Genomic DNA, 57,671 nt, shown 5'->3' with positions numbered 1-57,671 from the left:
GCGCGGCACCTCCGAGGCGGCCAGCGTGTACAGCGCGACGATGCCGAGCAGAAAGCCCATCTCCGCCGGGATCACCGCGATCGAGACCAGCACCACCGCGACCGGCCACCGCCGCCGCAGCACCAGCGACGCCCCCGCCACCAGCCCCAGCAGCACCCCGAGCGTGACCGGAATCCGTACCTCGTGTGCGAAGGCCACCCCCTCGAACACGCACTCCACGGCAGCGACGACGGCGAGCACGATGTCCAGCACCATGCTCCGCCGTCTGGCCCACCACCACGGCCCTCCCGGCGCCTGGGCACCGCTCCCCGTGACTACCCCCGTTGTGGTCATACGCACCAGCGTACGGGCGGGCCCCGGTGAATTCCGGGTCCCCGTCGGCACGGACAACCCCGGTGAACGCCTGCCATATCCATGACTTTCACCCGAAACAATGAATCGGGCAGATTTTCGATACATGGCGGGGAACGCACCGACAGGCTGAGCATATGGTTCAAGCCAAAACCGAATTACGGGAACGCGCCCGGGAACTCCGCCGGGCAGGAGAGACGTACGACGTGATCGCGGCCCGGCTGGGCGTCTCGAAGAGCTCGGTCTCACTCTGGGTCCGGGACCTCCCGAGGCCCGACCGCCGCACCGGCCACGCCCGTCTGATGGCCGAGGCCCGCTGGGCACCCCACCGGCGAGCGCGGGACATCACCCGCCAGCAGACGAAACTCGCGGCCGCACAGCAGGTCGGCCGGCTCACCGACCGGGAGCTGTTCCTGGTCGGGGTGGGTCTCTACTGGTCGGAGGGGACGAAGTCCAAGCCGCACCGCACGGATGAGTCCGTCGCCTTCATCAACAGCGACCCCGACATGATCCGCGTCTTTCTGTCATGGCTCGACCTGCTGGGCGTGCGCACCGAGGACCGGCAGTTCCGGGTCATGATCCACGAGTCGGCCGACGTGGCCGCGGCGGAGCGCTTCTGGGCGGAACTGGTCGGCACACCGGTCTCCGACTTCGGCAGAACGACGCTCAAGAAGCACAATCCCAGGACCACTCGGAAGAACACCGGAGAGAACTACCGGGGCTGTCTGATCGTCCGGGTGCGGCGCGGAGCCGACCTTTACCGTCGCATCGAGGGCTGGTGGTACGGCATAGTGGTGGGGGCTCCAGCCGGCCAGCCGATCAAGCGTCCGGTTTAGCCCGTTTTACCATCCGCCGTAGTGTAATAGGCAGCACTGGGTCTTTTGGTGTCCTCAGTCCGGGTTCGAGTCCTGGCGGCGGAGCTCAATGTCCGAGCCTGCGGGTCCTGACCGTTTCCGGTCGGGACCCGCCCGCGTTTCCGGCCCGAATCACCCCGGTATCCTGCGGGTGTCCACCACCCGAAGCCGAAGGGCACACCCGTGAGCGCCAACCGCCCGGCAGCCGTCGTCGTTCTCGCAGCGGGTGAGGGCACCCGCATGAAGTCGGCGACCCCCAAGGTCCTGCACTCCCTCTGCGGTCGCTCCCTCGTCGGCCACGTCGTCGCCGCGTCCCGTGAGCTCGACCCGGAGCACCTCGTCGTGGTCGTCGGCCACGCCCGTGAGCAGGTCTCCGCCCATCTCGCCGAGATCGACCCCGCCACCCGTACCGCCGTTCAGCACGAGCAGAACGGCACCGGCCACGCGGTCCGCATGGGCCTGGAGGAGCTGGCCGGAGGCGGTGACGCGGCACCGGTCGGCGGCACCGTGGTCGTCGTCTGCGGCGACACCCCGCTGCTGACCGGGGAGACGCTCCAGCGGCTCTCCGACGTCCACTCCGCCGACGGCAACGCCGTCACCGTGCTCACCGCCGAGGTCCCCGACTCCACCGGCTACGGCCGCATCGTGCGGGACCCCGCGGACGGCGCGGTCACCGCGATCGTCGAGCACAAGGACGCCACCGAGGCGCAGCGCGCGATCACCGAGATCAATTCGGGGGTGTTCGCGTTCGACGGCGCGCTGCTGTCGGATGCGCTGGGGAAGGTCCGTACGGACAACAGCCAGGGTGAGGAGTACCTCACGGATGTGCTCGGCATCCTGCGGGAGGCGGGGCACCGGGTGGGGGCCGCGGTGGCGGCGGACCACCGGGAGATCCTGGGGATCAACAACCGGGTGCAGCTCTCGGAGGCCCGCCGGCTGCTGAACGAGCGGCTGCTGCGCGGGGCGATGCTGAGTGGCGTGACGGTGGTGGATCCGGCGTCGACCTGGGTGGACGCGTCGGTGACGTTCGAGCCGGACGTGGTGGTGCATCCGGGGACGCAGCTGCACGGTGCGACGCATCTGGCCGCGGGCGCCGAGGTGGGGCCGGGCTGCACGCTGACGGACACGGTGGTCGGCGAGGGCGCCCGGGTGATCAATACGGTGGCGGACGGTGCGCACGTCGGTGCGGAGGCGAACGTGGGGCCGTACGCGTATCTGCGGCCGGGGACGCGGCTGGGCCGGAAGGCGAAGGCCGGCACGTATGTGGAGATGAAGAATGCCGAGATCGGGGAGGGCGCGAAGGTGCCGCATCTCTCCTATGTCGGTGACGCCACGATCGGTGAGTACACCAATATCGGTGCGGCGAGTGTGTTCGTGAATTATGACGGAGAGCACAAGCACCACACGACGGTGGGCTCGCATTGCAGGACGGGCTCGGACAATATGTTTGTGGCTCCGGTCACGGTCGGGGACGGTGCCTACACCGCTGCCGGCTCGGTGATCACCAAGGATGTGCCCCCGGGTGCGCTGGCGGTCGCGCGCGGCCAGCAGCGCAATATCGAGGGTTGGGTCGCTCGTAAGCGCCCGGGGAGTGCCGCCGCGCAGGCCGCTTCGGCTGCTCGCAAGGAGCCTGACGGCGAGCAGTGACCGTCAAAGGGTGCGCCGTGCGGGGCGTACCGTGATAAGCACACGAAAAGTGTCCCCACCATTTTTCAGCTGGCAAGGAGACTGTTGCTGTGACCGGGATCAAGACGACCGGCGAGAAGAAGTTGATGCTCTTCTCCGGCCGCGCCCACCCAGAGCTGGCCGAGGAGGTCGCGCACCAACTGGGTGTGGGCCTGGTCCCGACGAAGGTTTTCGACTTCGCCAACGGTGAGATCTATGTCCGCTACCAGGAGTCGGCGCGTGGCGCGGACTGCTTCCTGATGCAGAGCCACACGGCTCCCATCAATAAGTGGATCATGGAGCAGTTGATCATGATTGACGCTCTGAAGCGGGCTTCCGCGCGGAGCATCACGGTGATCCTTCCGTTCTTCGGTTATGCCCGTCAGGACAAGAAGCACCGTGGCCGCGAGCCGATTTCGGCGCGTCTGGTGGCGGACCTGCTGAAGACGGCGGGTGCGGACCGGGTACTCACGGTCGACCTGCACACCGACCAGATCCAGGGCTTCTTCGACGGCCCGGTGGACCACCTCTTCGCGCTGCCGGTCCTGGCGGACTACGTGGGCGCCAAGGTGGACCGGTCGAAGCTGACCGTGGTGTCGCCGGACGCGGGCCGGGTGCGGGTGGCGGACCGGTGGTGCGACCGGCTGGGCGCGCCGCTGGCGATCGTGCACAAGCGGCGGGACAAGGACGTCGCGAACCAGGTGACGGTGCACGAGGTCGTCGGTGATGTCGAGGGCCGGGTGTGCGTCCTGGTCGACGACATGATCGACACCGGTGGCACGATCTGCGCCGCGGCGGACGCGCTGTTCGCGAACGGTGCGGAGGACGTCATCGTGACGGCGACGCACGGTGTGCTGTCGGGTCCGGCGGCGGACCGGCTGAAGAATTCGAAGGTGAGCGAGTTCGTCTTCACGAACACCCTGCCGACGCCGGGTGAGCTGGAGCTGGACAAGATCACGGTGCTGTCGATGGCGCCGACGATCGCGCGTGCGGTGCGTGAGGTGTTCGAGGACGGTTCGGTGACGAGCCTCTTCGAGGAGCAGGCCTGACGGTGCCGCCCGCCTGACGGTGCTGCTCCCTGACGGTGCCTGCTGCCCGACGGTGTCTGCTGCCTGAGGTGCCGGCCGCGGCTGTCGCCGAGTGCGGCTGCCGGTGGGCGTGAGCCTTGCGGGAAGCCCCCGGGGCCGGAGTTCTGCACTCCGGCCCCGGGGGCTTCCCGTGTGTCCGGGGTCCTGTCGCGATACCCCCGGATGATCGGTTTGGGGGGCGACCGGGCGGCCGGGTAGAATCACCGGGTTGCTCGGCGAGGGACACCGCTTCACATGAGTGGTGGTCCGTTATCGACGCGCTCTTCGTAGCAGGTCTGTCGTGGGCCGGGTGACGGCCGTCGGATCCATGCTTCCCCGGAAGCACCACCTGCGAGGAGCGCAGTCATGGCTGAGTACAAGATTTCCGCTGAGGCCCGTACGGAGTTCGGCAAGGGTGCTTCCCGCCGCAACCGTGTCGTCGGCAAGGTCCCGGGTGTCATCTACGGTCACGGCGCCGAGCCGTCGCACGTGCTGATCCCGGCGCACGACCTGATGATGGCCCTGAAGACCCCGAACGTCCTGATCAACCTGCAGGTCGACGGCAAGTCCCAGCTCGTCATCCCGAAGGCCGTCCAGCGTGAGGCCATCCGTGGCTTCCTGGTCCACATCGACCTGCTGGTCGTGCGGAAGGGCGAGAAGGTCACCGTCGAGGTCCCGATCCACGTCGAGGGCGACCTGGCGCCGGGCGGCAACCTGCTCGAGCACGTGCTGAACGCGCTGCCGGTCGAGACCGAGGCGACCCACATCCCGGAGGGCGTCACCGTCTCCGTCGAGGGCCTCGAGGCCGGTGCCTCGATCCACGCCAAGGACATCGACCTGCCGAAGGGCACCTCCCTGGCCGTCGAGGAGGACGCGGTGGTCCTCCAGGTTCTGGCCGCGCAGGCCGAGGAGCCGGCGGGCGAGGAGGCCGAGGAGGGCGAAGAGGCCGCCGAGGCCTGATCGTCCCGGATACTTCCGAGGTGTCGGCAGCCGCCCCGCTCCGCTGGAGCGGGGCGGCTGTCGTGCAGGGCGGCCGGAGCGGGGCACCGTACGATCCGGCCGGTACGGGACGGTTCGATCCGCAGCAGGAGAGACGTAGATGAGCGACGTGGACAGCCCCTGGCTCGTGGTGGGTCTGGGCAATCCGGGGCCGGAGTACGCGGCGAACCGTCACAATGTGGGCTTCATGGTGGCGGATCTGCTGGCGGAGCGGATCGGCGGCCGGTTCAAGGCGCACAAGTCGCGTGCGCAGGTGGTGGAGGGGCGGTTCGGCCCGCCGGGGCCGTCGAGCCGCCGGGTGATCGTGGCGAAGCCGATGTCGTTCATGAATCTGTCGGGCGGCCCGGTGTCGGCGCTGCGGGACTTCTACAAGGTGCCGCTCGCCCATGTCGTGGCGGTCCACGACGAGCTGGACATCGACTACGGGGCGCTGCGGCTGAAGCTGGGCGGCGGGGACAACGGCCACAACGGCCTGAAGTCGATCACGAAGGCGCAGGGTCCGGACTACCACCGGGTGCGGTTCGGGATCGGGCGGCCGCCGGGCCGGATGGACGTGGCGTCGTTCGTGCTGAAGGACTTCTCCGGGACGGAGCGCAAGGAGCTGGGGTACTTCGTGGACCGGGCGGCGGACGCGGTGGAGGGTCTGATGCTGGACGGTCTGGAGCGAGCCCAGGGTACGTACAACTCTTAAGGGGACAGCCCCGCCCAAGGTGCAGACCTGAGGTTGACCCAGCGCTCAGCTATGGCCAAGGATCGCCGCCATGGTCAGATCCACGACGAAGCGCAGCCGGGTGAGACGGGCGGGCGAGAGCGCCTTCGGACTGCTGCTGCTCGGCAGGAATCTGCTGATGGCGGCGATCGCCCTGGTCATTCTGGTGGCGGGGGTCTGGACGTCGTGGGGGACGGCGCAGTACGCGATGCTGACGAAGGGCCGGGAGCTGGGCACGATGACGGTGGCCCGGTGCGGTGAGAAGGCGTGCACGGGCCCGTTCGTGGCGACGGGGTCCGGCGAGGACCGGCGGAAGGTGTCGGTCGACGAGGCGGTCACGCACCGGGAGGGCGAGCGGCTGCTCGTCGCGGTGAAGCCGGGCACGGACGAGGTGGTGCGGACCGGCTGGGGCGGGGTGCTGCACGCCTGGGTTCCGCTGGCGGGCGCGCTGATGCTGGCCGCCGTGGTGGTGGCGGGCGGCCTGCGGATGCGCCGGACGGCGTGGGTGCTGGGTCTCGTGGGTGTGGCGGTGATGGGCGCGTCGTTCGCGGTGCTCTGAACAGCCATCCCTGGGCACCCATCCCTGAGCACCCATCCCCGGGCACACAGCCCCGGGCCCACATCCCTGAGCGCACATCCTTGGGAACACATCCTTGGGAACCCTTGGGAACACATCCCCGGGCACACAACCCTGAGCGCGCACCCCGGAGCGCGCATCGCTGCACACGCTCCCTGAGTGCCGGCCCCTCTGACCGCACGTCACCGAGCGCGCACCGCTCCGAGCCCGCGCCCCCGAGCGCGCACCGCTCCGAACACGCGTAGGCGAGCGCGCCTCGCTGCACACCTCCCCCACGGGTGGATCACCCACCGGCACGCATCAGGGGCCGGCCCACCCGGGCCGGCCCCTGATCCTTTCCGCTCGGAGGCGCGTCAGCCGGTGTTGCGGAGGCCGGCCGCCACGCCGTTGACGGTGAGCAGCAGGGCGCGGGAGAGCAGCGGGTCGGGCTCCTCGCCGCGCTCGGTCTCGCCGCGCTGCCGGTGGAGCAGGGAGACCTGGAGGTAGGAGATCGGGTCGAGGTAGGCGTCGCGGACGCGGAAGGTCTGCTGGAGCTCGGGGTGGGAGTCGAGGAGTTCCGTGCCGCCGGTGATGCGGAGGACTTCCTTGACGGTGAGCTCGTGCTCGGCCCGGATGACGTCGAAGACGTGCTTGAGGTCGTCGGGGACGAGGGTGTCGACGTAGTGCTGGGCGATCCGCAGATCGGTCTTGGCCAGGGTCATTTCGACGTTGGACAGGAAGTTGCGGAAGAAGTGCCAGTGCTGGTGCATCTCGTCGATGACGGTGTCCAGGCCGGCTTCCCGTGCGGCCTTGAGGCCCGATCCGACGCCGAACCAGCCGGGGACGATCTGCCGGGACTGGGTCCAGCCGAACACCCACGGGATGGCCCGCAGCCCGTCGAGTCCGGCGCCGCTGTCGGGGCGCCGGGAGGGCCGGGAGCCCAGGTGCAGGTCGGCGAGCTGGTCGACGGGGGTGGAGGCGAAGAAGTACGCGGGGAGGTCCGGGTCCTCGACGAGCCGGCGGTAGGCGCTGTGGGCGGCGTCGGAGACGGTGTCCATGGCCGCGTCCCAGCGGGTCAGCGCCTCGTCGGACTGGCGGGGCGCGGTGTGCAGCGCGGAGGCCTGGAGGGTGGCGGCGACGGTGAGTTCCAGGTTCTCCCGGGCCAGGGACGGCACGAGGTACTTGTCGGAGATGACCTCGCCCTGCTCGGTGACCTTGATCTCGCCGTCGAGGGTGCCCCACGGCTGGGCGAGGATCGCGTCGTGGGAGGGGCCGCCGCCGCGGCCGACGGTGCCGCCGCGGCCGTGGAAGAGGCGCAGCCGCACGCCGTAGCGGTGGGCGACGTCGCGGAGCCGGCGCTGGGCGCGGTGGATCTCCCACTGGGAGGTGGTGATGCCGCCGAACTTGGAGGAGTCGGAGTAGCCGAGCATCACTTCCTGGACGTCGCCGCGGAGGGCGACGAGCCGCCGGTAGGAGGGGTCGGCGAGCATCTCGTCGAGGATGCGGTCGGCTTCCTTGAGCTCGTCGGTGGTCTCCAGCAGGGGGACGATGCCGATCCTGGCCCAGCCGGCGTGGAGGTCGACGAGTCCGGCCTCGCGGGCGAGGACGGCGGCGGCGAAGACGTCGTCGGCGCCCTGGCACATGGAGATGATGTAGGACTCGACGACCTCGGGGCCGAACTGTTCGAGGGCTTCGCCGATGGTGGTGAACACGCCGAGGGTCTTGGCGCCGCCGGCGTCGAGCGGGGCGTGCTGCGGGGCGAGCGGGCGGCGGGAGCGGAGCTCCTTGGCGAGGAGCTTGCGCCGGTAGTCGCGCGGCATGTCGGCGTACCGCCAGGACTCCTCGCCGAGCCGGTCGAAGAGCTGGCCGAGGGCGTGGTGGTGGGCGTCGGCGTGTTCGCGGACGTCCATGGTGGCGAGCTGGAGCCCGAAGGCGGCCAGGGTGCGGATGGTGCGGTCCATGCGGCCGTCGGCGAACAGCCCGCCGCGGTGGGCGCGCAGGGATTCCTGGACGAGGGTGAGGTCGTCGAGGAGTTCGGCGGTGCCGAGGTAGTCGCGGCCCGGCTCGTGGGGGGTGCCCTTGGCGAGCCGTTCGCGGGTGTTGAGGAGCTTCTGCCGGATGCAGGTGACCTTGAGCCGGTAGGGCTCCTCGGAGTTGAGGCGCTTGTAGCGGGGGCTGATCTCGGGGAGCAGCTCCAGGTCGGTGCGGAGCGAGGTGGTGAGTTCCTCGGTGGCGCCGGTGTAGCGGATGGAGTTGGAGAGCAGGCCGCGGAGCTGGTCGACGAGTTCCAGGGCGTCGGAGATGCCGTGCTCGTGCTGGAGGATCAGCACCTCGCGGGTGACGGCGGGGGTGACGTTGGGGTTGCCGTCGCGGTCGCCGCCGATCCAGGTGCCGAAGGTGAGGGGGCGGGTGCCGGACGGCAGCTCGACGCCGACCCGGTCCAGCTCGGCGGCGAGGTCCTCCAGGACGTCGCCGACGGCTCCGGCGTGCAGCTCGTCGAGGTAGTAGATGGCGTTGCGGGCCTCGTCGGCGGGCTCGGGACGGGCGACGCGGAGTTCGTCGGTCTGCCAGACGAGGTCGATGTTCTCGGCGAGGCGGAGGTCGGCGCGGCGGCGGTCGCCGCCGTCCGCGGGCTCCTCCAGCAGGGCGGCGATCCGGCGGAGCTTGTTGAGGACGCTGCGGCGGGCGGCCTCGGTGGGGTGTGCGGTGAAGACGGGGCGCACCGTGAGATGCGCCACGGTGGCCCGCAGGTGCTCGGGGTCGGCGTCCTTGAGCCGGTCGGCGGTGCGGGCGAGGAGGCCGCCCTCGGCGGCGCGGCGGGCGCGGAGCTCCTTGCCGCGGTGGACCTGCTCGGTCACGTTCGCGAGGTGAAAGTAGGTGGAGAACGCCCGTACGAGCTTGCCGGCGGTCTCCAGGTCGGTCTCCCCGAGCAGCTGCGCGGCGGCCTCACCGTCCGTACGGGTGAGGGCACGCACACGTTCGACGAGGTCGAGGAGTGCGGGGCCCTCCTGGCGCACGAGGGTTTCCCCGAGCAGGTCTCCCAGGCGGCGGATATCGGCTCGCAGCGTGGCGTTGTCGCTGGTCTCGGGGGTGATGTCGGCACTGCTCACAGGTGCGGCTCCTTGCAGGGGATGAGCACGTCTGGCGGGGTGCGGACCGCGCTGTCCGACGGTCACCAGGATAGGTGGCCGCTGCCACGCCGTTTCACAGCCCTCTTGCCCGTTCATCGAGCCCTGCCATACTTACGAAGCCGTAGGTTACGGTTCCGTAGCTACATTCCGTTTCCATAGCCCGAGCTTCCAGCCCGACGAGGGACGCCCGCATGACCACAAGCCCCGATGTGATCGACGACGCCCCGACGTCCGCCGACACCGACCTCGCCACGCTCGGCGGGGACAGCAAGAGATCGATCGAGCAGCTCGCCCTGCTGCTGTTCATCACGGTTCCGTTTGTGGCGCTCGTCGCCGCGGTTCCGCTGGCCTGGGGATGGGGGGTGAGCTGGCTGGACCTGGGCCTGATGGTGTTCATGTACTACCTGGGGTGCCACGGGATCACGATCGGTTTCCACCGGTATTTCACCCACGGATCCTTCAAGGCGAAGCGCCCGCTGCGGATCGCGCTGGCGATCGCCGGGTCGATGGCGGTCGAGGGGCCGCTGGTGCGCTGGGTGGCCGATCACCGCAGGCACCACAAGTTCTCCGACGCCGAGGGCGACCCGCATTCGCCGTGGCGGTTCGGCGAGACGGTGCCCGCGCTGATGAAGGGCCTGTGGTGGGCCCACATCGCATGGATGTTCGACGAGGAGCAGACGCCGCAGCAGAAGTACGCCCCGGACCTGGTCAAGGACCCGGCGATCCGCCGGATCTCCCGCCAGTTCGTCTACTGGACCGCGCTGTCGCTGGCGCTGCCGCCGCTGGTGGGCGGCCTGGTGACGTGGTCCTGGCAGGGCGCGCTCACCGCGTTCTTCTGGGGCTCGCTGGTCCGGGTCGCGCTGCTGCACCACGTGACGTGGTCGATCAACTCGATCTGCCACGCGGTCGGCAAGCGGCCGTTCAAGTCCCGGGACAAGTCGGGCAACGTCTGGTGGCTGGCCGTGCTGTCGTGCGGTGAGTCGTGGCACAACCTGCACCACGCGGACCCGACCTCCGCCCGGCACGGCGTGATGCGCGGGCAGATCGACTCCAGCGCCCGGATCATCCGCTGGTTCGAGAAGCTGGGCTGGGCGTACGACGTCCGCTGGCCGACCGCCGAGCGCATCGACTCCCGCCGCAACACCGCCCCGGGCAAGGCCGAGGACGCGAAGGCGGCATGATTGACGGCGTGGCGATCGACAGCAGCAGTGAGAAGGACCGGGCCTCCGCCTCCGGAGGCCGCCGCGCCCGCCGGGTGCGGATGACCGGCAAGGAACGCCGGGAGCAGCTGCTGGACATCGGCCGCACGCTCTTCGCCGAGAAGGGCTTCGAGGGCACGTCGGTGGAGGAGATCGCGGCGAAGGCCGGGGTGTCCAAGCCGGTGGTCTACGAGCACTTCGGCGGCAAGGAGGGGCTGTACGCCGTTGTGGTGGACCGCGAGATGCGGCAGCTGCTGGACATGGTGACCGGGGCGCTGACCGCGGGCCACCCCCGGGAGCTGCTGGAACAGGCGGCGTTCGCGCTGCTGGACTACATCGAGACCTACACCGACGGCTTCCGCATTCTGGTGCGGGATTCCCCGGTCGCCCAGTCCACGGGCACCTTCGCCTCCCTGATCAGCGATATCGCCACGCAGGTCGAGGACATTCTGGGGCTGGAGTTCAAGGCCCGGGGCTTCGAGCCGAAGCTGGCGCCGCTGTACGCGCAGGCGCTGGTCGGCATGGTGGCGCTGACCGGCCAGTGGTGGCTGGATGTGCGGAAGCCGAAGAAGGCCGAGGTGGCGGCGCATCTGGTGAATCTGGCCTGGCACGGCCTGGACGGCCTGGAGCCCAAGCCCCGGCTCGTCGGTCACCGGCGGAACTGAGGCGGTACCGGGAGCCGGGGCGGTGTCGGTGCGGTGCCCCGGGCCGTGGCTATCCGGCCTCAAGGAACTCCAGGCGGTTGCCGACCGGGTCCTCGGAGTAGAAGCGCCGGTGGCCGGGGAGGCCGTCGTCCCAGTGCACGGGGGCTCCTGCGGCGGCGAGGCGGCTGCCGAGGGCGTCGATTCCCACGACCCGCAGGCCCGGGTGGGCCTTCCGCCCCGGCCGGAAACCGGCTTCGACTCCTAAGTGCAGCTGCACCGCGCCGGCGGCGAACCAGCAACCGCCGCGGGCGGCGAGCACCGGCGGTTTCGGGACCTCGGTCATGCCGAGCACCCCCGAGTAGAAGGCACGCAGGAGGTCCTCGCTGCCGGGCGGGGCGGCCAGTTGGACATGGTCGACGGCGCTGATCATCAGGCGATCCTCCGGGCGACGGCGAAGATCCGCCGGAAGGGGAAGACCGTGCCGTGCGGGCCGGGCGGGTAGGCCTTGCGGAGCAGGTCGCGGTACTGGCCGAGGAATTCCTCGCGGGCCGGCCCGTCGTCGGCGAGGACGGTGAGCACCGGCCGCAGGGCGGTGCCCTTCACCCAGTCCAGGACGGGGTCCTCCCCCTGGAGCAGCTGGATGTAGGTGGTCTCCCAGGCGTCGGCGTCGAAGCCGAGGTCGGTGAGCCGGGTCAGGTACTCCCAGGGTTCGAGGACGTGGACGAAGCGCCGTCCGTGGCTGCCGAGCCGGTCCCGCCACTGGGGGGTGTCGCAGAGTTCGCCGAGCAGCGCGTGGCTGGGGGAGACGAAGTTGCCGGGGACCTGGAAGGCGAGGACGCCGCCGGGAACGAGGGCGTCGGCCCAGGCGGGGAAGGACTCGGTGTGCCGGGGGACCCACTGGAGGGCGGCGTTGGAGACGATCAGGTCGTACGGCTCCTCGGGGGCCCAGCGGGCGGCGTCGGCGGCGCGGAAGTCGAGGCTGCCGCCGCCCGGGGTGGGACCTGCGTACCGGGCGGCCCGGGCGAGCATGTCGGCGGAGTTGTCGAGCCCGGTGATGCGGGCGTCGGGCCAGCGGTCGGCGAGCAGGGTGGTGACGTTGCCGGGGCCGCAGCCGAGGTCGGCGATGCGGGCCGGACGGTTGCCGGACGGCAGCTCGGGTATGCGGTGGAGCAGGTCGTGGAACGGGCGGGTCCGATGGCCGGAGTGGCGCAGGTACTGATCCGGGTCCCATATGGGTTCTGGCACAGGTGTTGCCCCCTTGCTGAGCGGACGGGCCGGAAGCGGAATCGCTTCACGCGCCGACGATGCCCATACGTTGACCAGAGTATCTCTTGACGTCAAGAGACTTCACGTCGACAGACCTACTACACTGATCGCCATGGAGGACGAGGTCGATCGGCTGGTCGCGGCGTGGCGCCGGGAGCGCCCTGATCTCGACGTGGAACCCCTGGAGGTGCTGAGCCGGGTCAGCCGGCTCGCGCGGCACCTCGACCGGGCCCGTCGGCTGGCGTTCGCCGAGCACGGCCTGGAGCCCTGGGAGTTCGACGTGCTCACCGCACTGCGTCGGGCCGGGACCCCGTACCAGCTCTCGCCGGGGCAGTTGCTCACCCAGACCCTGGTCACCTCCGGCACCATGACCAACCGCATCGACCGGCTCGCCAAGAAGGGCCTGGTCGAGCGGCTTCCCGACCCCAGCGACCGGCGCGGTGTGCTGGTCCGGCTGACCGCGGAGGGGCAGGACCGTGCCGACCGCTCCCTGGCCGGGCTGCTCGACCAGGAACGAGCCATCCTCGCCCGGCTGTCCCGCGGCGAGCAGGGCGAACTGGCGGGTCTGCTACGCCAGTTGACCGCCCCGTTCGACAACGTCCCCGGCTAGGTCGACGGGTCCCACGCCGGCCCGGCGGGCCAGTGCCACCGCCGCGAGGGTGGAGTGCACCCCGAGTTTGCCCAGCACGTTCTGCATATGGGTGCGGACCGTGTGCGGGGAGAGGAAGAGGCGCTCGGCCACGGCCTTCCGGCCCAGCCCGGCCACCATGCAGCGCAGCACCTCGCGCTCCCGCGGGGTCAGCGACTCCACCAGCCGCTCGCTCTCCGTCCGGTGCTTGCGGGCCGCGGTCAACTCCCGCAGCACACCGGTGAGCAGGGCCGGCGGCAGATGTGTCTCCTCCCGCAGCACCCCGCGGATGACGGAGAGCAGCCGGGACAGTGAGCAGTCCTTGGCGACCCAGCCGGAGGCACCGGCCTGGAGGGCCGCGGCGGCGCGGCGCGGGTCGTCGCGCTCGGCGATGACCACGGTGCGCACCCCCGGCTGGCCCGAACGGACCCCGGCGACCAGCGATATCCCGTCCACCGCGCCCTCGCCGACGGCCTCGGGCACCGTGCCGAAGGCTGCGCGGCCGTCCGGGGGCGGGCCGGCGCCGAGGTCGGCGTCGACCAGCAGGACGTCGAACCGGCGCCCCTCCGAGGCCGCGCGGTCCAGACAGCGCAGCGCGGCGGGACCGCTGCCGGCCGCCGACACCTCCACATCCGGCTCGGCCGCCAGGGCCGCGGCGAGCGACTCGGCGAAGATGCGGTGGTCGTCCACCACCAGGACCCGGATCCGTGACATAAAGCCCCCATGTCTCGGGGTGACGGGCAGAGTGGGTACGGCGCACGTGACGGAGAACCACATGGGTCGCACGGCCGCCGCCGTGCTGTGACTGCCCCGCCCCGGGCGCCGTACCGACTGTCTCGCCCCCTGAACAGCACCGGCCCCCACCGGTGCTGAGCATCAGAGTACGGCGGCTCCGGTGCGAGGGAAGGCGATTGGGAAAACTGTTTGCGCTGGCCGCCCAGGGTGAGCCGGATCCCCGGCCCCGGGTCACCGCCGGCCGGCGCCCGCCGGACGCCGGTCCCGGAACGGCGGGGCGCGACGGATACGGGGCTCTCCCCGGGGTGTCCACGGTGTCCAACGCGCCGGGCAACCCGCCGAGGGCGCGGGGCGCGGCAGGCGTCCCGGCGTTCGCACGTGGTCCCAACGGGTGGGCGCGTCTCTGTCGCCCCCGGCGCGCCGCTCGGGAGAAACGGCCCTCCGCGGCGGCGCCGGGAGCGGTACGGCGGGCCGCCCTGTCGCCCCGGCGTCGGGCCGCCCGGCGTCAGGCGCTCCGCGGCCGGCATCCGCACGGCCCGGGAGACGAGCTCGAGCGGCTCCTCCCGGCCGCCGTCGCCGGCGCCGGGTCCGGAGCCGGAGCCGGGCGGCGTCAGGCCAGGCGGCGGGCGCCCGCCGAGGGTACGGCCGGGAAGATCCGCGGGGCCCGGAGCCCCGCGGCGGCGAAGGCCTCGGTGACGGCCGCGGCCACGGCGTCCGCCTCGGCCTCCGTGACCAGGACGATCGCCGAACCGCCGAAGCCGCCACCGGTCATCCGGGCGCCCAGCGCGCCCGCCGCGTTCGCCGCCTCGACCACCAGGTCCAGTTCGGCGCAGGAGACCTCGAAGTCGTCGCGCAGCGAGGCGTGTCCGGCGGTGAGCACCGGTCCGATGGAGCGGGTGTCCCCGGCGTCCAGCAGGCCGATGACCTGCTGCACGCGTGCGTTCTCGGTCACCACATGACGGACGTAGCGGCGCACGGTGGGGTCGTGCAGGTGTGCCAGGGCCTCGTCCAGGTGCTCCGGTACAACGTCCCGTAGAGCGTGCACGCCCAGCGCACGCGCCCCCTCTTCACAGCCCTCGCGCCGCTGGGCATACGCCCCGTCGCCGAGCTCGTGCTGCACCCGGGTGTCGACGACGAGCAGCCGCAGGCCCTCGGCGGCGAGGTCGAGGGGGACCTGCCGCTGGGCGAGGTCGCGGGTGTCGAGGTGGAGGGCGTGGCCCGCGGTGCAGCAGGCGGCGGCCGTCTGGTCCATGATCCCGACGGGGACGCCGACGAAGACGTTCTCCGCGCGCTGGCAGAGCCGGGCCAGCTGCCAGGGCTTCAGACCCAGTTCGAACAGGTCGTTGCAGGCGACGGCGGTGACGACCTCGAGGGCCGCGGAGGAGGACAGCCCGGCACCGGTCGGCACGGTGGATTCGAGGTGCAGGTCCAGGCCGGTGACCGGGTGGCCCGCGTCGCGCAGCGCCCACACCACGCCGGCCGGGTAGCCGGCCCAGTCCTTGCGCCCGCCGGGCGCGAGCTCGTCGGCGCGGAGTTCCACGACGCCGCCGGGCACGTCGGCCGAGTGCAGCCGCAGCAGCCCGTCGGTACGCCGGGAGACGGCGGCGACGGCGGTGCGCGGCAGGGCGAGCGGCAGCACGAACCCGTCGTTGAAGTCGGTGTACTCACCGATGAGGTTCACCCGCCCGGGAGCGGCCCACACCCCCTCGGGGGCGGCGCCGAACAGCTCCCGGAACGCGGCGGCGAGCGGGTCGGTCACGCTTCGTTCTCCCGCTTCTGCGCGAAGGTCCACGCGTCGGCAACGATGCCCGCGAGGTCGGCGCGGCCCGGCTGCCAGCCGAGGAGGGCGCGGGCCCGGTCGGCGGAGGCGACGAGGACGGCCGGGTCCCCGCCGCGGCGGGGGGCGACGACCTCGGGGATCGGGTGGCCGGTGACGCGGCGGACGGTCTCGACGACCTCGCGGACGGAGAAGCCGTTGCCGTTGCCGAGGTTGCAGATCAGGTGCTCACCCGGGCGGGCGGCGTCCAGCGCGAGGAGGTGGGCCTCGGCGAGGTCCGCGACGTGGATGTAGTCGCGGACGCAGGTCCCGTCGGCGGTCGGGTAGTCGTCGCCGAAGACGGAGATGGCCTCCCGCCGGCCCTGCGCGACCTGGAGGACGAGCGGGATCAGGTGCGACTCGGGGTCGTGCCGCTCGCCGTACTCGCCGTACGCACCGGCGACGTTGAAGTAGCGCAGCGAGACGGCCGCCAGGCCGTGCGCGGCGCACTCGCCGCCGATCATGTGGTCGACGGCGAGCTTGGAGGCGCCGTAGGGGTTGGTCGGCGCGGTGACGGCGTCCTCGCGGATGGGGGTGGTGTCGGGCTCGCCGTAGGTGGCGGCCGTGGAGGAGAAGACGAGGGTGCGGACCCCGGCCTCCCGCATCGCGGCGATCAGCTCGGTGGTGCCGCCGACGTTGTTCCGCCAGTACTTCTCGGGGTTCACCACGGACTCCCCGACCTGCGAGAAGGCCGCGAAGTGCAGGACGCCGTCGTAGGAGGCGTCGAGCCGGACCGCGCCGTCCGGGGCGGTCAGGTCCTGGACGCGCCCCTCGATGAACCCGGCGTCCGCCGGAACCGCCGCACGGTGGCCGGTGGACAGGTCGTCCAGCACGGTGACCTGGTGGCCCGCCTCCAGCAGATGCGCCGCGACGACGCTGCCGACATAGCCGGCGCCCCCGGTGACCAGGTACTTCCTCTGCCGTTCCGGCTGCTCGCCCTGCTGCCCGTTGCTCACTGGTTCGCTACCTCTCGCAGTCGCTCGGCCGCGGCCTCCGGCGGCACATCGTTGATGAACACATTCATGCCGGATTCGGAACCCGCGAGAAACTTCAGCTTGCCGGAAGTGCGGCGAATGGTGAAAAGCTCGAGGTGGAGTGCGAAGTCCGCGCGGCCGGCGCCCCGGCCCTCCCAGCCGCCGAACGGCGCCTGGTGCCAGGCCGAGATGTACGGGGTCGGCGGTTCGCCCGCGCCGAAGATCCGGTCGAAGCGCCGCAAGAGTTCCAGATAGAGCTGTGGGAACTCTGTGCGCGCGGCGTCGTCCAGCGCGAGCAGGTCCGGCACCCGCCGCCGGGGGTAGAGGTGCACCTCGTACGGCCAGTGGGCGGCCCGGGGCACGAACGCCGTCCAGTGCTCCCCCTCCAGCACGATCCGCCGGCCGTCGGCGCGCTCGTCCGCCACCACGTCGTCGAAGAGGTTCCGGCCGGTGCGCTCCCGGTGCGCGGCGAGGGAGCGCAGCACCAGCTCGGTGCGGGGCGTGGTGAAGGGGTAGGCGTAGATCTGGCCGTGCGGGTGGCCGAGGGTGACCCCGATCTCCGCGCCGCGGTTCTCGAAGCAGAAGACCTGCTCGACGGCGGGCAGTCGGGACAGCGCGGCGGTGCGGTCGGTCCAGGCGTCGAGGACGAGACCGGCCCGCTCCTCGGTGAGGTCGGCGAAGGAGGCGCGGTGGTCGGGGGTGAAGCAGACGACCTCGCAGCGGCCGGAGTCGCCGGCCAGGGAGGGGAAGCGGTTCTCGAAGACGGCGACGTCGTAGTCGTCGGCGGGGATCTCGCTGTCCCGGCCCGGGCGGGACGGACAGAGCGGGCAGGCGTCGGCCGGGGGGTGGTAGGTGCGGGTCTGCCGGTGCGAGGCGATGACGACCCGGTCGCCGAGGAGCGGGTCGTGGCGGACCTCCGAGGCGGTGGCGACCTCGGGGAGCGGCCTGCGGTCGGGGGTGTTGCGTACCGCGTCGTCGCGGAGGTCGTAGTAGATGAGCTCACGGCCGTCCGCGAGCCGGGTCGCCGTTCTCTTCATCCGAGGCCCCCTCGGCCACATCTTGCAAACATAAACAAACACAGTTAATCACAAGCCAACAGCCGGACCAACGTCGCGAGCACGCCCCGGCAAAGCCCCGCAAAGGGCGCGCGATCATCACGGACGAACAACAGGTACCACCAGAACCGTTCACGTTCGGACCGCATGGGCGTACGTTTCTGTTCGTTCCGGTCCCGGCCTGCGGGCTGCGGCCGACGGGCGTCCCCGTCCTCCCGAAGAGAGTGATCCATGGACCATCTGGCCGCAGGGCTCCGGCTCCCCACCAACGCGCTCGACTACACCATCCTCGGCATCTACTTCGCCGTGGTGCTCGGCGTCGGATTCGCCGCGCGGAGGAGTGTGCGGACGAGCCTCGACTTCTTCCTCTCCGGGCGGTCCCTCCCCGCCTGGGTCACCGGTCTCGCGTTCGTCGCCGCCAACCTCGGCGCCCTGGAGATCCTGGGCATGGCGGCGAACGGCGCCCAGTACGGCGCCTACACCGTGCACTGGTACTGGGTCGGCGCCATCCCGGCGATGGTCTTCCTCGGCCTGGTGATGATGCCCTTCTACTACGGCTCGAAGGTGCGGTCCGTCCCGGAGTTCCTGCTGCACCGCTTCGGACAGTCCTCGTACCTGCTCAGCTCGGTCATCTTCTCCGTGGCGTCCGTGCTGGTCGCGGGCGTCAACCTGTACGCGATGGCGATCGTGATCGAGGCGCTGATCGGCTGGCCGCAGTGGGTGGCGATCGTCGTGGCCGGCTTCTTCGTCCTGGCCTACATCACCCTCGGCGGGCTCTCCTCCGCCATCTACAACGAGGTGCTGCAGTTCTTCGTGATCCTCGCCGCGCTCATCCCGCTCACCGTCGTCGGCCTCAAGCGGGTCGGCGGCTGGGACGGGCTCACCGACAAGCTCACCGGCGCGCACGGGGACGACTTCATCAGCGCCTGGGGCGGCACCGGAATCGGCTCGTCCAACCCGCTGGGCGCCAACTGGCTCACCATCGTGCTCGGTCTCGGCTTCTGCCTGAGCTTCGGCTACTGGACGACCAACTTCGCCGAGGTGCAGCGCGCCCTCTCCGCCAAGAACCTCTCCGCCGCGAAGCGCACCCCGCTCATCGCCGCGTTCCCCAAGATCTTCATTCCGCTGGTCGTGGTGCTGCCCGGGCTGATCGCCCTGGTCATGGAGCCGGACCTGGGCAAGGAGGGCAGCGGGCTGGAGTACAACGACGCGATCCCGGTGCTCATGCGCGACCTGCTGCCGAACGGTGTGCTGGGCGTCGCCGTGACCGGTCTGCTGGCCGCCTTCATGGCCGGCATGGCGGCCAACGTCTCGTCGTTCAACACGGTGTTCACCAACGACATCTGGGCCGCGCACATCGTGCGGGGCCGGGAGGACCGGTACTACCTGGCGACCGGGCGCGTGGTGACGGCGGTCGGCGTGCTCGGCGGCATGGGCACCGCGTTCATCGCCTCCTCGTTCAGCAACATCATGAACTACCTGCAGACGCTGTTCTCGTTCTTCAACGTGCCGCTGTTCTGCGTCTTCATCATCGGCATGTTCTGGAAGCGGGCCACCGCAGCGGCCGGGTTCTGGGGACTGCTCACCGGCACCGTCGCCGCGATGATCAACTACTTCTGGTTCTACAAGCAGGGCGTCATCGACATCCCCAGCGACCAGGGGGCCAACTTCGTCTCCGCGATCGTGGCGTTCGTGGTGGGCGGCGTGGTGATGGTCGGGGTGTCCCTGTTCACGAAACCCAAGCCGGTCGAGTCGCTGGCCGGCCTGGTGTACGGCACCACCTCGCCCGGTATGGCGGAGCCCCCGGCGGCGGGCGACGAGGCCTGGTACCGCAAGCCCGCCCTGCTGGGCTGGGGCGCGATCATCCTGGCCGCCCTCTGCTACGTCCCGTTCTCCTTCTGAGGCCGAGGTAACACACCATGAGCGAGTACGAGTACCAGCACCAGGTCGAGGAGCTCGAGCAGAAGTCCGCGACCGCGGCCCGGCTCTTCGACGTGCGGCGCATCATCGGCGGACTGTTCGTCGTCTACGGCGTCATCATCACCGTCGCCGGCATCACCGCCTCCGAGGCGGACCTGAAGAAGGCCGAGGACATCAACATCAACCTCTGGACGGGCCTGTCGATGCTCGCCCTGGGGCTGGCGTTCCTGCTCTGGCTGAAGCTGCGGCCCGCGGTGCCTCCGCCGCCGCTGCCGGAGGCCGAGGAGCAGGAGACTCCGTAGCGGAGCGGTCCCGTGCGGAGAGGCCCGGCGCGGGCCCGGTACGGCGGGCCCGGAGCGGAACGGCCCGGCGCGGCGGGGGCCGGTGCGGCGGGGGCCGGTGCGACGCGGGGCCCGGCGGTCAGTCCGGCCGGGGCCCCGCCGGTGCGCCGGCCCGCTCCAGCAGCCCGGTGCGGGCGGCGAGCGCCGCCGCCTCCAGCCGGGAGCCGACCCCCAGCTTCATCAGCACCCGCTGCACATGGGTCCGGGCGGTGCTCGACGCGATGCCCATCCCCGCCGCGATCAGCCGGGTGTCCTCGCCCTCCGCGACCCGCACCAGCACCTCGACCTCGCGGGGGGTGAGCATCTCCAGCAGCCGCGCCGCCTCGTCGTCCGGCTGCACCGCCGGGTTGAGGAGCTCGGCGAAGGCACCCTGGAGCAGCTGCGGGGCGACGGCCGCCTCCCCCGCGCGGGCCTTGACCATCGCGCGCTCGACGCCCTCGATCCGCTCGTCGTGCCGGACGTAGCCGGACGCCCCGGCGGCGAACGCCGCGGCGATCCCCCGCGAGCTGGTCACCGGCCCCAGCACCACCACGGCGACCTGCGGCCGCTCCCGCTTGATCCGGACCACCGGATCGAACGCCCCCGGGTCGGCCGGCGCCGCCGTCCCCAGCAGGCACACCTCCGGCGCCCTGCTGACCACCAGCTCGGCCGCCCCCGCACACGGCGCCGCCGCGGCCAGCACCCGGTGGCCTCTTAACTTCAGAGCCGAGGCCAGTGCCTCGGCGAGCAGCCGGTGGTCGTCGACCACCATGAGCCGTACGCCCATGAGCTCTCCCCCAATCCCCCGAAGCCCCTGGGCCTCGTGTCCCCGGAAGCTACACGCTCGGCCGGAGCCACGTGCCCGATACCGGGGAGAAGCCTCACCGAATGCCGAAATCCCTGCTATTCAGGGCCGATAGGGGCTGGAACCGGACCGGCCCCGCCCGTACCCGGAGGTACGGACGGGGCCGGCGGAGCACCGCGGCGACGGCTACGGGGCGCCGAACACCAGCCCCGCGTACTCCTTCTGACCGGGCAGCGGCTCCCGGTCGGTGGCGTACTTCTGGGTCATGTACAGCCGGTTGCCCTCATAGGCGAACGGCAGGAACTCGGGAGAGAAGGCACTCTCCGTCCGGGCCTCGGACTTCGGCATCTTCAGCAGCACCGACACGTCGTACGAGTCCGGGTCGATGCTCACGACCTGGCCGCCCTTGTCGAAGGTGGGCTTCACATAGGCGATGACGTTGCCGTCGTCGTCCGTCCGCAGCGGCAGCATGGTGCGCTGTTCGCCCGCGGGGGCCTTGCCCGTGGACTTGCCGCTGTCCAGCCGGAATCCGACGATCTCGTTGGTCCGCCCGTACTCGGTCTGCCCCTTGTGCTCGCCGGTCGGCAGGTACACGGAGTCCTTGCTCACGGCCACCATCCGGCAGCCCTCGACCTCGGTGCTCCCGCAGCGGGGGGTGTACTCCCCGCTCCGCGTCCCGATCTTGCTGCGCAGCTTGCCCGCCTTGCCGCTGTCGTCGATCGCCAGGAAGTCCGAGACGGAGCTGCCGGTGTCGTCACCGGCGTCGATGCCGATGACCAGCGGATCGGTGGAGACCACGTGGACGTTGTCGATGCCGCTGGGCAGCTTGTAGACCGAGGTCGGCGCGCCGGTGGCCGGGTTGAGCGACTGGACCTCCATGTTGGGCTTGCTGTAGTCGCCGCAGCGCCGCACCGCGACCAGCCTGGTGCCGCCGCCGTAGCCGTCGTCGTCGCAGTCGGAGTCGGCCTTGGGCTGCCAGAGCCGCTTGCCGCCGAGGCTCCAGGCGGCGCCGCCGCTGGTGCCGCCGGCGGCGACCGTGCCGCCGCCGATGGTCACCTCGGCGAAGCGGACCTTTTCGTCGGCGACCTCGACCGACTTCTGCCAGACCTTCGTGCCCTTCTTCAGGTCGAACACCCCGACCTCGGTGCAGCCCTGGTGCACCGTCTTCTTGGTGACCTTGGCCCCCTGGAAGAGGACCGCCACCTTGCCGTCCGCGGTGATGTGCGGCGACGCCCAGCAGATCGAACCGTCCAGCGGGATCTGCCACTTGCGGTGGGCACCGGTGACGTCGTAGCCGACGAGCTTGTCGACGTCGCCCTTGGCGAAGACCGTGTCGGTGACCCAGAGGCCCTCGGTCGTCACCTGCTCCTCGACCTTGGGCCGGGGGAGCTTGGCGAGCAGCTCGGCCTCGGCCGCGGGGCCGGGCTTGCCGCCGCCCGAACCGCCGCCCTCGCCACCGCTGCCGCCGGAGGAGGTGCCGGCCTCGTTCCTGGGGTCGTCGTCACCGCCGGCGGCCACGAACACCCCGCCGACGACCAGCAGCAGCACGGCCACGACCGCGCCGACCACGATCAGCACCCCGCGGCGGGAGCCACCGGACTGCGGCGGCACACCGCCGCCCGCGAACTGCGCCGGGGGCGGGTACATGCCGTACGCCTGCTGGCCGTAGGGCTGCTGGGGCGGCTGGCCGTACGGCTGCTGGGGGGTGGGCTGCTGACCGTACGGCGGCTGGCCGTAGGGCTGCTGCGCGTACGGCTGTTGGGGCTGCTGGCCGTAGGGCTGCGGGGCCGGGTAGCCGTAGGCGGGCTGACCTGGCTGTCCGGGCTGACCGGACTGCTGCGGGGCCGGGTAGCCGTACGCCGGCTGGCCGGGCGCGCCGAAGCCGCCGCCCTGCGGCGGCGCGGGGGGCGGTCCCTGCGGCGGCGGGGTCTGGGGGGCCGGGCCCTGAGGTGCGGGGCCTTGAGGTGCCGGGCCCTGAGGTGCGGGGCCCTGGGGTGCGCTCTGCGGCGGCTGGGCCTGCGGCTGCTCGGGGCTCTCCGGTGTCTTCTCCAGCCGGGGGCTCGCCGGCGCGGGGCTCTGCGGAGAGCCGTCCCCGGGCCCACCGCTCGGCGGCTGCTGCGGGTACCCGTAGGCGGGATCCTGGGGAGCACCGAAGCCGCCCTGCGGCGGATTCGGCGGCTGGGGCGGCTGTGACATCAGCTTTCCTCTTTTGCGCGGGTACACCACCCGACCGGTCTCCCCCGCGATCCTGGCCGGTTTTCGACCGTGCCAGGATGGAGCGATTCGGGCATGCATCCCCGCCGGTCAAACGGCAGTCGAGCGGGGCTTCTTTGTATCACCCGGCCCCGACAGGGCACGGCCTCGTCCCGCAGCCATGGGACAGCTGAGACCCGCCCGTGACGCTGCCGTTGCACGGCCCCCGGACCGGCGCGGCGGTCCGGGGAGGCGGCGCAAGGACAGCGAACGAGCCCGACAGATCAGACGTCTTCGGCCATTTCCAGCCAGCGCATCTCCAGCTCGTCCCGCTCCGACGCCAGTTCCCGCAGCTCGGCGTCGAGCTTCGCCACCCGCTCGAAGTCCGTGGCGTCCTCGGCGATCTGCGCGTGCAGCTTGGCCTCCTGGTCGCCGATGCGGTCCAGGCGGCGCTCGATGCGCTGGAGTTCCTTCTTCGCGGCACGGGTGTCACCCGCCGGCTTCGGCTTCTCGGCGGCGGGTGCCGCGGGCGCCGGCGCCGCGGCCTCGGCCACCTGCCGGCGGCGCTCCAGGTACTCGTCGAGTCCGCGCGGCAGCATCCGCAGCGTCGCGTCGCCGAGCAGGGCGAACACCCGGTCCGTGGTCCGCTCGATGAAGTAGCGGTCGTGCGAGATGACGATCAGCGAGCCCGGCCAGCCGTCGAGGAGGTCCTCCAGCTGGGTCAGGGTCTCGATGTCGAGGTCGTTGGTGGGCTCGTCGAGGAAGAGGACGTTCGGCTCGTCCATCAGCAGCCGGAGGATCTGCAGCCGCCGCCGCTCACCGCCCGACAGGTCCCCGACCGGGGTCCACTGCTTCTCCTTGGCGAAGCCGAACTTCTCGCACAGCTGCGAGGCCGACATCTCCCGGCCCTTGCCGAGGTCCACCCGGCTGCGCACCGCCTCGACGGCCTCCAGGACCCGCCAGGTGGGGTCGAGTTCGGCGACCTCCTGGGAGAGGTGGGCCAGCTTGACGGTGCGGCCGACGGTGACCCGGCCGGCGGCGGGCTGGGCCTCGCCCGCCGTGCGGGCCGCCTCGGTCATGGTGCGCAGCAGCGAGGTCTTGCCCGCGCCGTTCACCCCGACCAGGCCGATGCGGTCGCCGGGGCCGAGCTGCCAGGTGAGGTGCTCGATCAGCAGCTTGGGGCCCGCCTGGACGGTGACGTTCTCCAGGTCGAAGACGGTCTTGCCGAGCCGGGAGTTGGCGAACTTCATCAGCTCCGCCGAGTCCCGGGGCGGCGGCACGTCCGCGATCAGCTCGTTGGCGGCCTCGATGCGGAAGCGCGGCTTGCTGGTGCGGGCCGGGGCGCCGCGGCGCAGCCAGGCGAGCTCCTTGCGCATCAGGTTCTGCCGCTTGGCCTCCTCGGTCGCGGCGATGCGCTCCCGCTCGGCGCGGGCGAAGACGTAGTCGGAGTAGCCGCCCTCGTACTCGTGGACGGCGCCGCGCTGGACGTCCCACATCCGGGTGCAGACCTGGTCCAGGAACCAGCGGTCGTGGGTGACGACCACCAGCGCGGAACGCCGGGCCCGCAGGTGCTCGGCGAGCCAGGAGATGCCCTCGACGTCGAGGTGGTTGGTGGGCTCGTCGAGGACGATCAGGTCCTGTTCCTCGATGAGCAGCTTGGCGAGGGCGATGCGGCGCCGTTCACCGCCGGAGAGCGGGCCGATGACGGTGTCCAGCCCCTCGGGGAAGGCCGGCAGGTCCAGGCCGCCGAAGAGGCCGGTGAGGATGTCGCGGATCCGGGCGTCGCCGGCCCACTCGTGGTCGGCCAGGTCGCCGATCACCTCGTGCCGGACGGTGGCGGCCGGGTCGAGGGAGTCGTGCTGGGTGAGGACGCCGAGCCGCGTTCCGCCGGAGTGGGTGACGCGGCCGGTGTCCGGGGACTCCAGCTTGGCGAGCACCCGGATGAGCGTGGTCTTGCCGTCGCCGTTGCGGCCGACGACGCCGATCCGGTCGCCCTCGCTGACGCCGAGGGAGATGCCGTCGAGGAGTGCACGGGTGCCGTACACCTTGCCGACGGCTTCCAGATTGACGATATTCGTGGCCATTCCGCTCCTGATCTTGCGCCTGCGCCGACGCTGCGGCTGATCGGCCTTCCAGAGTAGTCGCCGCGCCGGGCGGCCCGTGCCGCGGCTGCCCTCGGGCGCCCGGGCCCGGCCCCTGGTCCGGGACGCGGGTCTCGCGGGCCCCTGTTCGTGGCCCCTGCTCACGCCCCTGCGCCCGGGCCCCTGCTCATGGCTCCCCTGCTCCCGGGGCGTGGGCGGCAGGGGCCGCCGGGACGGTCAGCGGCCGGGGCCGCGCCGTCCCCCGCCCGCGCCGCGGCCCGCGGTCTCGACGAGGAGCCAGCCGGCGAGACACATCACCACGGCTGCCGGAGCGGAGATGTGCACCGCCACCAGCAGCGCCGTACGGCCCTGAAGCAGGCCGCCGAAGCCCACCATGGACAGCCCCAGCACCCCGAAGAGACAGAGGGTGACACCGAGGGCGGCGGCGGGTCCGGAGGCACGAGGGGGAGCCGCGGCGGCGTTCTTCCCGGCGGGCGCGGGGGCCGGGTGCGGCCGCGGCGAGGCCGCCGACGCCGGGTCCGCGGGTGCCGGGTGCGGCGACGGCGAGGTTGCGGACGCCGGGTCCGCGGGCGCCGGACCGCCGGCGGGGCGCGCGGCCCCCGGGCGCTCGAACCGGCGGAAGGCCGCGACCAGCAGCGCCGTCACACCGGCCGCCGCGGCGAGCCGGAGCGGCGCCTGGGCCCACCACCCGGACGTCGCGGGCGCGGGAAACGGCAGGCCGAGGGCGAGCAGTGCCCCGTAGACGCCCAGCATGGCGGTGAGGTGCCACAGGAACGCGGTCATCGCGACACCGTTCGCCGCGATCACCCCGCGCCACACGCGGGGACGGGCCAGCAGCCGGGCGGCGGGAGCGCGCAGCAGCTCGACCGCTCCGGTGAGCCACAGGCCGTGGCAGAGGAGGGCGAGGGTGGGCGGTGCCATGTTGCTGACCTTCTCGCCGGGCATGCCGACCATGGACAGCGGATACGGCCCGAAGGCGACGAGCGCCACCGCCCCCGCCAGTCCGGCCCCGGCCAGGGCGGCGGGCACGCGCAGCCCGGACGCGGCGAGCCGGCCGTCCGCCCGCAGAAAGCCCAGCTGGTGGACGGCGAGCCAGACGAAGGCGAAGTTGAGGAACTCCACGTAGGGCACGCCGAAGGCGAACCGCGCCACGTCGACGGCCGCGGCGGCGGCCCCGAGGCCGGCCGCCGCGCCCCAGCCGTACCGGTCGTGGAGCCTCAGCAGCGGCGGGGTGAACGCCACCATGGCGAGGTAGATCCCGATGAACCAGAGCGGCTGGGCGACGAGCCGGGCGGCGACGTCGGACAGCGGACCGTCCCCGCCGAGGAGTTGGACGGCGAGCGCTGCCGCGGCCCAGACCGCGACGAAGACCATGGTGGGCCGCAACAGCCGCTGGAGCCGGGCCCGCAGAAAGGCCGCGTACACCGACCGGCCGGGCTCGGTGCGGCGTTGCAGCGAGCGGTGGGAGAGGGCGTGCGAGAAGCCGCCGACGAAGAAGAACACCGGCATGATCTGGAGCAGCCAGGTGAGCGGCTGCAGTGCGGGCACGACGGCCAGCAGATTGCCGACCTCGGCGCGGCCGTCCGCGTCGACGGAGACCGCCGCCATCAGCCAGTGGCCGAGGACCACGGTGCCGAGCGATCCGGCCCGCAGCAGGTCGATGTACCGGTCCCGGGCGGCGGGTGTGGCCGCGGCGAGGTCGCTGACGCTGGGGTGCATGCAGCCACCGTCGCGGTCCGGTGCCGCCGGCCGGCACGGCGGTGGTACTCAAATCCGGTGCCGGCGGCCTGAGTACGCGTACCCAGACGCTCGGGGCGCACGGCGGCACGAACGGGCGCCGGGCCGGGTCAGGCCAGGCGCCGGCTCAGGGCAGGACGCCGGCCCGGGGCAGGACGCCTGCTCAGGTCAGGACGCCGGCCCGGTTCAGGGCACCGGTCCAGGTCAGGACGCCGACTCGGGTCAGGGCGCCGACCCGCGTCAGGGCGCCGGTCCGGGCCCGGGGCCGAAGACCCCGGCGCGGGCCGCGGTGTAGGCGGCCTCGGCGCCGGTGCGGGCGAGCCGTTCGTCGATCGGGCGCCGGTTGATCAGCAGCCGGTAGTAGAACGGTGCGCTCAGCGCGGCGATGACGTCCGTGGCGTCGGTGTCCGGGGCGAGTTCGCCGCGGTCGATCGCATGGCGGACGATCTGCGTGACCGTCTCGGTACGGGCGGCGAAGGCGCCGTGGACGACCTCCGCGACGCTCGGGTCGTAGGCGGCGGCCGCGACGATCGCCTCGATGAGGTTGCGGTTGCGCGGTGCCGCGTGGAACCCGGCGACCGCCTGGGCCAGTTCGTGCAGGTCCTGGCGGAGGTCCCCGGTGTCGGGGGTCGCGATGGTGGTGCTGTGCTGGGCGAGCAGGTCGGCGACGACCCCCTCGACGGAGCGCCAGCGCCGCCGGATGGTCGAGACGTGGACTCCGGAGCGCCGGGCGAGCTTGTCGAGGGAGAGCGCGCCGAATCCGCCGTCGTCGAGCTCCTCGAAGGCAGCGGCCAGTACGGCCGCCCGGGTGCGGGCGGTCCGCCCGCCGGGGCGGGCCGAACCGTGCGGGGGTCGCTCGGTCATCTTCCGGTGCCGGGGTCGCGGTGCCAGGGCTGCTCGATGCACATGACGCTCAATGTACTGCGCGCCGGAGATGTGTACGGAACGCCGGATCCGTGCCACCGGCCGGCCCGCCCCGGGACGGTGTCCGTCGAGCCCCCCGTAGCCCGACGGACACCGGTCCGCGCCCGTGCACGGGCGCCGTCCGCGCCGGCGGCCCCGCGCCCGCCGGGGGCATGGCGGGGTGGCCGTGCGGTGAACGTCGTTCAGGATGCCGGGATCACGGCGCGATGTCGTGAGCGTTGCGTGCACGGTTTCTTGGCAATGCGTGCTCGTGGGGGAAGGGAGGAAGCAGTTCTCCGGATCCATCGGCCGCAACGGACACGTGCTCGGGGAGGGGCGCCCCGGCCGGTGTCGTGCGGGGCCCGGTGCCGGGCACCGCAGGGCGGAGCCGTGACGACCGACGACGCCACAGCGAGGCGAACGGCTCGGCGAGGCACGGGCCGGGCGCCCGCGAGCTCGGCCCGCCCGCGCCAGGCCTGCATCCGCCCCGAACACCGGGCGCCGCGCCCCGAACGCCAGACCCTGCTGCATCCGGCCCCAACGCCGGGCGCCCCCGCCCCGAAAGCCAGGCCCTGCATCCGCCCCGAACGTCAGGCCCTACAGCAGCGTCGCCCCCGCCGCCGGGCTCGTGGCCACCCGCGCCGTGCGGCAGGTGCCCGACGCCAGCAGCCCCTCCGCGACCGCCCGGGCCGCCTGCTCGTCCCGGGTCAGGAACGCGCAGGTGGGGCCGGATCCGGAGACGAGGGAGGCCAGCGCCCCGGCCTTCGTCCCGGCGGCGAGGGTGTCGGCGAGGGAGGGCCGCAGCGAGACCGCCGCGGCCTGGAGGTCGTTGCTGGAGCCGCCCCCGGGCGCCGTCGGCATGCCCCCGGTCGTCAGCGCGGACGCCAGCGTCGTGAGGTCGCCGTCGGCCAGGGCGTCCAGCAGGGCCGGGGAGGGCTCCGGGGCCGGGACCTGGTCGACGCCCGCGCCGTGCCCCTCCACCGCGCGCAGCCGGTCGCACTCCCGGTAGACGGCCGGGGTGGAGAGCCCGCCGTCGGCGACGGCGAAGACCCAGTGGAACGTCGCGCCGACGTCGAGCGGGGTGAGCAGTTCGCCCCGGCCGCGCCCCAGCGCCGCCCCGCCGACCAGGCTGAACGGCACGTCGCTGCCCAGTTCCGCGCAGATGTCGAGGAGTTCGGCGCGGGAGGCGCCGGTCCCCCACAGGGCGTCGCACGCCAGCAGCGCGCCCGCGCCGTCGGCGCTGCCGCCCGCCATGCCGCCGGCGACCGGGATGTCCTTGGCGATGTGGAGGTGCACGTCCGGCGCGATGCCGTGGCGCGCGGCGAGCAACTCGGCCGCCCGGGCCGCCAGGTTCGTCCGGTCCAGCGGCACCTGGCCGGCGTCCGGGCCGGACACGGTGATCCGCAGTTCCTCGGCCGGGGTGGCGGTGACCTCGTCGTACAGCCCCACGGCGAGGAAGACGTTGGCCAGGTCGTGGAACCCGTCCGGGCGGAGCCCGCCCACCGCCAGCTGGACGTTGACCTTGGCGGGCACCCGCACGGTCACGGAACGGTTCACAGTCCGGCTCCCTTGATCTCCGCCTTGCTCTCCGCGATGCGGGCGAACTCCTCCACGGTCAGCATCTCCCCGCGCGCCTGCGGCGAGACGCCCGCCGCGACCAGCGCCACTTCGGCGGCGGCCGCGGACCCGGCCCAGCCGGCGAGGGCGGCCCGCAGCGTCTTGCGCCGCTGGGCGAACGCCGCGTCGACGACCGCGAAGACCTCCTGCCGGGTGGCCGTGGTGTTCGGCGGCTCGGCGCGGCGCACCAGGGAGACGAGGCCGGAGTCGACGTTCGGCGCGGGCCAGAAGACGTTGCGCCCGATGGAGCCGGCCCGCTTCACGTGCGCGTACCAGTTGGCCTTGACCGAGGGCACCCCGTAGACCTTGGAGCCGGGGGTGGCGGCGAGCCGGTCGGCGACCTCCGCCTGCACCATGACGAGCGTCCGCTCGATGGTGGGGAAGGTCGCCAGCATGTGCAGCAGCACGGGCACGGCGACGTTGTAGGGCAGGTTGGCGACGAGCGCGGTCGGCGGGGGTCCGGGCAGCTCGGCGACGTGCATCGCGTCGGAGTGCACCAGGGCGAAGCGGTCCGCCCGCTCCGGCAGGCGCGCCGCGACGGTGGCCGGGAGGGCCTCGGCCAGGACGTCGTCGATCTCGACCGCCGTCACCCGGTCCGCGGTCTCCAGCAGCGCCAGGGTCAGGGAACCGAGCCCCGGCCCGACCTCGACGACCACGTCGTCCGGCCGGACCTCCGCGGTGCGGACGATGCGGCGGACGGTGTTGGCGTCGATGACGAAGTTCTGTCCGCGCTGCTTGGTGGGCCGCACACCGAGGGCGGCGGCGAGTTCGCGGATGTCGGCGGGGCCCAGGAGGGGGCCGGACTCGTCGGGGGTGGGGCTGGTGCTCACCGGTGAAGCTTACGGCCGCAGTGCGGCCACGGACTCGCCCCCCGTTGCACATACAGCTTCTTCGCCCGGTATGTCTGCTCTTCGGCGGGTGCGTCCTGGGGGCGGCCCCGGCCGCCCAGCGCCTGCCAGGTGCGGAGGTCGAACTGGTACAGCCCGCCGTACGTCCCCGACGGGTCCACCGCCCGGGGCCGCCCGCCCGACTCGCAGCGGGCCACGGCCGCCCAGTTCAGCCCGTCCGCGCCGGTGACCCGCGCCGGCCGGGCGGCGGTGCCGACCCGCACCACTTCGTCCACCGGCCTGCGGACCACCTCGGTCCGGAGCTTCTTCGGCTTCTGCTCGGCCCCGTTGACGGTGCGCACCTCGTAGTGGACCCGTTTGACGCCCTGCCGGCCCTGCCGTTCCACGACCTCGGTGCCGGCGAACAGGAACGGGTCGGAGCGTTCGACCCGGCGGTAGGGGATCGGCTGCTCGCGCTTCTCGGTGCCGCGGGTGACGCGCAGCACCGAGACCGTCTGCCCGTCCCGGGGGAAGCTGTCCGGCGGCGCTGAGGTGACGTCCTCGCCGCGCAGCGCGATGCCCGCCTGCTCGACGGCCTCCCGGACGGTGGCCGCGTTGGTGCGGACGGTGTGCTCGCGGCCGTCGGCGAGGAGGGTGAGCGTGCGCTCGGTGCGGACGTGCAGGGAGAGCCCTTCGCGGGTGATGGACGAGTGGCGGGAGGCGGAGAGGTAGGCGCCCTCGGCGCGCACCCCGAGCTGACGGAGCGCGCCGTCGACGGTGCGGGCGGTGGTCCAGACGCGGCGGCTGCGGCCGTCGAGCGTGAGGGTGACGGGCCGCCCGTAGCGGACGACGACCTGGTCACCGGCGGTCAGCTCCTCCCCCGGCGCGGGCGCGACGATGTCGTGGGGACCGTGCGGGACCCCCTCGTCGGCCAGCAGTTCCCGCACGTCACCCGCGAAGGTGTGCAGGGTGCGGGGCCGGCCCTCGACGGTGAGCTCGACCGTCTTGTCGTGGGCGACGAAGATGGCGGTGCCGCCTGCGAGGAAGGCGACGACGAGGGCCTGCGGCACCAGCCGGCGCAGCGTCTCGGGGCGCTCGGCGGCACGTCTGCGGCGGGCGGCGAGCCGGGCGGCGGCCCGGCCTCCGACAGCCCCGGCGGGGACAGCCCCCGCGGGGACGGCACCGGCCGGACGGCCCGCCGGCGGGTACGGCCGGGGGATCCGGCCGGCCCCCGGCTCCGGCGGCCCTTCGGCCGGTCCGCCGCGGGAGGCGGACGGGGGATTCGGAACGGGCCGACGGGGCGGCGGGCCGACTGGGCCGGGGACCGGCGGAGCCGACGGGAGCTTGGGCGGCGGGGCGGAGGCATCGGAGGTCTCCCGCGGCCCGAACGCCCGCGGGGACGGGGTGCGGCCGCGCCGGCCGCCGCGCGCGGCCCGGTGGCTCCCCGGCGGATTCCTCACGAGGCTCCCTCCCCGGCTGCCGCGGGGAGGTGCCCCCGGATGTCAGTGTCGGGCCGGGACTGTAGCGGAGGTTTCGTCACGCTCCAAAGTCAACCGACTACGTGGCGTCGCCGGGGAGGGCGCGCCGGGGGCGGTCCGGGTGCCGCCGTCAGTAGCCGAAAGCGCGGGCGGTATTGGCTGCCACGGCCGCGGCCAGGGTGTCCTCGTCCACGCCCTTGACGTCCGCCATGGCCCGCAGGGTGACCGGAATCAGATAGGGGGCGTTGGGCCGTCCGCGGTACGGCGCCGGGGTGAGGAAGGGGGCGTCGGTCTCCACCAGGACGAGGTCGAGCGGGGCGACGGCCAGCGCGTCCCGCAGGTCCTGGGCGTTCTTGAAGGTGACGTTGCCGGCGAACGACATCAGATAGCCGCGCTCCGCGCAGATCTCGGCCATCGCGGCGTCGCCGGAGTAGCAGTGGAAGACGACGGTGTCGGGTGCGCCCTCCTCGGCCAGCACCCGCAGCACGTCCTCGTGCGCCTCCCGGTCGTGGATGACGAGCGCCTTGCCGTGCCGTTTGGCGATGTCGATGTGGCGGCGGAACGACAGTTCCTGCGCGGCCATGCCCTCCGGGCCGGTGCGGAAGCGGTCCAGCCCCGTCTCGCCGACGCCGCGCACCTGCGGCAGCGCGGCGAGGGCGTCGATCTCGGCGAGCGCGGCGTCGAGGGCCGCTTCGCCGCCGGGCTCCCGGGCGCCCTGCCGGGACCAGCCGTCGGGGTCGCCGTGGACGATCCGGGGGGCCTCGTTGGGGTGCAGCGCCACGGTCGCCCAGACGCCGTCGTGGGCGGCGGCGGTCTCGGCGGCCCAGCGGGAGCCCTTCACATCGCAGCCGACCTGGATCAGCGTGGTCACGCCGACCGAGGCGGCCTGGGCGACCGCGTCCTCGACGGTGCCGGACTGCATGTCGAGATGGGTGTGCGAGTCGGCGACGGGCACCCGCAGCGGCTCGGGCAGCGGCGGCGGCACGGCCTTGTCGTCCCGCTTGCCGTTCCTGCCGTCCGTGCCGGGTGCCGATGCTGTTGCCGCCATGGCGGCGATCCTATGCGGACCCCCGGGGCGAGAAGCGGGCGGCTGCCGCGGTCGCCCCGGGTGGCACGTCGGTCACTTGCGGTGGAAGACGTGCAGCAGATCCGCGAAGTGGCGGCGGTGGGGAGCACCGGCGGCGCGGTCCTCCTCGGCGGCCGGGGCCGGAACGACCGGCTCCGCCGACTCCGTGGTCACGACCGGCGGCCGCATCGGTGCCGCCGAGAGCAGCGGACCGGCGATGCCCTGCTCCCCCAGCGCGGCCGCGGCCGACGGGATCTGGCCGGAGCGCATGATCCGCACCACATGACCGTCGCAGTTCCCGCAGACCGGGGTGGTCAGCGGGGACGGCACCCGGCGGCCGTCCGTGTAGTAGGTGACGACGGACCGGCCCTGGGCGTCGGTGTGATGGCGTATCTCGTACGCCTGCTCCCAGCCGTGGCCGCAGCGCATACAGGCGAACGAGTAGGCCTCGTGCACAGGCGGCTCCGACCCGCCGTTGCGGGGTGCGGGGGGAACACTGCGCGAGGTGTCTGCGGTCTCACTCATGCCAGCTCCTCTTGTCCACCGGACAAGCTCTCCGGGACCGGGACGTCCCACCTCCAGTGGACTCCCCGCCCGGCCGGAACACAGCAGGCCCTGCCACCTGTTGGTTCAGATTTTGGGCTTGTTTGTGAAAAGTGCCCCACGCATCGTGCGGCCTTTGCTTATCAGATTAGTCCTTTACCTTCCGAAGGTCCCGTTCGCTGCGCGTTCTTTGCCGCCACGACCGCATCGAACACCTCCCGCTTGGGTAGACCCGCGTCCGCCGCCACGGCCGCGATGGCCTCCTTGCGGCGCTCCCCGGCCTCCTCCCGCACCGCGACGCGGCGGGCCAGCTCCTCCGGGCCGAGCTCCTGCCGGCCCGGCGCGGGGGCGCCCTCGACGACCACGGTGATCTCCCCGCGCACGCCCTCGGCGGCCCACGCGGCCAGGTCCTTCAGCGGGCCGCGGCGCACTTCCTCGTAGGTCTTGGTCAGCTCCCGGCACACGGCCGCGCGGCGGTCCGCACCGAACACCTCGGCCATCGCGGCGAGGGTGTCGTCGAGCCGGTGCGGGGCCTCGAAGTAGACGAGGGTGCGGCGCTCGTCGGCGACCTCACGGAGCCGGCCGAGGCGCTCGCCCGCCTTGCGCGGCAGGAACCCCTCGAAGCAGAACCGGTCGACGGGCAGCCCGGACAGGGCGAGCGCGGTGAGCACGGCCGACGGCCCGGGGACCGCGGTGACCGGGATCTCCTGCTCGACCGCGGCCGCGACGAGCCGGTAGCCCGGGTCGGAGACCGACGGCATCCCGGCGTCGGTCACCAGCAGCACCCGCGCCCCGCCGGTGAGCGCGTCGACCAGCTCGGGGGTGCGGGCGCTCTCGTTGCCCTCGAAGTACGACACGATCCGGCCGGCGGGCTGCACCCCGAGCGCCTGGGTGAGCCGGCGCAGGCGCCGGGTGTCCTCGGCGGCCACCACATCGGCGGCGGCCAGCTCGGCGGCGAGCCGCGGCGGCGCGTCCGCGATGTCGCCGATGGGGGTCCCTGCGAGTACCAGCGTTCCAGTCACGCCCCCATCCTCGCAGGGGCCCGGGGCGCCCCGTCGTCCGCGCTCCGGCGGCGCCGCGCCGGCCGCGCGCCGCCTCCCGGAGCGGGCGGGCGCCATCGCACAGCCACGTTCCCTACGATGGCGCGGTGACCAGTACGACAGGAGCGCCGCCGGTGCGCGCCGAGCGGCCCCCGGGGGCCACGGCCCCGCACCCCAAGCCGACCGCCTGGCAGCTGCGGCTGCGCCGCTTCGGCCACCTGGACCGGCCGCGGACCCCGCTGCGGGACCGGCTGGTGCCGCCGTACGCGCCGCCGGGCACCGTGCTGTGGACGCTGCTGGGCCTCGGTCCGCGCGTGGCGGACCGGCTCGCCCGCTGGTCCGGCTGGGGCGGCCCGCTGCTGGTCGCGCTGGTCGCGGGGCTGCTGCGGTTCTGGCACCTGGGCAGCCCGAATGCGGTGATATTCGATGAGACGTACTACGCCAAGGACGCCTGGTCGCTGCTGCAGTACGGCTACGAGGGCACCTGGCCCAAGAACGCCAACGACCTGATCCTGGGCGATCCGCAGCGCATCCCGCTCAGCCCCGAGCACTCGTACGTCGTCCATCCGCCGGTGGGCAAGTGGACGATCGCGCTGGGCGAGTCGGTCTTCGGGCTGAATCCGTTCGGCTGGCGCTTCATGGTCGCGCTGCTCGGCACCCTGTCCGTGCTGATGCTGTGCCGCATCGGGCGGCGGCTGTTCCGCTCCACGGCGCTCGGCTGCCTGGCGGGCGGACTGCTCGCCGTGGACGGCCTGCACTTCGTGATGAGCCGCACGGCGCTGCTGGACCTGGTGCTGATGTTCTGGATCCTGGCGGCGTTCGGCTGCCTGCTGGCGGACCGGGACCGCACCCGGGCCCGGCTGGCGGCGGCGCTCCCGGCGGACCCGGACGGGACGGTGCATCCGTCCGACGAGGTGGGCGACCGGCTGCGGCTGGGATGGCGGCCGTGGCGGCTGGCGGCGGGGCTGTGTCTGGGCCTGGCCTGCGCCACGAAGTGGAACGGCCTCTACGTGCTGGCCGCGTTCGGCCTGCTCACGGTGGCCTGGGACGTGGCGGCCCGGCGCACCGCCGGCGCCCGACGCGCGTACCGCTCGACGGGCCGGCGCGACCTGCTGCCCGCGTTCTGCTCGCTGGTGCCGGTGGCGATCGTCACCTATATCGCGTCCTGGGCGGGCTGGTTCGCCACCCGCGGCGGCTACTTCCGCGACTGGGCGTCGACCGATCCGCACCGGGGCGGGGCGTGGAGCTGGCTGCCGGACAGCCTGCGCAGCCTGTGGCACTACCAGTCCGAGGTCTACAACTTCCATGTCGGGCTGACCTCGCCGCACACCTACGAGTCGAACCCGTGGAGCTGGCTCGTCCTCGGCCGCCCGGTCTCGTACTTCTACGAGTCCCCCGGCCCCGGCAAGGCGGGCTGCCCGGTGGACGCCGCCGACAAGTGCGCCCGGGAGGTGCTGGCGCTCGGCACCCCGGTGCTGTGGTGGGCCGGCTGCTTCGCGGTGCTCTACGTCCTCTACCGCTGGGCGTTCCGGCGGGACTGGCGGGCGGGCGCGGTCCTGTGCGGGATCGCCGCGGGCTGGCTGCCCTGGTTCCTGTACCAGGAGCGGACCATCTTCCTCTTCTACGCGGTCGTCTTCGTGCCGTTCCTGTGCCTGGCCGTGACGATGATGATCGGGGCGCTGCTGGGGCCGCGGGGAGCGAGCGAGCGGCGGCGGACGCTGGGGGCGGTCGGCGCGGGTGTCCTGGTCCTGCTGATCGTCTGGAACTTCATCTACTTCTTCCCGATTTACACCGGTCAGCCGCTGCCGGTGGAGGCCTGGCGGAACCGCATGTGGCTGGACACGTGGGTCTGATCGCGTAGAGTGCGCCGCGATCGCGCTCTTAATCGATTGATTAAGAGGACAGAGAGACACTCTGGGGGTTTCTCCAATGCGGAGTGGCGGTAAGGCCGCTGTCATCGGCGGCATCACGGCCTTGGTGCTGGGAGCTGCCGGGTACGGCGCGTACGCGCTGCTGGACGGCCCGGCCGACGGAACGGCCGCGGACGGCAAGCCGTCGGTGAAGACCGGCCCGCCGGATGCGGCCGAGGTCAGGAAGGCCACGCGGGGGTTCCTCGCCGCGTGGGGCTCCGGCGACCCGCGGCAGGCGGCGAAGTACACCGACGACCGCGAGGCCGCGGCGACGGCGCTGCGCGCCTACCGCACGGACGCGCACATCTCCGAGGTCCGGCTGGACCCGGGCGCCCGCCGCGGCGGCACGGTGCCGTTCGACGTGGAGGCCCGGATCTCCTACGGCGACCGGACGGCCACCTGGACGTACTCCTCCGAGCTCGACGTGGTGCGCGAGCGGCGGACCGGGCGGGCCGTGGTGAACTGGCAGCCCTCCGTGGTCCACCCCGAGCTGCACGCCGGGGACTCGCTGAAGACGGGCGAGGCCGAGGCGCCGCCGATCAAGGCGGTCGACCGCAACGGCACCCCGCTGACGGAGAAGACCCACCCGGCGCTCTCCGGTGTGCTGGCCAACCTGCGCGAGCGGTACGGCGACAAGGCCGGCGGCACGGCCGGGGTGGAGCTGTGGATCGAGCGCGCGGGCGGCTCGGACGACGCCGCGGGTGCCTCCCCCGACACCTCCGCGGCCGGCAAGAAGGCCGAACAGCCCGACAAGACGCTGAAGGTGCTCTCCAAGGGCACCCCCGGCACGCTCCGCACCACCCTCGACGCCGCGCTGCAGACCCGGGCCGAGAAGTCGATCAGCAAGCACGGCAAGGCGGCCGTGGTGCTGAGCAAGGCCCGTACCGGGGAGATCCTGGCCGTCGCCAACTCTCCCGCCCAGGGCTACAACACCGCGCTCCAGGGCTCGCTGGCCCCGGGCTCCACGATGAAGGTCATCTCCTCGGCGCTGCTCATCGACAAGGGGCTGGCCGGCTGGGGCAAGCAGCACCCGTGCCCGAAGTACGCGCCGTACGGCGGCTGGAAGTTCCAGAACGACAAGAAGTTCGAGATCAAGAACGGCACGTTCGAGCAGAGCTTCGCCCGCTCCTGCAACACCGCCTTCATCACGCAGGCGGAGAAGCTGAGCGACTCCGAACTCACCAAGGAGGCGCGGGACGTCTTCGGCATCGGCCTGAACTGGCAGACCGGCGTACCGTCCTTCGACGGCGCCGTCCCGGTGCAGTCCGCCGCCCCCAAGGCGGCCTCGCTGATCGGGCAGGGCGGGGTCCGGATGAACCCGCTCACCATGGCGTCGGTCGCCGCCACCGTGCGCACCGGCTCGTTCCACCAGCCGTACCTGGTCGCCCCGTCCCTCGACAAGCGGAAGCTCGCCGAGGCGGCCCGCCCGCTGTCCGCGGACACCGCGCAGCAGCTGCGCAAGATGATGCGGCTGACCGCCACCCAGGGCACGGCGGCCGAGGCGATGGCCGGACTGGGCGGCGACATCGGCGCCAAGACGGGTTCGGCGGAGGTCGACGGCCAGAAGAAGCCGAACGGCTGGTTCACCGCCTACCGGGGCGACCTGGCCGCGGCGGCGGTGGTCCCCGAGGGCGGCCACGGCGGCTCGTCGGCGGGACCGGTGGTGGCCCAGCTGCTGCGCGCGGGGGGCTGACCCGCCCGGCAGCGCAGCGGAGAGGCAAACCGACGGCCGCCCGTCCCCGGAGGTTTCCGGGAGGGGCGGCCGTCCCGGTGTGACCCTCGCCGCACCCGTACGGCCGCGTGGCCCATCCCGGGCGACCGGACCCGGCCGAGGCCCGGAAACGCGCGGGGAGTTCGGCGGACCGGGGGACAGCCGGACCCCGGCGTGCGCGGAATCACCATCGCGTGGCCCATGCACCTACCGCTAGCGTCGAGGCCATGGCATCACCCGACAACGCCCCGGACCGGCCCACAGCACACGCCCATCCCCGCTTCGCGGAGGCCCTGCGCGAACTCGGCCTCGACGTCGAGGTCCGCCGCTTCCCCGACGCGACCCGGACGGCCGCCGAGGCCGCGGCCGCCATCGGCTGCTCGTTGGATCAGATCGTCAAGTCCCTGGTGTTCGCGGCCGACGGCGTTCCGGTGCTGGTGCTCCTGGACGGCGCGTCCCGCGTGGACCTGGAGCGCGTGCGGGCCGAACTCGGTGCGGCGGAGGTCCGGCGGGCGGACGCGGCGCTCGTCCGTGAGACCACCGGCTACGCGATCGGCGGGGTGCCGCCGTTCGGGCACCGCACCCGCACCCGGGTCCTCGCGGACCGCGGACTGCTCCGCCACGGCGTGGTGTGGGCCGCGGCCGGCACCCCGCACACGGTGTTCGCGCTCGACCCGGAGACCCTGACCGGCCACGCGGGCGCCACGCTCGCCGACGTGCGGGAGCGGGAAGCGTGACGCCTCTCGTCGCGGCGGCGGTGCTCCTCGCCGCCGTCACCCACGCCGGCTGGAACGCCATCGCCCACCACATGAAGGACCAGTTGGTCGCGTTCACCCTGGTGAGCGGCGGCGGCGCGGTGTGCGGCGCGGTGCTCGCGTGCTTCGCGCCGCTGCCCGCCCGGGACGCCTGGCCGTATCTGCTCCTCTCGGCCGTGCTCCATGTCGCCTACATGTCCCTGCTGATGCGGTCGTTCCGGCTGGGCGACTTCGGCCAGATGTATCCGATCGCCCGGGGCACGGCTCCTCTGGTGGTGACCGTCCTCGCGGCGGTCTTCGTCGGCGAGGTGCCGGACGGCTGGGCCTCGGCGGGCGTCGTGGTGGCGTCGGCGGGGCTGGTGGGGCTCGCGCTGTGGGGCATCCGCGGTTCGGGCACCCGCCCGCACTGGCCCGCGATTCTCGCCGCCCTCGGCACCGGCCTGGCGATCGCCGGATACACCGTCGTCGACGGCATGGGGGTCCGGGCGTCCGGCACCCCGGTGGGCTACATCGCCTGGCTGATGATCCTGGAGGGCGTGGCCATCCCCGCCGTCGCCCTGGCCACCCGGCGCGGCGCCCTGCCCGCCCAGCTCCGCCCGTACGCGGTGCGGGGCCTGTGCGGCGGCGTGCTCTCGGTCGCCGCGTACGGCCTGGTCCTGTGGGCCCAGACCCGGGCCGCCCTCGCCCCGATCGCCGCGCTGCGCGAATCGTCGATCATCGTCGGGGCCGCCATCGGCACGGTGTTCTTCAAGGAACGCTTCGGCACGCCCCGGATCGCGGCGGCGGCGCTGATGGTGGTGGGCATCGGGCTGATGCTGCATACGAGTTGAGGGCGGGGACGGCCCGGCGGCCGGTGTACCGCCGCCGGGCCGTCCCGGCGCCGGGTGTGCGTCAAAGGGTCCTTGCACGATGAGCGCCCAATGAGGCCTCGCGGCCCGGGCGGGCACAGTGCACGGTCCCGCAAGGCCCGAGGATGTGCGGACGGGCTCGCGGTGCGTCTTGCGAGCCGGGCCAACGGCCCGATGTCCCCCGCGGGTTGCCCCGGGGCACCGCCGGGCGGGCGTACCGTGGACGGTGACCCGGACGGGGGTGACCATGGCTGACGCTCTGACCATCGGGGACCGGCTGGCGGCGCTGCGCATGCGCCGCGGCACGACTCAGGAGCAGCTCGCGGAACGGGCCCGCCTCAGCGTGGACACCGTACGCAAGCTGGAGCAGAACCAGCGCCGGACGGCACGGCTGACCACGCTCAACGCCCTGGCGCGGGCGCTGGATGTCGAGACCTCGGTGCTCGTCGGTCAGCCGACGGTGCTGGAACCGGCGAACGGCGCGGACCCGCCCAGCCTGCTCGCCCTGCGCCGCGCCGTCACCCCGCTCGCGGAGATCCCCGGCCTGGACGCCGGTGAGGACGACGTACCGCCGCCCTCCCTCCCGCAGCTGCGGGCCTCGCTGCGCTCCACGGAACTCGTCCGGCGGCGGGGCGAGTTCACGCGGATCACCTCGGTCCTGCCGGTGCTGATCGCGGACGCTCGGGCAGCCGTGCGGGCTCTCACCGGCGCCGAACGAGCCTCCGCACAGGCGGTGCTGGCGGAGGCGTACCAGGTCGCCGCCACCACGCTGGCCGGGCTCGGCAAGGAGGACGCCGCCTTCACGGCGATCGAGCACTCCGTCGCGGCTGCCCGGCGCTCCGACGACCCCCGCCTGGAGACGATGGCGATCTCCTGTCTGTCCTGGATCTTCACCAAGCAGGGGCGGATCGACGACGCCGAGCGGGTGGCGGTCGCGACCGCGGAGCGCATCGAGCCCGGTTTCCGCTCGGCCCCGGTCGATCTGTCCCTGTGGGGCATCCTGCTGCTGCGCGGGGCGACGGCGGCGGTACGGGCCGAGCGGGGGGACACCGCGCGCGACCTGCTGTCGCTGGCCTCGGCCGCGGCGGCCCGGATCGGCACGGACCGGCTGGACTACGCGACGCCGTTCGGCCCCACCAACGCCGCCGTCGCCGCGGTGAACGCCTATGTGGAGATGGGGCAGCCCGGCAGGGCCATCGAGCACGCACAGCAGGTGCGGGACACCTCCTCGCTGCCGCCGACCTGGCTGGCCAGGCACCAGGTGGACCGCGCACTCGCCTACGCCGATCTGGGGCACGACGACCGTGCGGTCCGTGCGCTGCTGGCCGCCGACCGCACGGCTCCCGAGTGGATGCGCTACCACGCCACCTCGCGCCATCTGGTCGCGGAACTCCGGGGCCGGGAACGCCGACGACACTCCCCCGTCCGGGATCTGGCGATGCGGCTACACATCGAGGAGTAGGAGTAGGAGTAGGACACCGTGTCCCGGTGGGGGTCCCGGGTCGCACCGCCCGTCCCTGTCACCGCACCGGCTCCCGCAGCATCCTGCCGACCATGACAGAACCTCTCGGGGCGGCTGCGACCGCTCCCCGCTCGGTGCGCGCCTCCGCCGAGGCCGCATGGCGATTCCCCCGCACCCCGCGGAGCGTTCCGCTGGCGCGGGCCGTGCTCCGTACCCAGCTCGCGGCGTGGGAGACGGATGCGCGCACCGTCGACACGGCATGCCTGGTGCTCTCGGAGCTCATGACCAACGCCCAGGTGCACGCGCGCGTTCCACCGGGGCGGGAGATCGGTGTGCGGTTCGCCCGGCAGCCGGGCTGCCTGCGCATCGAGGTAGCCGATGCGAGCACCGAGCCCCCGGAGCCGCGCGACGCCCGGGGCGAGGACGAGCACGGACGGGGATTGGCCCTGGTCATCGCACTGGCGGAGAACTGGGGCGCGTGCCCCCGCCGTCATGGCATCGGCAAGGTCGTCTGGGCCGAGATCGCGACGTCGGCCGGAGCGGAACGGGCTGATCCGGACGAGGTCTGACGGAGGCATCCGAGCAGGGGCGGGCCGGGGTGTACGCCGCGCACCGCCCCGGTGCCCGGCCCCGCGCAGACACGGAGAAGCGGGGCCGGGCAGTTTCGGAGGGTTTCCGCGGGGGCGGGATCCCCGGCCTGGTGCGGTGTGCTTCGGCGCCGGGACGACGTGACACCGGCGGGCCACCGGCCCAAAGAGCCTCTCAGCAGCGGAAGAAGACGCCCCGCACCTCGTGGAGGATGCCCTCCCACACGTCGAACCAGCCGACGAAGGTCTTGTCGTAGAAGTGGTGGAAGCAGTGCCGCCGCTCCCATCCGCACTCCAGGCGGAAGTCGTCGTTCGGGAAGCCCCAGGAGTACACGGTGCCGCCGGCCTGGTTGCGGAAGTACAGGCCCTGCGGGGCGCCCAGCGGTTCGCCCGGGGCGCCGCGGCCGGTGCGGAAGCCGTGCGACGTGGCGAAGTAGTCGAGCGTGACGTGGACGAACGGGACGCCGGTGTGCGGGTCGGACGCCTGGGTCGCGGTCACCGTGACGTTCTCCAGGGTGGCGATCGGGGCGTGCGCCGCCGTGAAGAGCTTCCCCTGGAACGTCATGGTCTTCGACAGCGCCCGCACCGTGTGCGTGACGTCCTGGCCGAGGCCGAGCATATGGCTGATCCGGGGCTCCAGCTCCAGTTCCTGGAGCTCGGGAAAGGAAATGCCCTTGTCAGGGAGCATTTCGAGCGTTCCGGTCTCGAACGGCAGATCCGCTACGGCCCGCCCCGGCCGTTCCTGGGCCTGGCTGGACATGGTGGCCTCCTCCGTCGGCGCGTCGGCGCGGGCCCTGCCGGGCGACGGGGCCGAGCGGCCCGGACCGGCGAGAAGCAGGTTCGCGAACGCCCCGGCTCAGCCGCATTGACGACCTCAGTCGCACGATCGACGGCTCAGCGACGCGATCGGCCGTGCTCCGGCAGGTCGTCCGCAGGGCTCGGCGTCGTGCGTCCATGCCCGGTCCGTGCGCAACAGAGGGCAGTTGCCCGGCCCGGCACACGGCCGACGGCATGGACGGTGTTCTTCCATCGTCCAACGGGATCCGGCCCGGTGCATCCCGGCCGTCGCGCCCCCTGCGCGGGGCGGCCCGGCCCTCGTACCTCCCGCGCGGTGCATCCCGGGCCGTGGCACCGCATGCGCGGGGCATCCGGGGCCCTGAGCTGCCGACTTCCACCACGCGGCAGCGCCCACCCGACGCCAGCACCGGACCCGCACCGGACCCGGGAGCCGTTGTACGCCGCGGCCGTCACCCCCGGACCTGCCCCGGCGTCGAGCGCCCCGCGCCGGCTCAACCCCGCCGTGCCGCCAGGCACTCCCGGACCGCGCGGACCAGGGCCTGTGCCCGCGGATCGGCCGTGACGTTCTGCTGCATGCCGTTGGTGACGTAGCCGAAGGAGATGCCGGACTCCGGGTCGGCGAACGCCAGCGAGCCGCCGCGCCCCGGGTGGCCGAAGGAGCCGGGCGCGAGGAGCGGGGACGCCGGGCCGTGCAGCATGTAGCCCAGGCCGAAGCGGGTGTTGACGACGAGGACCCGGTCCGGTCCGGTGGACTCCTCCGTCCGCGCGAGGGTGAGCGTCGCGGGCGCCAGCAGACAGCGGCCGCCCGGCACCGGGCCGATCAGCGCGGCGTAGAACCGGGCCAGGGAGCGGGCGGTGGCGATCCCGGCCGAGGCGGGGAGTTCGGCCGCGCGGTAGCCGGGGGCGTTCTCGTCCGGCAGCGGGTCGATGGCGGTGAAGGCGCGCCGGGTGAGGGAGCCGGGGTCGTGGTAGGCCTCGGAGACCGAGCGCTTGGGGCGGACCTTCAGCCCCTGCGAGGCGGGCGGTTCGGGGGCCGTGACATCGCCGATCCGGCCGACCCGGTGGGCCTCCTCCGGGGGCAGTCCGAGCCACAGGTCCAGGCCGAGGGGCCCGGCGATCTCGTCGGCGATCCAGCGTCCGATGGTGCGGCCGGTGATCCGCCGCACCAGTTCGCCCAGCAGCCAGCTGTAGGTCTGGGCGTGGTAGCCGTGCGCGGTGCCCGGCTCCCAGGCGGGTGCCTGGGCGGCCATCGCCCGGGGCCCGCTGACGCCGTCGGTGGCCTCCTCGGGCGTGAGCGGGGTGTCGAGCACGGGCAGCCCGGCGCGGTGCGAGAGCAGATGCCGGACGAGCACCCGTTCCTTGCCGTTCGCCTTGAACTCGGGCCAGTAGGTGCCCACCGGGGCGTCCAGGTCGAGCTGGCCGCGCTGATGCAGCATCAGCGGTACGGCGGCGGCGACGCCCTTCGTCGCGGAGCGGACGATCTGCGCGGTGTTCTCCTGCCAGGGTTCCGAGCCGTCGGCGTCGGCGGTGCCCGCCCACAGGTCGACCGCCTGCCCGTCACGGGTGTGGACGGCGACCGCCGCGCCGCGTTCCCCGCGTAGGCCGAAGTTACGGACGAAGGCGTCCCGGACCGGCTCGAAGCCGTCCACCACCATGCCCTGGACGTCCACCACTGGTGCGTACTCCTGCCACGACTCGTAACCCGACAACCTCCCCATGGTGCCTGGGCCGCCGCGGCGGCCCGACGGCGGGGCCCGTCCGGCGGCCGGGGTGGCGGAGCGGCCCGGCTACGGAGCGTCAGGAGAGCATGATCGAGACGTCGATGTTGCCGCGGGTGGCGTTGGAGAACGGGCAGACCTGGCGGGCCTCGGCCACGAAGCGCTCGGCCAGGGACTGGTCGAGGAGCGGGAGGGAGACCCGGAGCGCCACGTCGAAGCCGAACGCGTCGGCCTCCGTGGGCCCGAGGCCCACCTTGGCACTGACCGTGGCGGCGGTGAGGTCGTGCCCGGCGCGGTCGCCGACGAGAGCCAGGGCGCTGTGGAAGCAGGCGCTCCAGCCCGCGGCGAAGAGCTGCTCGGGGTTGGTTCCCACGCCGTCGCCGCCCAGCTCGCGGGGGATGCCGACCCGGACGTCGAGCTGCCCGTCGGGAGTGCGGAGAAAGCCGTCACGGCCGCCGTGCGCGGTGGCCTCCGCCAGGTAGACGATCTCCGCCGGCCGGATCGGAGCAGGGGTCGCCGACCGGGGCGGGGCAACGGTCGGGAGGTCCTGGAGCATGCGGGCCCTCACAGGTGAACAGGTGCGTTCAACATCATCGGGCTCAACGTACCGGGCTGCCGGACCCTTAAGTTACCGGGGGGTAGCTACCGTGGGTACGGTCAGCCGGCGGGGACCGTCACCGAGCGCGGATCGAAGCCGAAGGGCAGCTCCAGCCGGTGGGCGCGCATCAGGTCCGCGTCGCACAGCAGGTCCTGGGTGCGGCCGTCGGCGGCGATCACGCCGCCGCTGAGCACCACCGAGCGCGGGCAGAGCTCCAGGGCGTACGGCAGGTCGTGGGTGACCATGAGCACGGTGACGTCCAGCGACCGCAGGATGTCGGCGAGCTCCCGGCGGGAGGCGGGGTCGAGGTTGGACGAGGGCTCGTCCAGCACCAGGATCTCCGGCTCCATGGCGAGCACCGTGGCGACCGCGACCCGGCGCCGCTGCCCGAACGAGAGGTGGTGCGGCGGCCGGGCGGCGTACTCCGCCATGCCGACGCGCTCCAGCGCCCGGACGACGCGGTCCTCCAGCTCCGGGCCGCGCAGCCCGGCCGAGGCCGGTCCGAACGCGACGTCCTCCCGGACGGTGGGCATGAACAGCTGGTCGTCCGGGTCCTGGAAGACGATGCCGACCCGGCGGCGGATCTCCGCGAGGTTCGGCTTCGCCACCGGGAGCCCGGCGACGCTCACACTGCCCGCGCCGCCGGTGAGGATGCCGTTGAGGTGCAGCACCAGGGTGGTCTTCCCGGCGCCGTTGGGGCCCAGCAGGGCGACCCGCTCACCGCGGGCCACGGTCAGATCGACGCCGAACAGCGCCTGGTGGCCGTCGGGGTAGGCGTAGGCGAGCCGGCTGACCTCGAGCGACGCGGGGACGTCGGCGGACGCGGGGTCCGGGGCTGGGGCGGGGTCCGGGGCGGACGCGGGGTCCGGGGCGGGGGCGGCGGTCACGGGGTCCATCCCATCAGGCGGGTCCATCCCATCGGGCGGTCCAGGTCGTCGGGCGGTCCAGGTCGTCGGACCAGCAGTACGGGTCGTCGCGTGCGGTCCGGATCGTCGCGTGCGGTCCAGGTCGTCAGACAAGGGTCCATCCCATCAGGCACACGACGAGGGCCGCCGCGGGGAGGGCCGCGGCGCACGCCCACTGGGCGCGGGACGCCGTCACGTCGTCGATCACCGGCATGCTGCCCGCGTAGCCGCGGCTGACCATCGCCAGGTGCACCCGCTCGCCCCGCTCGTAGGAGCGGATGAACAGCGCGCCGGCCGAGGTCGCGAGCACCTTCCAGTGGCGCGGGCCGGTCGCCTCGAAGCCGCGCGAGACCCGGGCGATCCGCATCCGGCGCATCTCGTCAGTGATCACGTCCCCGTAGCGGATCATGAACGAGGCGATCTGCACGAGGAGCGGGGGCAGCCGCAGCCGCTGGAGACCGAGCAGCAGCGAGCGCAGCTCGGTGGTGGAGGCGAGCAGCACGGAGGCGGCGACGCCGAGGGTGCCCTTGGCCAGGATGTTCCAGGCGCCCCAGAGGCCGGAGACACTGAGCTGGAGGCCGAGCACCTCGGTCCGGGGGCCGCTCGCCACGAACGGCAGGAAGAAGGCGAAGAGCACGAACGGCACCTCGATGAGCAGCCGTTTCAGCAGCACTCCGGCCGGAATGCGGGCCGTGGCCGCCACCGCGGCCAGCAGCAGCGCGTAGCAGCCGAAGGCCCAGAGGGCCGCCCGCGGGGTGGCGACCACGACGAGGACGAAGCAGAGCACCGCCGCGATCTTGCACTGCGCCGGGAGCCGGTGCACCGGCGATGCGCCGGGCCGGTAGAGGCGGTGGGCGTGCCCCGCTCCCATGTCAGCCGGTCGCGGAGGAGTCGCCCGGACCGGTGTCGGGGCTGCGGCGGCGGATGACGTAGAAGAAGCCGGTGCCCACGAGCAGGGTCGCGCCGACGCCGATCACCCCGGCCAGGCCGCCGGAGAGCCGGGGGCTCTCGACGTCCTTGGTCTGGTAGTCGGCGAGCGGCGAGTTCGCGAAGGTGTGCACCTCGACCTTGGTGTCCATCTTGTGGTCGGCGGCGACCTTCTCCAGGCCGTCGGGACTGGCGGAGGCGTAGTAGCTGAGGCCGCCCGCGAGCAGCAGCGCGGCCAGGACACCGATGATCCACAGGCGCCGGGTGCTGAGCCGGGTGCGCTTCCCCGGCGCGGGCGTGCCGGATTCCGGTGCGGACGGGGTCGCGGTGGCCATGGCGGCGTCCTCCTGCGGTGCGGTGGCCTTCGGTGCCGCGGCCTGCGGTGTTGCGGCTTTCGGTGCCGTGGCCTGCGATGCGGTGGCCTGCGGTGTTGGGGCCTGCGGTGTTGGGGCCTTCGATGCGGCGGCGTTCTCGTCGTGATCCGCGGTGCGTGCCATCAGGCGCTCGCCTCCCCGGAGCGCGCCGGGCCGTCCTCCGCGGGCTTCCGTCCGACGGCGGTGGCGCCGGACGGAGTGGCTCCGGACGGGGCGGCGGGGGCGGCGACGGGCGGGGTGCGCAGGGTCAGCGAGGGCCGCAGACCGCGGGCGCCGTAGACGAGATCGGGGCGGACCGCGAGCACGGCACCCACCGTCAGCGCGGTGATCGCCGCCTCGCCGAGGCCGATGAGGACGTGCACGCCGACCATGGCGGCGAACACCGTGCCCAGGGGCACGTCCTTCGTCCCGCCGAGGGCGTAGAGCCCGGTGAAGGCGACGGCAGCGGCCGGTACGGAGACCAGCGCGGCCACGAACGCGGCCGCGGTGACCGAGCCGCGGTTCTGCGGCAGCACCTTCACCAGCAGCCGGAACAGCGCGTAGGCGACCAGCACCGTCACCACGGCCATGTCGGTGATGTTGACGCCGAGCGCGGTGAGCCCGCCGTCCGCGAAGAGCACCGCCTGCATCAGCAGCACCACGGAGACACAGAGGATGCCGGTGCACGGGCCGACGAGGATCGCGGCGAGCGCGCCGCCGAGCAGGTGACCGCTGGTGGCCACGCCGACCGGGAAGTTCAGCATCTGCACGGCGAAGATGAAGGCGGCGACGAGACCGGCCAGCGGCGCGGTGCGCTCGTCCAGCTCACGCCTGGCCCCGCGCAGGCTGACGGCGACCGCGGCAGCGGCGACGACGCCGGTGGCCACGGACACGGGTGCGTCGATGAATCCGTCGGGGACATGCATGGGCGGGGCTCCGCTCCGGCGTTGTGGTGAACATTCAATGATAGGCGCCGACTGCGAACCATATGCAAGAGCACAGTCACCGCGGAACGCCGGGGGTCCGGGACGACGGCGCCCGGCGCGGCAGAGCCACGCGGGTCCCGGGAGCTCCGGAACGGTCCTCCTGACGCCCGGCGCGGCAGAGCTTCGCGAGGCCCGGGGCCCGGAACAGTTCTCCCCGGCGGTTCCGGAACGGTTCTCCCCGGCCGCTCCGGAGCAGTTGTCCCGCCGGCTCCGGAACGGTTCTCCCGGCGCCGGGGCGGGGCGCTCCGCGGGGGCCTCCGGGGCGCGCGGGGAGTCCGAGGTGGCGGGGCCGGACTTCTGACCAAATCCTGGAGAGGACGCCGCGCAGGAGTCATCCGGGGGGCGCGGGGCAGGCGATCCGCGAGGGAGGTCGACGCCATGCTGACGGCTGCCGGACCTTCCGTTGCCCCGCCCCAGCTGAGCCGGCGCCGCACCAACGCGGTGTTCGCGACGGTGGTCCTCGGGCTGATGCTGGCCGCCCTCGACCAGCTCATCATCTCCACGGCGCTGCCCACGATCGTGGCGGAGCTGGGCGGCTCCGGGCACATGGCGTGGGTGATCACGGCCTATCTGCTCACCGAGACCGTCGCGACCGTGCTGGTCGGCAAGTTCGGCGACATGTTCGGCCGGAAGGTCGTCTTCCAGGTGAGCGCGGGCATCTTCGTGGTGGGCTCCCTGCTGGCCGGCTCGGCGCAGAGCATGGCGATGCTGATCGGGGGCCGGGCGATCCAGGGCGTCGGCGGCGGCGGTCTGATGGTCACCGCGATGGCGCTGATCGCCGACGTCATCCCACTGCGGCAGCGCGGCAAGTACCAGGGCGCGCTCGGCGCCGTCTTCGGCATCACCACCGTGGTCGGCCCCACCCTCGGCGGGGTCTTCACCGACCAGGCCACCTGGCGCTGGTGCTTCTACATCAACATCCCGATCGCCGCCGTCATGGTCGTCATGGCCGCCCGGACCGTCCCGGTGATCCGCGCGGCGGCCCGCCCGGTGATCGACTACGCGGGCATCGTGCTGGCGGCGCTCGGCACGTCCGCCCTCGTTCTGGGCCTGGAGTGGGGCGGGAGCACCTATCCCTGGACCTCCGCGACCGTCATCGGCCTGCTCCTCGGCTCGGTGCTGCTGCTCACCGGGTTCGTCTTCGTGGAGCTACGGGCCCGGGAGCCGATGCTCCCGATGGAGCTCTTCCGGAATCCGGTCTTCACGGTCTGCTCGATCCTCAGCTTCATCGTCGGCTTCGCGATGCTCGGGGCCCTGACCTATCTGCCGACGTATCTGCAGTTCGTCGACGGCATCACGGCCACCGCCTCCGGGGTGCGCACCCTGCCCATGGTCATCGGGCTGCTGACCACCGCCCTGCTCGCGGGCGAGGTGGTCAGCCGCACCGGCAGATACAAGATCTTCCCGATCCTGGGCTCGGCGCTCACCGCACTCGGGCTGTTCCTGATGTCCACCATGGGCAGCAGTACCGGCGTCTGGCTGGAGCTGCTCTACATGTTCGTGCTGGGGCTGGGGATCGGCCTCACCATGCAGGTGCTGACGATCGCCGTGCAGAACACCGTGCCGTACCACGACCTGGGGGCCGCGACCTCCGGGGTGACGTACTTCCGCACCCTGGGCAGCGCCTTCGGCACGGCTGTCTTCGGCAGCCTCTACAGCAGCCGGCTGGAGCCGAACCTCGCCGAGGCGCACGCCGCCTCCCCCGGCGTCCCGGACGGGCTGGTGCGCAGCCCGAAGGGGCTCCACTTGCTGCCGGACGCGCGGGCCGCCCCGTTCATCGACGCATACGCCGACACCGTGAACGACGTCTTCCTCTGGGTGGTCCCGGTGTCGCTGGTCGGCTTCGCGGTGGCGCTGTTCCTGAAGGAGGTGCCGCTGCGCGACAGCGCCCGCGCGGAGGCCTCCGACCTGGGCGAGGGCTTCGCCGCGCCCGACAGCCCGGACACGGACCAGCAGCTCGCACGGGCCGTGGCCGGCGTGCTGCGCAGGACCGGCGGGCCGGTCACCCGGGAGCTGCTGGCCGACTGCGACAGTCCGCTCTCCCCCGGCCAGGCCTGGGCGATCGGTCAGATCCACTGGCGGGCCCGGGTCCGCGGCGGGGCGTCCCTGACCGAGATCGCCGGGGCGCACCGGATGCCGACGGAGGTGCTGGAGCCGGTGTTCCAGCGGGTCGCGGAGGCGGGGTACGCGCTGCGGGACGGCGACGGGCTCCGGCTGACGGCCGCCGGCCGGGCCGAGATCGACCGGCTGACCGCTGCCTGGCGGCACTGGCTGGACCAGCGGCTCGAGGACTGGGACGTCACCGACGCGGCGGACCGGGCCCGGCTGGACCGGGCACTGGACCACCTGGCGGCGGAACTCCTGGAGGAGGCGGAGGCACAGTATGTCCGGACACCGGTCTGACCGGGGGCGGCAGGACTGGGAGCGGTCCGGCGGGGACCGGTGTGCTCGGAGCGGTGCGGGCCGACGGGGGCGGAAGCGCTCGGGGGCAGGCGGGGTGCCGGGGACGGAAGAGCTCCGGGCCGGGCAGGGCGCCGGGGACGACCGGGAAAGCCGGGTGCACCGGACCGGGCCGGGCCACGGATCGCAGCCGGGCAGGGTGCCGGGGACGACCGGGATCGCCGGGTGCGCCGGGTGCGCCGGGCCGGACACCGATCGCGGCCGGGCGGAGTGCCGCTGACAGCCGGGGACGCCGGGTGCGCCGAGCCGGACCGGACCACAGGTCGCAGCCGGCCGCGGTGCCGCGGAACGGAAACCGGCCGCGCCGCGCTGCCGCGTAGCGGAACGGAACGCAACGGAGCCCGGCCGGTGGCTCCGTGAGGAGTCCACCGGCCGGGCCCGCGATGCGCCGTTCCCCGTCCCCACGGGACACGGCGCGGTCCGGGGGACGGAGCCGCTCTTGTCGCGTCCCCCGGAGATTCAGGTCCGGCTGTACTCCGGATCGCTCTCCTCGTCACGGCGCGGAGCAGCGGCAGGGGCAGCGGCGGCAGGGGCGTCGTGCGAGGCGGAGGCACCGTCCGGAGCACCGGCCTGAGCACCGGCCTGAGCCGGGACATCCGCGCCGCCCGCCGGGACACCAGCGGCGTCCGCGGCGTCGTCCGAAGCCCCCGCCACGTCATCCGCAGTGCCCGCCGGCGCGTCCCCGAGGTGCTTCCGCAGCCCCTCGCCCTCCACGTCGACCTGCGGCAGCACCCGGTCCAGCCATCGCGGCAGCCACCAGGCCTTCCCGCCCAGCAGAGCCAGCACCGCGGGCACGATCGTCATCCGCACCACGAAGGCGTCGAAGGCGACGGCGACCGCGAGGCCGAAGCCGATCATCTTGACCATCGACTCGTCGCTGCCGATGAAGCCGGCGAAGACGCTGATCATGATGACGGCGGCGGCGGTGACCACCCGGGCCCCGTGCCGGAAGCCGGTGACGACCGCCTGAGCGGGCCGCTCCCCGTGGACGAACGCCTCCCGCATCCGGGTGACCAGGAAGACCTCGTAGTCCATGGCCAGGCCGAAGACCACGCCGACCAGGAAGATCGGCATCATGCTCATGATCGGTCCGGTCTGCTCGACCCCGAACAGGTCGCCCAGCCAGCCCCACTGGAAGACCGCCACGACCGCGCCGAGGGCGGCGACCACCGAGAGCAGGAAGCCCAGTGCGGCCTTGAGCGGGACGAGGATGGACCGGAAGACCAGGATCAGCAGCAGGAAGGCCAGGCCGACGACGAGCCCCAGGTAGGGGAGGAGGGCGTCGTTGAGCTTCTGCGAGACATCGATGTTCATGGCCGTGGTGCCGGTGACCATGAGGTCCGCGCCGTCGTCGGCGGCGGCGTCGCGGGTGTCCCCGCGGATCTCCTTGACCAGGTCCTCGGTGGTGAGGCTGCTCGGCTCGGAGTCGGGCACGACGGTCAGTGTCGCCGTGTCACCGGCCTTGTTGAACTGGGGCGGAGTGACCGCCGCGACGTCGTCGAGCCGGGAGACGGCCTTCGCCACCGCGCGGACGGCGGCCTGCGGATCGTCGCTGTCCTTGGCGTCCACCATCAGCAGCAGCGGGCCGTTGAGTCCCGGGCCGAAGGCGTCCGCCAGCATGTCGTACGCCTTGCGCTGGGTGGTGCTCGTGGGCTGCCCGCCGTCGTCGGGCAGGCCCAGCTCCAGGGAGGCCGCGGGGACGGCGACCACACCGAGGCCGATCACCCCCGCCAGCAGCACGGTCACCGGGCGGCGCAGCACGAAACGCGCCCAGCGGGTCCCGCCGTTGGGCTTGTCCGCCGCCTTCGGGGCGTCGCCGCGGCGTGCCTTGCGGCCCAGCACGCGGCGGCCCGCGAAGCCCAGCAGCGCCGGGATCATGGTGAGCGCGATGAGGACGGCGATCAGGACGGTGCCCGCGGCGGCGAAGCCCATCTTGGTCAGCAGCGGGATGTCGACGACCGCGAGGCCGGCGAGGGCGATGACCACGGTGAGGCCCGCGAAGACGACGGCGGAGCCCGCGGTGCCGACGGCCCGCCCCACCGCGTCCTCCGGCTCGCGGCCCTCGGCGAGTTCGGTCCGGTGGCGGGAGACGATGAAGAGCGCGTAGTCGATGCCGACCGCGAGGCCGATCATCGTGGCCAGCGTGGCGGTGGTGCTCGACAGATCGAGCGCGCTGCCGAGCGCGGTGATGGCGGACACCCCGATGCCGACCCCGATCAGGGCGGTGAGCAGCGGCATTCCGGCGGCGAGCAGCGAGCCGAAGGTGATGACCAGGACGACGGCGGACACCGCGATCCCGATGACCTCGGAGGCCCCGCTCTCCGGCATCACCTGGAGGGCGTCACCGCCGATCTCGACGGTCAGGCCGGCGTCCCGGCCGTGCTTCCCCGCCTCCTTCAGCTCGTCCCGCGAGGACTCCTCCAGCTCGAACCCGGAGACCCGGTACGAGACCTGGGCGTAGACGGTCCGCCCGTCCTTGCTGACGGCCTTGGCCCGGTACGGGTCGACGACGCGCGCCACCTGCGATCCGGACCGCAGTTCGCGGACGACCTTCTCGGCCGCCGCCTTGTGCTCCGGGTCCGTCATCCGCTCGCCGTCGGGGGCGCGGAGAACGACGCGCGCGGTGCCGCCGTCGGCGTGCATGCCCGGGAAGCGCTCGTCGAGCAGGTCGAAGGCCTTCTGCGCCTCGGTGCCGGGGATGGAGAAGGAGTTGGCGGGCGGCGAGCCGGCGGACGAGGCGCCGAACCCGACCGCGGTCAGCAACGCCACCCATATGAGGGCGACGAACCACCGGCGCCGGTAGGAGAACCGGCCCAGTCGGTAGAGGAAGGTGGCCATGACGGAACTGCTCCCGTGGGATCGAGGGGTCGAACAGGGCGTACTGGGACGGCCCGACGACGAGAGCGGCGCGTCAGGAATGTCGGATCCGGGCAGTGCGGAGTGCGGTCGAACGGACAGGGACGGGCGGGTCGGAGGGACGGGACAGGCTCCGGGGGGACGGTGACGGAGCGTGTGAGGGCGTCAGGATTCGAGGGCGGGCAGCACGACGGCGTGGATGAACTGCTCCAGGCAGTCGACGTCCATCGGCAGGTCGTCGATCAGGGGCCGCGCCACGAAGGCGCCGATCAGCATGTGGGGGACGAACTCCAGCGCGGGATGGCCGGCCCGGATCTCCCCGCGGTCGACCGCCCGCCCCAGCATCCGCTCCAGCCCGGTGAGTTCGGGCTCGATGACCAGCTCGCGCAGGGCCCGGTGCAGGTCGGGATTGCGGTAGACGGCGTGGGCCAGCCCGCGGAGCAGGGCGGTGTCCTTCTCGATCTGGGTGTCGCTGGAGCAGTTCAGCATCTCCGCCAGGTCGCCCCGGAGGCTCCCGGTGTCGATGCCCGCCAGCGGGACCGGCCCGCCGTGCCGCAGGGCGGTGGCGACCAGCTCCGGCTTGCCCTTCCACTGGCGGTAGAGGGTGGCCTTGCTCGAACGGGTCCGGGCGGCGATCGCGTCCATCGTCAGGGCGTCGTAGCCCTGCTCCCGGAGCAGGTCGAGCACGGCCGCGTAGAGCTCGCTCTCCCGCTCGGGGGTGAGCCTTGTGCGCCGGGCCGGTGCGCCGGAAGCCGAAGTCACCAGGGCCTCCCATCGAAGGAACTTGGAACGAAACTGTTTCGTACACCAGGAGGGTAGGCCCGTCCTCAACGAAACGCAACCGTTTCGCTGAGGGATCCGCGGTACCCGGAAGCCGGGTGGGCCGCAGACCGGGAACCGAGGCGGGCACCACGGGCCCTCCGGCTCCGGAGCCCCGGGCCCCGGAGCCGGAGGGCGACCACGAGTTGCCGGGGCCCGGCGCCGCCGAAACCATGGGAGGAAGCGACGGAGCAGCGAACAGAGGACTGCAGTGAGCGACGGCGCGTACCTCCGGTTCCCGCACCTCCACGACGGCCTGCTGTGCTTCGCGGCCGAGGACGACCTGTGGGTGGCGCCCCTCCCCGCTGCGGGAGCGACGCCCGGCCGGGCGCACCGGATCACCGTCGACCGGACCCGCGTCGGCCACCCCCGCTTCTCCCCCGACGGCACCCTGATCGCCTTCACCACCTGGCGCAGCCTCGACCCGGAGATCCATCTCGCCCCGGTCGCGGGCGGGCCCGCCCGCCGCCTCACCTACTGGGGCAGCACCGACACCCGGGTCTGCGGCTGGACCCCGGACGGGCACATCCTCGCGGTGGCCTCGCACGGGCAGCCGTTCTCCTACTACTCCTGGGGCTACAAGGTCTCGACGGACGGCGGCCCCGGCGGGCGGCTGCCGTGGGGCCCGATCTCCGACATCGCGGTCGCGGACGTCGCGGCGGGCGGTCCCGGCGATCCCCCGGGCGCTCCGGCGGAGGGCACCGAGCACCGCACCCTGCTGCTCACCGGCAAGCCCCCGCACGAGCCCGCCTCCTGGAAGCGGTACCGGGGCGGCGCCACCGGACGGCTGTTCCTGCACGGCCGCCGGCTGCTGCCGGAGCTGAACGGCCATCTGGACTGCCCGATGTTCGTGGCCGGCCGGATCGCCTTCCTCTCCGACCACGAGGGCATCGGCAACCTCTACTCCTGTCTCCCGGACGGCTCCGACCTGCGGCGGCACACCGACCACGACCGGTTCTACGCCCGCCACGCGTCCACCGACGGCTCGCGGGTCGTCTACCAGTGCGCGGGCGACCTCTGGCTGGCCGAGGACTTCTCCCCCGCCGGGGCCCCGCGGAAGCTGGAGGTCCGGCTCGGCGGTCCGCGGGCCGGGCGCCGCCGCTACCAGATCCCGGCCTCCTCCCACGTCGACTCGCTCTCCGTGGACGACACCGGCCGGGCCAGCGCGATCTGTGTGCGCGGCAGCCTCTACTGGCTGACCCACCGCGACGGACCGGCCCGCACCATCACCGATGTGCCGGGCGTACGGATCCGGCTGCCGGAGATCCTCGGCCCGACGGGGCGCGTCGCCTACATCACCGACGCCGAGGGCGACGACGCGGTGGAGATCGCGCCGCTGCCCCGGGCGGGCACCACCGGGGCCCCGCAGCGGATGGCCGCGGGAGCGCTCGGCCGGGTGCACGGACTGGTCGCGTCCCCCGACGGGCAGCGGCTGGCGGTGGCCACGCACGACGGACGGCTGCTGGTCCTCCGGGTGCCGGCCGAACCTGCGGCTACGGCAGGCGGTGACGGACCGGACGACGGGAGCGCGACGGCCGGGAGCGGACCGGCCGGCGAGGGCGGGACAGCAGGCGAGGGCGGGACGGCCGCACCCGCCGGCGGGCCCGCCGACCCCCGCGCCGAGCAGCAGGAGGCCGAGGTCACCGAGGTGATCCGCTCGGCCAACGGACCGGTCCGGGATCTCGCCTTCTCCCCCGACTCGGCCTGGCTCACCTGGTCCCACCCGGGCATCGGCCGTTCGCTCCGCCAGATCAAACTGGCCCGGCTGACCGACCGGCACATCATCGACGTCACCAACGGGCGGTTCGAGGACGAGGAACCGGTGTTCACCGGCGACGGCCGCTATCTGGCGTTCCTCTCCTGGCGCGGTTTCGACCCGGTGTACGACGTGCACACCGGCGACCTCTCCTTCCCGCTCGGCTGCCGCCCCTACCTGGTCCCGCTGTCGTCGGCGACGCCCTCGCCGTTCGCGCTGTCGGCGGAGGGCCGGACGGCCGCGGGCGGTCTGGACCCGGTGGACACCCAGGGCGACGGGTCGGTGCTGGTGGAGGCCGAGGGACTGGCCAGCCGGGTCACCCCGTTCCCGGTCGCCGCCTCCAAGTACTCGGCGCTGCGCCCGGTCGCCGGCGGCGGGCTGGTGTGGCTGCGCTGGCCGATCTCCGGCGCACTCGGCGAGACCTTCGCGCACCCGGCGGACACCACGGGCCGCCCGACGCTGGAACACTTCGACGTCGTACGGGCCAAGCGCACCGAACTGGCCTCCGGCCTCGACTGGTTCGCGGTCAGCGGCGACGGCACCCGGCTGGTCGTCAACGACGACGGGGACCTGAGCGCGGTCCCGGCGACCGAGACCGGCGACAGCGACTCCACCGTCCATCTCGACCTGCGGCGCATCATGCACGAGGTGGACCCGGAGGCCGAATGGCGGCAGGCGTACGCGGAGGCGGGCCGGATCGTCCGGGCCTACTACTGGGAGCGCCACATGTGCGGCGTCGACTGGGACGGGGTGCTGGACCAGTACCGGCCGCTGGTCGAACGGGTCGCCTCGCCCGACGAGTTCGCCGACCTGCTGCGCGAGGTGCTGGGCGAACTGGGCACCTCCCACGCCTACGTGGCCCCCGCCCGCCGCAACGAGGGCCCGCCGCACTACCAGCGCCCGATCGGGCTGCTCGGCGTCAACTTCGCGCACACCCGGGACGGCCGCTGGGCGGTGTCCCGCATCCTGCCGGGCGAGTCGTCGGACTCCCGGGCCCGTTCCCCACTGGCCGGGTCCGGCATCCGCGAGGGCGCCGTCCTCACCCAGGTCGACGGGCGCCCGGTCGACCCGGTGACCGGCCCGTTCCCGCTGCTGGCGGGCGCCGGCGGCACCACCGTGGAGCTGGCCTTCGAACCGCCCGGGGGCACCGGCCCGCCGCGCCGTGTGGCGATCGTGCCGCTCATCGACGAACGGCCGCTGCGCTACCAGGACTGGGTGGCCAAACGGCGCGCGGTGGTCCGGGAGGCCGGCGGCGGCCGGTGCGGCTATCTGCACATCCCCGACATGGGCGGCTCCGGCTGGGCCCAGTTCAACCGGGACCTGCGGATGGAGATGGCGCGGGACGCGCTGATCGTGGACGTCCGGGGCAACGCGGGCGGCAACATCAGCGAACTGGTGGTCGAGAAGCTGACCCGGACCATCGTGGGCTGGGACCTGACGCGCGACGCCCAGCCGGTCTCGTACCCGTCGGACGCCCCGCGGGGCCCGGTCGTCGGCCTCGCCGACGAAATGACCTCCTCGGACGGCGACATGATCACCGCCGCCTTCAAACTCCTGGGCCTGGGGCCAGTGGTGGGCCTGCGCACCTGGGGCGGCGTCGTCGGCATGACGGGCCGGCACCGGCTCGGCGACGGCACGGTCATCACGGTGCCGATGAACGCCGCCTGGTTCGAGGGCTACGGCTGGGGCGTGGAGAACCACGGCGTCGAGCCGGACATCGAGGTGGAGCGCACCCCGCTGGACTGGGCCGAGGGCCGGCACCGGCAGCTGGACGACGCCGTGGAGATCGCCCTCGACCTGCTGGAACAGCATCCGCCGGTGGTCCCGCCGGACCACTCGCGCGTACCGGACCTCCGACGGCCGGAACTGCCGCCCCGGGACGGGGGCTGCCCGGCACCGGGAGCCTGACTCCGGCCGGGTTCAAGCCGGACACGGCGGCCGGTCCCCGGGGCGCTCGGTCACCGGCGCGCTCGGTCACCGGCGCCTCGGCCCCGGAGCGAGCGCCCGGTCACCCGCGCGCCG

The 57,671-nt window shown here is 73.1% G+C and carries 45 protein-coding genes, 1 tRNA gene and 1 pseudogene (1 of these 47 running past the window's edge); 20 read left to right on the top strand and 27 right to left on the bottom strand.

The window, feature by feature from the left end; translation table 11 throughout:
• On the bottom strand, window positions 1–333 hold the start of the coding sequence (locus AC3EQ1_RS25285) for a sensor histidine kinase (protein WP_432096629.1). It extends 1,200 nt beyond the left edge of the window; only the first 333 of its 1,533 coding nucleotides appear in the window; its start codon is at window positions 331–333; the stop codon falls past the left edge of the window.
• 155 nt (window positions 334–488) lie between these two features.
• On the opposite strand from AC3EQ1_RS25285, the gene AC3EQ1_RS25280 reads away from it, so the two are divergent.
• From AC3EQ1_RS25280 to AC3EQ1_RS25250, 7 genes are all read left to right on the top strand, one after another.
• Window positions 489–1,187: a hypothetical protein gene (locus AC3EQ1_RS25280; protein WP_432096628.1), complete on the top strand. Its 699-nt coding sequence runs from the start codon at window positions 489–491 to the stop codon at window positions 1,185–1,187.
• A gap of 12 nt (window positions 1,188–1,199) precedes the next feature.
• Window positions 1,200–1,271 (top strand) — tRNA-Gln (locus AC3EQ1_RS25275).
• A 117-nt stretch (window positions 1,272–1,388) separates the two neighbouring features.
• Window positions 1,389–2,852, top strand: coding sequence for a bifunctional UDP-N-acetylglucosamine diphosphorylase/glucosamine-1-phosphate N-acetyltransferase GlmU (gene glmU / locus AC3EQ1_RS25270; RefSeq protein WP_432096627.1), 1,464 nt, complete (start codon window positions 1,389–1,391; stop codon window positions 2,850–2,852).
• A gap of 89 nt (window positions 2,853–2,941) precedes the next feature.
• On the top strand, window positions 2,942–3,919 hold the full coding sequence (locus AC3EQ1_RS25265) for a ribose-phosphate diphosphokinase (RefSeq protein ID WP_351506066.1): 978 nt from the start codon (window positions 2,942–2,944) through the stop codon (window positions 3,917–3,919).
• Between the two features lie 384 nt (window positions 3,920–4,303).
• Window positions 4,304–4,897 carry a 50S ribosomal protein L25/general stress protein Ctc gene (locus AC3EQ1_RS25260; protein WP_432096626.1) on the top strand — a complete coding sequence of 198 codons (594 nt, stop codon included), beginning with the start codon at window positions 4,304–4,306 and terminating at the stop codon, window positions 4,895–4,897.
• A 139-nt stretch (window positions 4,898–5,036) separates the two neighbouring features.
• Window positions 5,037–5,627: an aminoacyl-tRNA hydrolase gene (pth, locus tag AC3EQ1_RS25255; protein WP_432096625.1), complete on the top strand. Its 591-nt coding sequence runs from the start codon at window positions 5,037–5,039 to the stop codon at window positions 5,625–5,627.
• A gap of 70 nt (window positions 5,628–5,697) precedes the next feature.
• Window positions 5,698–6,204: a hypothetical protein gene (locus tag AC3EQ1_RS25250; RefSeq protein WP_432096624.1), complete on the top strand. Its 507-nt coding sequence runs from the start codon at window positions 5,698–5,700 to the stop codon at window positions 6,202–6,204.
• Window positions 6,205–6,575: 371 nt separating this feature from the next.
• On the opposite strand, the gene ppc is transcribed toward AC3EQ1_RS25250, so the two are convergent.
• The gene (gene ppc, locus AC3EQ1_RS25245) at window positions 6,576–9,311 is read right to left on the bottom strand and encodes a phosphoenolpyruvate carboxylase (RefSeq protein ID WP_432096623.1); all 2,736 of its coding nucleotides are present in this window, start codon (window positions 9,309–9,311) and stop codon (window positions 6,576–6,578) included.
• 212 nt (window positions 9,312–9,523) lie between these two features.
• On the opposite strand from ppc, the gene AC3EQ1_RS25240 reads away from it, so the two are divergent.
• Together AC3EQ1_RS25240 and AC3EQ1_RS25235 are read left to right on the top strand one after the other, a co-directional pair.
• A complete protein-coding gene (locus tag AC3EQ1_RS25240) occupies window positions 9,524–10,513 on the top strand; it encodes an acyl-CoA desaturase (protein ID WP_432096622.1) in 990 nt (329 codons plus the stop codon).
• A complete protein-coding gene (locus AC3EQ1_RS25235) occupies window positions 10,510–11,196 on the top strand; it encodes a TetR family transcriptional regulator (protein ID WP_351506054.1) in 687 nt (228 codons plus the stop codon). The genes AC3EQ1_RS25240 and AC3EQ1_RS25235 overlap by 4 nt, the downstream gene beginning before the upstream one ends.
• Window positions 11,197–11,245: 49 nt before the next feature.
• Here the strand turns inward: AC3EQ1_RS25235 and AC3EQ1_RS25230 are convergent, their stop codons facing one another.
• Both AC3EQ1_RS25230 and AC3EQ1_RS25225 read right to left on the bottom strand, forming a co-directional pair.
• Window positions 11,246–11,605 carry a VOC family protein gene (locus AC3EQ1_RS25230; RefSeq protein WP_432096621.1) on the bottom strand — a complete coding sequence of 120 codons (360 nt, stop codon included), beginning with the start codon at window positions 11,603–11,605 and terminating at the stop codon, window positions 11,246–11,248.
• Window positions 11,605–12,420 (bottom strand): trans-aconitate 2-methyltransferase, encoded by an 816-nt coding sequence (locus tag AC3EQ1_RS25225; RefSeq protein WP_432096620.1) that lies wholly within the window; start codon window positions 12,418–12,420, stop codon window positions 11,605–11,607. Before AC3EQ1_RS25225 ends, AC3EQ1_RS25230 begins: the two co-directional genes overlap by 1 nt.
• A 133-nt stretch (window positions 12,421–12,553) precedes the next feature.
• Between AC3EQ1_RS25225 and AC3EQ1_RS25220 the strand changes: the two genes are divergently transcribed.
• Window positions 12,554–13,051, top strand: a complete 498-nt coding sequence (locus AC3EQ1_RS25220; RefSeq protein ID WP_351506050.1) for a MarR family winged helix-turn-helix transcriptional regulator — start codon at window positions 12,554–12,556, stop codon at window positions 13,049–13,051.
• Here the strand turns inward: AC3EQ1_RS25220 and AC3EQ1_RS25215 are convergent.
• The 4 genes from AC3EQ1_RS25215 to galT all read right to left on the bottom strand — a co-directional run bounded on the left by AC3EQ1_RS25215 (window position 13,010) and on the right by galT (window position 17,631).
• Complete coding sequence (locus tag AC3EQ1_RS25215) at window positions 13,010–13,783, bottom strand: LuxR C-terminal-related transcriptional regulator (protein ID WP_432096619.1); 774 nt, start codon at window positions 13,781–13,783, stop codon at window positions 13,010–13,012. The genes AC3EQ1_RS25220 and AC3EQ1_RS25215 overlap by 42 nt on opposite strands.
• 631 nt (window positions 13,784–14,414) lie before the next feature.
• Window positions 14,415–15,563, bottom strand: a complete 1,149-nt coding sequence (galK, locus tag AC3EQ1_RS25210) for a galactokinase (RefSeq protein ID WP_432096618.1) — start codon at window positions 15,561–15,563, stop codon at window positions 14,415–14,417.
• Window positions 15,560–16,576 carry a UDP-glucose 4-epimerase GalE gene (gene galE / locus AC3EQ1_RS25205; RefSeq protein ID WP_432096617.1) on the bottom strand — a complete coding sequence of 339 codons (1,017 nt, stop codon included), beginning with the start codon at window positions 16,574–16,576 and terminating at the stop codon, window positions 15,560–15,562. The genes galK and galE overlap by 4 nt, the downstream gene beginning before the upstream one ends.
• On the bottom strand, window positions 16,573–17,631 hold the full coding sequence (galT, locus tag AC3EQ1_RS25200) for a galactose-1-phosphate uridylyltransferase (protein ID WP_432096616.1): 1,059 nt from the start codon (window positions 17,629–17,631) through the stop codon (window positions 16,573–16,575). The genes galE and galT overlap by 4 nt, the downstream gene beginning before the upstream one ends.
• 249 nt (window positions 17,632–17,880) lie before the next feature.
• Here galT and AC3EQ1_RS25195 point away from each other — a divergent pair, with 249 nt between their 5' ends.
• Both AC3EQ1_RS25195 and AC3EQ1_RS25190 read left to right on the top strand, forming a co-directional pair.
• On the top strand, window positions 17,881–19,551 hold the full coding sequence (locus tag AC3EQ1_RS25195) for a sodium:solute symporter family protein (RefSeq protein ID WP_432096615.1): 1,671 nt from the start codon (window positions 17,881–17,883) through the stop codon (window positions 19,549–19,551).
• Between the two features lie 17 nt (window positions 19,552–19,568).
• Complete coding sequence (locus AC3EQ1_RS25190) at window positions 19,569–19,871, top strand: hypothetical protein (protein ID WP_432096614.1); 303 nt, start codon at window positions 19,569–19,571, stop codon at window positions 19,869–19,871.
• A gap of 118 nt (window positions 19,872–19,989) precedes the next feature.
• Here the strand turns inward: AC3EQ1_RS25190 and AC3EQ1_RS25185 are convergent, their stop codons facing one another.
• The 11 genes from AC3EQ1_RS25185 to rsmI form a co-directional block, all read right to left on the bottom strand.
• The gene (locus AC3EQ1_RS25185; protein WP_351506037.1) at window positions 19,990–20,676 is read right to left on the bottom strand and encodes a helix-turn-helix transcriptional regulator; all 687 of its coding nucleotides are present in this window, start codon (window positions 20,674–20,676) and stop codon (window positions 19,990–19,992) included.
• 204 nt (window positions 20,677–20,880) lie between these two features.
• Window positions 20,881–22,890 (bottom strand): hypothetical protein, encoded by a 2,010-nt coding sequence (locus tag AC3EQ1_RS25180; RefSeq protein WP_432096613.1) that lies wholly within the window; start codon window positions 22,888–22,890, stop codon window positions 20,881–20,883.
• A 281-nt stretch (window positions 22,891–23,171) separates the two neighbouring features.
• Window positions 23,172–24,971, bottom strand: a complete 1,800-nt coding sequence (locus AC3EQ1_RS25175) for an ABC-F family ATP-binding cassette domain-containing protein (RefSeq protein ID WP_432096612.1) — start codon at window positions 24,969–24,971, stop codon at window positions 23,172–23,174.
• Window positions 24,972–25,205: 234 nt separating this feature from the next.
• Entirely contained in the window at window positions 25,206–26,708 is a 1,503-nt protein-coding gene (locus tag AC3EQ1_RS25170; RefSeq protein WP_432096611.1) for an acyltransferase family protein, read from the bottom strand.
• A gap of 258 nt (window positions 26,709–26,966) precedes the next feature.
• On the bottom strand, window positions 26,967–27,590 hold the full coding sequence (locus AC3EQ1_RS25165; RefSeq protein WP_432096610.1) for a TetR/AcrR family transcriptional regulator: 624 nt from the start codon (window positions 27,588–27,590) through the stop codon (window positions 26,967–26,969).
• A gap of 636 nt (window positions 27,591–28,226) precedes the next feature.
• Window positions 28,227–29,186 (bottom strand): 4-(cytidine 5'-diphospho)-2-C-methyl-D-erythritol kinase, encoded by a 960-nt coding sequence (locus AC3EQ1_RS25160; protein WP_432096609.1) that lies wholly within the window; start codon window positions 29,184–29,186, stop codon window positions 28,227–28,229.
• Window positions 29,183–30,076, bottom strand: coding sequence for a 16S rRNA (adenine(1518)-N(6)/adenine(1519)-N(6))-dimethyltransferase RsmA (gene rsmA, locus AC3EQ1_RS25155; RefSeq protein ID WP_432096608.1), 894 nt, complete (start codon window positions 30,074–30,076; stop codon window positions 29,183–29,185). Before rsmA ends, AC3EQ1_RS25160 begins: the two co-directional genes overlap by 4 nt.
• The gene (locus tag AC3EQ1_RS25150; protein ID WP_432096631.1) at window positions 30,073–31,293 is read right to left on the bottom strand and encodes a resuscitation-promoting factor; all 1,221 of its coding nucleotides are present in this window, start codon (window positions 31,291–31,293) and stop codon (window positions 30,073–30,075) included. Before AC3EQ1_RS25150 ends, rsmA begins: the two co-directional genes overlap by 4 nt.
• 388 nt (window positions 31,294–31,681) lie before the next feature.
• Window positions 31,682–32,599 carry a TatD family hydrolase gene (locus tag AC3EQ1_RS25145; protein ID WP_432096607.1) on the bottom strand — a complete coding sequence of 306 codons (918 nt, stop codon included), beginning with the start codon at window positions 32,597–32,599 and terminating at the stop codon, window positions 31,682–31,684.
• A gap of 72 nt (window positions 32,600–32,671) precedes the next feature.
• Window positions 32,672–33,142, bottom strand: a complete 471-nt coding sequence (locus AC3EQ1_RS25140) for a hypothetical protein (protein ID WP_432096606.1) — start codon at window positions 33,140–33,142, stop codon at window positions 32,672–32,674.
• Window positions 33,143–33,303: 161 nt separating this feature from the next.
• Window positions 33,304–34,182: a 16S rRNA (cytidine(1402)-2'-O)-methyltransferase gene (gene rsmI, locus AC3EQ1_RS25135; RefSeq protein ID WP_432096605.1), complete on the bottom strand. Its 879-nt coding sequence runs from the start codon at window positions 34,180–34,182 to the stop codon at window positions 33,304–33,306.
• A gap of 125 nt (window positions 34,183–34,307) precedes the next feature.
• Between rsmI and AC3EQ1_RS25130 the strand changes: the two genes are divergently transcribed.
• From AC3EQ1_RS25130 to AC3EQ1_RS25105, 6 genes are all read left to right on the top strand, one after another.
• Window positions 34,308–36,053 (top strand): dolichyl-phosphate-mannose--protein mannosyltransferase, encoded by a 1,746-nt coding sequence (locus AC3EQ1_RS25130; protein WP_432096604.1) that lies wholly within the window; start codon window positions 34,308–34,310, stop codon window positions 36,051–36,053.
• Between the two features lie 76 nt (window positions 36,054–36,129).
• Complete coding sequence (locus AC3EQ1_RS25125) at window positions 36,130–37,803, top strand: penicillin-binding transpeptidase domain-containing protein (protein ID WP_432096603.1); 1,674 nt, start codon at window positions 36,130–36,132, stop codon at window positions 37,801–37,803.
• Window positions 37,804–38,048: 245 nt separating this feature from the next.
• A complete protein-coding gene (locus AC3EQ1_RS25120; RefSeq protein WP_432096602.1) occupies window positions 38,049–38,558 on the top strand; it encodes a YbaK/EbsC family protein in 510 nt (169 codons plus the stop codon).
• Complete coding sequence (locus tag AC3EQ1_RS25115; protein WP_432096601.1) at window positions 38,555–39,406, top strand: EamA family transporter; 852 nt, start codon at window positions 38,555–38,557, stop codon at window positions 39,404–39,406. Before AC3EQ1_RS25120 ends, AC3EQ1_RS25115 begins: the two co-directional genes overlap by 4 nt.
• 265 nt (window positions 39,407–39,671) lie before the next feature.
• On the top strand, window positions 39,672–40,886 hold the full coding sequence (locus AC3EQ1_RS25110) for a helix-turn-helix domain-containing protein (protein WP_432096600.1): 1,215 nt from the start codon (window positions 39,672–39,674) through the stop codon (window positions 40,884–40,886).
• Between the two features lie 92 nt (window positions 40,887–40,978).
• Window positions 40,979–41,455, top strand: a complete 477-nt coding sequence (locus tag AC3EQ1_RS25105; RefSeq protein WP_432096599.1) for an ATP-binding protein — start codon at window positions 40,979–40,981, stop codon at window positions 41,453–41,455.
• Between the two features lie 193 nt (window positions 41,456–41,648).
• Here the strand turns inward: AC3EQ1_RS25105 and AC3EQ1_RS25100 are convergent, their stop codons facing one another.
• The 6 genes and pseudogenes from AC3EQ1_RS25100 to AC3EQ1_RS25075 form a co-directional block, all read right to left on the bottom strand.
• Window positions 41,649–42,233, bottom strand: coding sequence for a hypothetical protein (locus AC3EQ1_RS25100; RefSeq protein ID WP_432096598.1), 585 nt, complete (start codon window positions 42,231–42,233; stop codon window positions 41,649–41,651).
• Between the two features lie 529 nt (window positions 42,234–42,762).
• Window positions 42,763–43,926, bottom strand: a complete 1,164-nt coding sequence (locus tag AC3EQ1_RS25095) for a serine hydrolase domain-containing protein (RefSeq protein WP_432096630.1) — start codon at window positions 43,924–43,926, stop codon at window positions 42,763–42,765.
• A gap of 142 nt (window positions 43,927–44,068) precedes the next feature.
• Window positions 44,069–44,545, bottom strand: coding sequence for an organic hydroperoxide resistance protein (locus AC3EQ1_RS25090; protein WP_432096597.1), 477 nt, complete (start codon window positions 44,543–44,545; stop codon window positions 44,069–44,071).
• A 101-nt stretch (window positions 44,546–44,646) separates the two neighbouring features.
• Window positions 44,647–45,483 carry an energy-coupling factor ABC transporter ATP-binding protein gene (locus AC3EQ1_RS25085; RefSeq protein ID WP_432096596.1) on the bottom strand — a complete coding sequence of 279 codons (837 nt, stop codon included), beginning with the start codon at window positions 45,481–45,483 and terminating at the stop codon, window positions 44,647–44,649.
• A 115-nt stretch (window positions 45,484–45,598) separates the two neighbouring features.
• A complete protein-coding gene (gene cbiQ, locus AC3EQ1_RS25080) occupies window positions 45,599–46,363 on the bottom strand; it encodes a cobalt ECF transporter T component CbiQ (protein WP_432096595.1) in 765 nt (254 codons plus the stop codon).
• A gap of 1 nt (window position 46,364) precedes the next feature.
• A pseudogene (locus tag AC3EQ1_RS25075) lies at window positions 46,365–47,698 on the bottom strand (energy-coupling factor ABC transporter permease).
• A 438-nt stretch (window positions 47,699–48,136) separates the two neighbouring features.
• On the opposite strand from AC3EQ1_RS25075, the gene AC3EQ1_RS25070 reads away from it, so the two are divergent.
• A complete protein-coding gene (locus AC3EQ1_RS25070) occupies window positions 48,137–50,161 on the top strand; it encodes an MDR family MFS transporter (protein WP_432096594.1) in 2,025 nt (674 codons plus the stop codon).
• A gap of 516 nt (window positions 50,162–50,677) precedes the next feature.
• Here AC3EQ1_RS25070 and AC3EQ1_RS25065 read toward each other — a convergent pair.
• Window positions 50,678–53,056: an MMPL family transporter gene (locus AC3EQ1_RS25065; RefSeq protein ID WP_432096593.1), complete on the bottom strand. Its 2,379-nt coding sequence runs from the start codon at window positions 53,054–53,056 to the stop codon at window positions 50,678–50,680.
• A 183-nt stretch (window positions 53,057–53,239) separates the two neighbouring features.
• A complete protein-coding gene (locus AC3EQ1_RS25060; protein WP_432096592.1) occupies window positions 53,240–53,836 on the bottom strand; it encodes a TetR/AcrR family transcriptional regulator in 597 nt (198 codons plus the stop codon).
• Between the two features lie 268 nt (window positions 53,837–54,104).
• Between AC3EQ1_RS25060 and AC3EQ1_RS25055 the strand changes: the two genes are divergently transcribed.
• Entirely contained in the window at window positions 54,105–57,557 is a 3,453-nt protein-coding gene (locus AC3EQ1_RS25055; RefSeq protein WP_432096591.1) for a S41 family peptidase, read from the top strand.
• Window positions 57,558–57,671 lie beyond the last annotated feature (114 nt).

The sequence above is a fragment of the Streptomyces sp. bgisy100 genome (assembly GCF_057709105.1).
The sequence above is the reverse complement of the archived record's forward strand: the minus strand, read 5'-3'. Positions and strand labels throughout refer to the sequence as shown.

Bases quoted from the DNA above. Each gene is read 5' to 3' on its own strand.
- AC3EQ1_RS25280 (WP_432096628.1), top strand. From the start codon at position 489: ATGGTTCAAGCCAAAACCGAATTACGGGAACGCGCCCGGGAACTCCGC.
- AC3EQ1_RS25260 (WP_432096626.1), top strand. From the start codon at position 4,304: ATGGCTGAGTACAAGATTTCCGCTGAGGCCCGTACGGAGTTCGGCAAG.
- pth (WP_432096625.1), top strand. From the start codon at position 5,037: ATGAGCGACGTGGACAGCCCCTGGCTCGTGGTGGGTCTGGGCAATCCG.
- AC3EQ1_RS25250 (WP_432096624.1), top strand. From the start codon at position 5,698: ATGGTCAGATCCACGACGAAGCGCAGCCGGGTGAGACGGGCGGGCGAG.
- AC3EQ1_RS25240 (WP_432096622.1), top strand. From the start codon at position 9,524: ATGACCACAAGCCCCGATGTGATCGACGACGCCCCGACGTCCGCCGAC.
- AC3EQ1_RS25235 (WP_351506054.1), top strand. From the start codon at position 10,510: ATGATTGACGGCGTGGCGATCGACAGCAGCAGTGAGAAGGACCGGGCC.
- AC3EQ1_RS25230 (WP_432096621.1), bottom strand. From the start codon at position 11,605: ATGATCAGCGCCGTCGACCATGTCCAACTGGCCGCCCCGCCCGGCAGC.
- AC3EQ1_RS25220 (WP_351506050.1), top strand. From the start codon at position 12,554: ATGGAGGACGAGGTCGATCGGCTGGTCGCGGCGTGGCGCCGGGAGCGC.
- AC3EQ1_RS25215 (WP_432096619.1), bottom strand. From the start codon at position 13,783: ATGTCACGGATCCGGGTCCTGGTGGTGGACGACCACCGCATCTTCGCC.
- galT (WP_432096616.1), bottom strand. From the start codon at position 17,631: ATGAAGAGAACGGCGACCCGGCTCGCGGACGGCCGTGAGCTCATCTAC.
- AC3EQ1_RS25195 (WP_432096615.1), top strand. From the start codon at position 17,881: ATGGACCATCTGGCCGCAGGGCTCCGGCTCCCCACCAACGCGCTCGAC.
- AC3EQ1_RS25190 (WP_432096614.1), top strand. From the start codon at position 19,569: ATGAGCGAGTACGAGTACCAGCACCAGGTCGAGGAGCTCGAGCAGAAG.
- AC3EQ1_RS25185 (WP_351506037.1), bottom strand. From the start codon at position 20,676: ATGGGCGTACGGCTCATGGTGGTCGACGACCACCGGCTGCTCGCCGAG.
- AC3EQ1_RS25180 (WP_432096613.1), bottom strand. From the start codon at position 22,890: ATGTCACAGCCGCCCCAGCCGCCGAATCCGCCGCAGGGCGGCTTCGGT.
- AC3EQ1_RS25175 (WP_432096612.1), bottom strand. From the start codon at position 24,971: ATGGCCACGAATATCGTCAATCTGGAAGCCGTCGGCAAGGTGTACGGC.
- AC3EQ1_RS25170 (WP_432096611.1), bottom strand. From the start codon at position 26,708: ATGCACCCCAGCGTCAGCGACCTCGCCGCGGCCACACCCGCCGCCCGG.
- AC3EQ1_RS25165 (WP_432096610.1), bottom strand. From the start codon at position 27,590: ATGACCGAGCGACCCCCGCACGGTTCGGCCCGCCCCGGCGGGCGGACC.
- AC3EQ1_RS25145 (WP_432096607.1), bottom strand. From the start codon at position 32,599: ATGGCGGCAACAGCATCGGCACCCGGCACGGACGGCAGGAACGGCAAG.
- AC3EQ1_RS25140 (WP_432096606.1), bottom strand. From the start codon at position 33,142: ATGAGTGAGACCGCAGACACCTCGCGCAGTGTTCCCCCCGCACCCCGC.
- AC3EQ1_RS25125 (WP_432096603.1), top strand. From the start codon at position 36,130: ATGCGGAGTGGCGGTAAGGCCGCTGTCATCGGCGGCATCACGGCCTTG.
- AC3EQ1_RS25120 (WP_432096602.1), top strand. From the start codon at position 38,049: ATGGCATCACCCGACAACGCCCCGGACCGGCCCACAGCACACGCCCAT.
- AC3EQ1_RS25110 (WP_432096600.1), top strand. From the start codon at position 39,672: ATGGCTGACGCTCTGACCATCGGGGACCGGCTGGCGGCGCTGCGCATG.
- AC3EQ1_RS25105 (WP_432096599.1), top strand. From the start codon at position 40,979: ATGACAGAACCTCTCGGGGCGGCTGCGACCGCTCCCCGCTCGGTGCGC.
- AC3EQ1_RS25100 (WP_432096598.1), bottom strand. From the start codon at position 42,233: ATGTCCAGCCAGGCCCAGGAACGGCCGGGGCGGGCCGTAGCGGATCTG.
- AC3EQ1_RS25095 (WP_432096630.1), bottom strand. From the start codon at position 43,926: ATGGTGGTGGACGGCTTCGAGCCGGTCCGGGACGCCTTCGTCCGTAAC.
- AC3EQ1_RS25090 (WP_432096597.1), bottom strand. From the start codon at position 44,545: ATGCTCCAGGACCTCCCGACCGTTGCCCCGCCCCGGTCGGCGACCCCT.
- AC3EQ1_RS25085 (WP_432096596.1), bottom strand. From the start codon at position 45,483: ATGGACCCCGTGACCGCCGCCCCCGCCCCGGACCCCGCGTCCGCCCCG.
- cbiQ (WP_432096595.1), bottom strand. From the start codon at position 46,363: ATGGGAGCGGGGCACGCCCACCGCCTCTACCGGCCCGGCGCATCGCCG.
- AC3EQ1_RS25070 (WP_432096594.1), top strand. From the start codon at position 48,137: ATGCTGACGGCTGCCGGACCTTCCGTTGCCCCGCCCCAGCTGAGCCGG.
- AC3EQ1_RS25065 (WP_432096593.1), bottom strand. From the start codon at position 53,056: ATGGCCACCTTCCTCTACCGACTGGGCCGGTTCTCCTACCGGCGCCGG.